The sequence below is a fragment of the Kribbella sp. NPDC048915 genome (assembly GCF_040649595.1).
In the GTDB taxonomy this organism is placed as follows: domain Bacteria; phylum Actinomycetota; class Actinomycetes; order Propionibacteriales; family Kribbellaceae; genus Kribbella.
Genome location: NZ_JBEZFT010000061.1, coordinates 1 through 43,188, shown reverse-complemented (window position 1 = coordinate 43,188; position 43,188 = coordinate 1). Strand labels below are relative to the sequence as shown.

General features: G+C 68.9%; 42 protein-coding genes. 22 read left to right on the top strand and 20 right to left on the bottom strand.

Translation table 11 applies throughout. The features are described from left to right. Positions 1-218: 218 nt before the first annotated feature. Positions 219-611 carry a hypothetical protein gene (locus AB0B82_RS25805; protein ID WP_360173548.1) on the bottom strand — a complete coding sequence of 131 codons (393 nt, stop codon included), beginning with the start codon at positions 609-611 and terminating at the stop codon, positions 219-221. Positions 612-1,121: 510 nt separating this feature from the next. Here AB0B82_RS25805 and AB0B82_RS25800 point away from each other — a divergent pair. From AB0B82_RS25800 to AB0B82_RS25790, 3 genes are all read left to right on the top strand, one after another. Continuing rightward, a complete protein-coding gene (locus AB0B82_RS25800) occupies positions 1,122-1,898 on the top strand; it encodes an isoprenyl transferase (RefSeq protein WP_360173551.1) in 777 nt (258 codons plus the stop codon). 159 nt (positions 1,899-2,057) lie between these two features. Further along, positions 2,058-2,261 carry a hypothetical protein gene (locus AB0B82_RS25795; RefSeq protein ID WP_360173545.1) on the top strand — a complete coding sequence of 68 codons (204 nt, stop codon included), beginning with the start codon at positions 2,058-2,060 and terminating at the stop codon, positions 2,259-2,261. A gap of 76 nt (positions 2,262-2,337) precedes the next feature. Then, positions 2,338-3,261, top strand: a complete 924-nt coding sequence (locus tag AB0B82_RS25790; RefSeq protein WP_360173543.1) for a hypothetical protein — start codon at positions 2,338-2,340, stop codon at positions 3,259-3,261. Between the two features lie 65 nt (positions 3,262-3,326). On the opposite strand, the gene AB0B82_RS25785 is transcribed toward AB0B82_RS25790, so the two are convergent. The 4 genes from AB0B82_RS25785 to AB0B82_RS25770 all read right to left on the bottom strand — a co-directional run bounded on the left by AB0B82_RS25785 (position 3,327) and on the right by AB0B82_RS25770 (position 6,971). Then, positions 3,327-3,968, bottom strand: coding sequence for a response regulator transcription factor (locus AB0B82_RS25785; RefSeq protein ID WP_360173540.1), 642 nt, complete (start codon positions 3,966-3,968; stop codon positions 3,327-3,329). Beyond that, positions 3,965-5,188, bottom strand: coding sequence for a sensor histidine kinase (locus AB0B82_RS25780; protein ID WP_360173537.1), 1,224 nt, complete (start codon positions 5,186-5,188; stop codon positions 3,965-3,967). The genes AB0B82_RS25785 and AB0B82_RS25780 overlap by 4 nt, the downstream gene beginning before the upstream one ends. Before the next feature lie 98 nt (positions 5,189-5,286). Further along, positions 5,287-6,096, bottom strand: coding sequence for an ABC transporter permease (locus tag AB0B82_RS25775; RefSeq protein ID WP_360173534.1), 810 nt, complete (start codon positions 6,094-6,096; stop codon positions 5,287-5,289). Then, positions 6,093-6,971 (bottom strand): ABC transporter ATP-binding protein, encoded by an 879-nt coding sequence (locus AB0B82_RS25770; protein WP_360173531.1) that lies wholly within the window; start codon positions 6,969-6,971, stop codon positions 6,093-6,095. Before AB0B82_RS25770 ends, AB0B82_RS25775 begins: the two co-directional genes overlap by 4 nt. 575 nt (positions 6,972-7,546) lie before the next feature. On the opposite strand from AB0B82_RS25770, the gene AB0B82_RS25765 reads away from it, so the two are divergent. Beyond that, a complete protein-coding gene (locus AB0B82_RS25765) occupies positions 7,547-8,641 on the top strand; it encodes an S-(hydroxymethyl)mycothiol dehydrogenase (protein ID WP_360173528.1) in 1,095 nt (364 codons plus the stop codon). A gap of 19 nt (positions 8,642-8,660) precedes the next feature. Here AB0B82_RS25765 and AB0B82_RS25760 read toward each other — a convergent pair whose 3' ends face one another. The 7 genes from AB0B82_RS25760 to AB0B82_RS25730 all read right to left on the bottom strand — a co-directional run bounded on the left by AB0B82_RS25760 (position 8,661) and on the right by AB0B82_RS25730 (position 14,050). Continuing rightward, positions 8,661-9,155, bottom strand: a complete 495-nt coding sequence (locus AB0B82_RS25760; RefSeq protein WP_360173525.1) for a GNAT family N-acetyltransferase — start codon at positions 9,153-9,155, stop codon at positions 8,661-8,663. Positions 9,156-9,263: 108 nt separating this feature from the next. After that, positions 9,264-10,232 (bottom strand): aldo/keto reductase, encoded by a 969-nt coding sequence (locus tag AB0B82_RS25755; RefSeq protein ID WP_360173522.1) that lies wholly within the window; start codon positions 10,230-10,232, stop codon positions 9,264-9,266. A gap of 96 nt (positions 10,233-10,328) precedes the next feature. Further along, positions 10,329-10,811, bottom strand: a complete 483-nt coding sequence (locus AB0B82_RS25750) for a MerR family transcriptional regulator (RefSeq protein WP_360173519.1) — start codon at positions 10,809-10,811, stop codon at positions 10,329-10,331. Positions 10,812-10,873: 62 nt separating this feature from the next. Next, positions 10,874-11,266: a Fur family transcriptional regulator gene (locus AB0B82_RS25745; RefSeq protein ID WP_360173516.1), complete on the bottom strand. Its 393-nt coding sequence runs from the start codon at positions 11,264-11,266 to the stop codon at positions 10,874-10,876. 86 nt (positions 11,267-11,352) lie between these two features. Further along, positions 11,353-12,357: a metal ABC transporter permease gene (locus AB0B82_RS25740; RefSeq protein WP_360173513.1), complete on the bottom strand. Its 1,005-nt coding sequence runs from the start codon at positions 12,355-12,357 to the stop codon at positions 11,353-11,355. Next, positions 12,357-13,106, bottom strand: coding sequence for a metal ABC transporter ATP-binding protein (locus tag AB0B82_RS25735; RefSeq protein WP_360173510.1), 750 nt, complete (start codon positions 13,104-13,106; stop codon positions 12,357-12,359). The genes AB0B82_RS25740 and AB0B82_RS25735 overlap by 1 nt, the downstream gene beginning before the upstream one ends. Beyond that, a complete protein-coding gene (locus AB0B82_RS25730; RefSeq protein ID WP_360173507.1) occupies positions 13,103-14,050 on the bottom strand; it encodes a metal ABC transporter substrate-binding protein in 948 nt (315 codons plus the stop codon). Before AB0B82_RS25730 ends, AB0B82_RS25735 begins: the two co-directional genes overlap by 4 nt. A gap of 53 nt (positions 14,051-14,103) precedes the next feature. Here AB0B82_RS25730 and AB0B82_RS25725 point away from each other — a divergent pair, with 53 nt between their 5' ends. Further along, the gene (locus tag AB0B82_RS25725) at positions 14,104-15,438 is read left to right on the top strand and encodes a YibE/F family protein (protein ID WP_360173504.1); all 1,335 of its coding nucleotides are present in this window, start codon (positions 14,104-14,106) and stop codon (positions 15,436-15,438) included. Between the two features lie 109 nt (positions 15,439-15,547). Next, positions 15,548-16,696 (top strand): metabolite traffic protein EboE, encoded by a 1,149-nt coding sequence (gene eboE, locus AB0B82_RS25720; protein WP_360173501.1) that lies wholly within the window; start codon positions 15,548-15,550, stop codon positions 16,694-16,696. Positions 16,697-16,727: 31 nt separating this feature from the next. Here the strand turns inward: eboE and AB0B82_RS25715 are convergent, their stop codons facing one another. Then, positions 16,728-17,024, bottom strand: coding sequence for a DUF6703 family protein (locus tag AB0B82_RS25715; RefSeq protein ID WP_360173498.1), 297 nt, complete (start codon positions 17,022-17,024; stop codon positions 16,728-16,730). Positions 17,025-17,057: 33 nt separating this feature from the next. On the opposite strand from AB0B82_RS25715, the gene AB0B82_RS25710 reads away from it, so the two are divergent. From AB0B82_RS25710 to ligD, 6 genes are all read left to right on the top strand, one after another. Continuing rightward, complete coding sequence (locus AB0B82_RS25710) at positions 17,058-17,339, top strand: antibiotic biosynthesis monooxygenase family protein (RefSeq protein ID WP_360173495.1); 282 nt, start codon at positions 17,058-17,060, stop codon at positions 17,337-17,339. Positions 17,340-17,432: 93 nt separating this feature from the next. Further along, positions 17,433-18,818, top strand: coding sequence for a glycine--tRNA ligase (locus tag AB0B82_RS25705; RefSeq protein ID WP_360173492.1), 1,386 nt, complete (start codon positions 17,433-17,435; stop codon positions 18,816-18,818). Between the two features lie 2 nt (positions 18,819-18,820). Then, the gene (locus AB0B82_RS25700; RefSeq protein WP_360173489.1) at positions 18,821-19,492 is read left to right on the top strand and encodes a hypothetical protein; all 672 of its coding nucleotides are present in this window, start codon (positions 18,821-18,823) and stop codon (positions 19,490-19,492) included. A gap of 2 nt (positions 19,493-19,494) precedes the next feature. Further along, the gene (gene dusB / locus AB0B82_RS25695; RefSeq protein WP_360173486.1) at positions 19,495-20,616 is read left to right on the top strand and encodes a tRNA dihydrouridine synthase DusB; all 1,122 of its coding nucleotides are present in this window, start codon (positions 19,495-19,497) and stop codon (positions 20,614-20,616) included. Positions 20,617-20,628: 12 nt separating this feature from the next. Continuing rightward, positions 20,629-20,769 (top strand): hypothetical protein, encoded by a 141-nt coding sequence (locus AB0B82_RS25690; protein ID WP_360173483.1) that lies wholly within the window; start codon positions 20,629-20,631, stop codon positions 20,767-20,769. Positions 20,770-20,962: 193 nt separating this feature from the next. Then, entirely contained in the window at positions 20,963-21,934 is a 972-nt protein-coding gene (gene ligD / locus AB0B82_RS25685; protein ID WP_360173480.1) for a non-homologous end-joining DNA ligase, read from the top strand. Between the two features lie 3 nt (positions 21,935-21,937). On the opposite strand, the gene AB0B82_RS25680 is transcribed toward ligD, so the two are convergent. Together AB0B82_RS25680 and AB0B82_RS25675 are read right to left on the bottom strand one after the other, a co-directional pair. After that, positions 21,938-25,225 (bottom strand): HEAT repeat domain-containing protein, encoded by a 3,288-nt coding sequence (locus tag AB0B82_RS25680; protein ID WP_360173477.1) that lies wholly within the window; start codon positions 25,223-25,225, stop codon positions 21,938-21,940. Between the two features lie 44 nt (positions 25,226-25,269). Beyond that, entirely contained in the window at positions 25,270-25,842 is a 573-nt protein-coding gene (locus AB0B82_RS25675; RefSeq protein ID WP_360173474.1) for a TetR/AcrR family transcriptional regulator, read from the bottom strand. 110 nt (positions 25,843-25,952) lie between these two features. Here AB0B82_RS25675 and AB0B82_RS25670 point away from each other — a divergent pair, with 110 nt between their 5' ends. Then, the gene (locus AB0B82_RS25670; protein ID WP_360173471.1) at positions 25,953-26,882 is read left to right on the top strand and encodes an alpha/beta hydrolase; all 930 of its coding nucleotides are present in this window, start codon (positions 25,953-25,955) and stop codon (positions 26,880-26,882) included. Here the strand turns inward: AB0B82_RS25670 and mug are convergent. Beyond that, positions 26,875-27,375, bottom strand: coding sequence for a G/U mismatch-specific DNA glycosylase (mug, locus tag AB0B82_RS25665; RefSeq protein WP_360173468.1), 501 nt, complete (start codon positions 27,373-27,375; stop codon positions 26,875-26,877). The two genes, AB0B82_RS25670 and mug, sit on opposite strands and share 8 nt — an antisense overlap. Before the next feature lie 143 nt (positions 27,376-27,518). Here mug and AB0B82_RS25660 point away from each other — a divergent pair, with 143 nt between their 5' ends. The 5 genes from AB0B82_RS25660 to AB0B82_RS25640 all read left to right on the top strand — a co-directional run bounded on the left by AB0B82_RS25660 (position 27,519) and on the right by AB0B82_RS25640 (position 35,319). Further along, complete coding sequence (locus tag AB0B82_RS25660; RefSeq protein WP_360173466.1) at positions 27,519-28,262, top strand: serine hydrolase; 744 nt, start codon at positions 27,519-27,521, stop codon at positions 28,260-28,262. Between the two features lie 57 nt (positions 28,263-28,319). After that, entirely contained in the window at positions 28,320-29,717 is a 1,398-nt protein-coding gene (locus AB0B82_RS25655) for a sigma 54-interacting transcriptional regulator (RefSeq protein WP_360173464.1), read from the top strand. A 1-nt stretch (position 29,718) separates the two neighbouring features. After that, positions 29,719-31,677 (top strand): VWA domain-containing protein, encoded by a 1,959-nt coding sequence (locus tag AB0B82_RS25650; RefSeq protein WP_360173457.1) that lies wholly within the window; start codon positions 29,719-29,721, stop codon positions 31,675-31,677. Positions 31,678-31,986: 309 nt separating this feature from the next. Then, positions 31,987-34,641: a pyruvate, phosphate dikinase gene (ppdK, locus tag AB0B82_RS25645; protein WP_360173454.1), complete on the top strand. Its 2,655-nt coding sequence runs from the start codon at positions 31,987-31,989 to the stop codon at positions 34,639-34,641. Positions 34,642-35,043: 402 nt separating this feature from the next. Next, a complete protein-coding gene (locus AB0B82_RS25640) occupies positions 35,044-35,319 on the top strand; it encodes a muconolactone Delta-isomerase family protein (RefSeq protein ID WP_360173451.1) in 276 nt (91 codons plus the stop codon). 18 nt (positions 35,320-35,337) lie between these two features. On the opposite strand, the gene AB0B82_RS25635 is transcribed toward AB0B82_RS25640, so the two are convergent. Further along, the gene (locus AB0B82_RS25635; protein WP_360173448.1) at positions 35,338-36,558 is read right to left on the bottom strand and encodes a hypothetical protein; all 1,221 of its coding nucleotides are present in this window, start codon (positions 36,556-36,558) and stop codon (positions 35,338-35,340) included. 163 nt (positions 36,559-36,721) lie between these two features. On the opposite strand from AB0B82_RS25635, the gene AB0B82_RS25630 reads away from it, so the two are divergent. Next, positions 36,722-38,248 carry a UDP-N-acetylglucosamine 1-carboxyvinyltransferase gene (locus AB0B82_RS25630; RefSeq protein WP_360173445.1) on the top strand — a complete coding sequence of 509 codons (1,527 nt, stop codon included), beginning with the start codon at positions 36,722-36,724 and terminating at the stop codon, positions 38,246-38,248. Here AB0B82_RS25630 and AB0B82_RS25625 read toward each other — a convergent pair. Further along, the gene (locus AB0B82_RS25625; protein WP_360173442.1) at positions 38,213-39,091 is read right to left on the bottom strand and encodes an alpha/beta hydrolase; all 879 of its coding nucleotides are present in this window, start codon (positions 39,089-39,091) and stop codon (positions 38,213-38,215) included. The genes AB0B82_RS25630 and AB0B82_RS25625 overlap by 36 nt on opposite strands. A 91-nt stretch (positions 39,092-39,182) precedes the next feature. Here AB0B82_RS25625 and AB0B82_RS25620 point away from each other — a divergent pair, with 91 nt between their 5' ends. After that, positions 39,183-39,809: a TetR/AcrR family transcriptional regulator gene (locus tag AB0B82_RS25620; RefSeq protein WP_360173439.1), complete on the top strand. Its 627-nt coding sequence runs from the start codon at positions 39,183-39,185 to the stop codon at positions 39,807-39,809. On the opposite strand, the gene AB0B82_RS25615 is transcribed toward AB0B82_RS25620, so the two are convergent. Further along, complete coding sequence (locus tag AB0B82_RS25615; protein WP_360173437.1) at positions 39,734-41,002, bottom strand: MFS transporter; 1,269 nt, start codon at positions 41,000-41,002, stop codon at positions 39,734-39,736. The two genes, AB0B82_RS25620 and AB0B82_RS25615, sit on opposite strands and share 76 nt — an antisense overlap. Further along, positions 40,999-41,616 (bottom strand): helix-turn-helix domain-containing protein, encoded by a 618-nt coding sequence (locus tag AB0B82_RS25610; RefSeq protein WP_360173434.1) that lies wholly within the window; start codon positions 41,614-41,616, stop codon positions 40,999-41,001. Before AB0B82_RS25610 ends, AB0B82_RS25615 begins: the two co-directional genes overlap by 4 nt. A gap of 72 nt (positions 41,617-41,688) precedes the next feature. On the opposite strand from AB0B82_RS25610, the gene AB0B82_RS25605 reads away from it, so the two are divergent. Continuing rightward, positions 41,689-42,291, top strand: a complete 603-nt coding sequence (locus tag AB0B82_RS25605) for a dihydrofolate reductase family protein (RefSeq protein WP_360173432.1) — start codon at positions 41,689-41,691, stop codon at positions 42,289-42,291. A gap of 128 nt (positions 42,292-42,419) precedes the next feature. Beyond that, the gene (locus AB0B82_RS25600; protein WP_360173429.1) at positions 42,420-42,842 is read left to right on the top strand and encodes a nuclear transport factor 2 family protein; all 423 of its coding nucleotides are present in this window, start codon (positions 42,420-42,422) and stop codon (positions 42,840-42,842) included. The last annotated feature ends 346 nt before the right edge of the window (positions 42,843-43,188 follow it).

Sequence of the window (43,188 nt, the reverse complement as noted above, 5' to 3'; positions counted from 1 at the left end):
ATGGGCGGCGTAGGAACCTCCATCCTCGGGAGACCTCGACACCTACTCCGGGACCGACGCGCCGCTCGCCGCTACACCCTCAACTGTGAAGAGCCCGTAACCTGGACCAGGCGGAGGGCCGGGTGGCGGTCGAAATCCCGCTGCGTTTCCGACGCAGATGATCGTGCTCAGCAGACAGCCGACAACACAGAACCAACCGACTCTCGCTACCTTCAGCATCAGCATGGCCCTTTGTCCTCGTCGGTGATGAAGAACCACATCTTCTTGCCGGCCGGGCTCGGAGCAAAACGAAGATGTGACGCGACTTGGCGTCGGGTTTCGGTCCCAGGAGCGGATTGTGCCGGTTTCCCGTTGCTCCTGTATCTCATGACCTGCTTCGAATAGTCGAGGCAGTTGAGGAGCACGACCTCCGGTTGCTCTTGCTGCAGATTCACGGAAGTTACGGCGAATGTTGCGATGGTGACTCTTCCGGTGACGTACAAGCCGTTGCGCTCCAGCGTTCTGGCCTGGTCAACGACCGTGATGATCCACTCGCCACTGATGCCGGCCTTCTCCAGAGTTGGTCGGTCGAGCCCGGCAGGGTTCATGAAGGTTCGATCGATCGCAGCCATCGCGACTGCGTACCGCGCCTTGGCAGCTGTGATTGCGGCTCGCTGCTTCGGGGTCCAGGCGGGCGCTGCGGGGGATGTGACCGCGGGTGTGGCGGTTGGCGCTGTGCTCGTGGCTATCGGAGTCGTATTCGGCTGGCCGGCCTCGGGTGAGGGGTTCTGGCAGGCGGTCAGCAGGAAGAGGGTGCTGAGGGCGGCTGCGGTGGTGAGGGCCGGGCGGCGGGGCATGAGTGGGGCTCCGTTCTGAGTGCGCTTGGTGTAAAGGGTGGCATACGGAGAGTGTCGGTGGGGCGGGCTATCCACAGGGGGAGCGCTGCTGACGGGCTCACTTTGTGCACCAGATCCGTACTTCTTGGCGCGGAAAGTACGGATCTGGTGCACAAAGTGGCGGTGGGGCGGCGTGAAGGTGGGCTCGCGGCGGGCGGGGGATGTGGGGGTGGAAGACTGCGGGGTATGTCTCCTATTGGGCGTCGTCGGGGTCGGGGTGTGTCGTCGGGGCGGGGAGAGAAGGTGGTGGTTCCGCCGGAGCCGCATCCGTCCGGGGCTCGGCCGCCGGCGGTGCCGAAGGAACTGGTGCCTCGGCATGTGGCGATCGTGATGGACGGGAACGGGCGGTGGGCGAAGCAGCGGGGGTTGCCGCGGACCGAGGGGCACAAGGCGGGCGAGGCGTCGTTGCTGGACGTCATCAAGGGCGGGATCGAGATCGGGGTGAAGTACATCTCGGCGTACGCGTTCTCGACCGAGAACTGGAGCCGCTCGCCCGACGAAGTGCGGTTCCTGATGGGGTTCAACCGTGAGGTGATCCACCGGCGGCGGGACGAGCTGGACGCGATGGGGGTCCGGGTGGTGTGGTCCGGGCGGCGGCCGCGGTTGTGGAAGAGCGTGATCGACGAGCTGGAGTACGCGCAGGAGCGGACCAAGGACAACGACGTGATCACGCTGCAGTTCTGCGTGAACTACGGCGGGCGGGCGGAGCTCGCGGACGCAATGCGGTCGATCGCGCGGGAGGTTGCCGAGGGCAAACTCAGGCCGGATCGCATCACCGAGCAAACGGTCGCCAAACACCTGTATGCGCCGGACATCCCCGAGGTCGACCTGTTCGTCCGCTCGTCGGGGGAGCAGCGCACGAGCAACTTCCTCGTTTGGCAGCTCGCGTACGCCGAAATGGTGTTCCTCGACACACTGTGGCCGGACTTCGATCGCCGCGATCTGTGGCGGGCGATCGAGCTCTACGCGCAGCGGGACCGACGGTACGGCGGCGCGGTGCCGAACCCGGTGCCCAACCAGTAACCACGCCGGAACCGACCGCCACGCACAACCTGGCGCTCAGCAAAGCTGACCAAGGTTCACCAAAATCCGAACCGGAAGACCGGTGGACACGGAACCGAAGGTCGACCCGGCAACGTCTAGTCTCGTTGCAAGTGTCAACGACATGAACGGGAGATGCAGGTGGCGGACCAGCCGACGGGCGAGACCCCGCAGCAGAGCGTGGAACGCGAACTACAGGCCGCACGCGAGCAGGTTCGCAGGGTGGCCGAGCAGTTGCGCGCCGGACTGTCCGAGGACGACCGCCTGGCCGCCGAGGCCCGCGCTCGCGCCGCGACCCCGGCCAACCAGCACACCACGGACAACCAGCGCCCGGCCAACCAATAGAACCAGGCCAACCAGCAGAACCAGACCAGTCAGCAGACCCCGGCTAAGCCGCGGACGGAGCGAAGGACCAGCACTGATGGCGAACGAGCGCGACATCGCGATCCTCACCGACCAGATCGCCCAGGCGATGAACCGGGCCCGCGCGACGCTGGACAATGTCGCGCACTCCCTGAGCGGCCCGGAGTTCGACCGCCTTCTGGTGCGCCGCCTGGAGGACGTCGAGTCGCTGGACGTCGGCGCGCGGCGCGTGGAGATGGCCGAGCAGGAGGCCGCCGAGACGGGCCGGGTGGCGCAGGGCAGCGAGGACCGCTACTCGATGGAGCGCTGGAGCGACGCCGACACCCAGGTACGGCGCTCGTTCGGTTCCGCGCAGGCCGACGCGGGGGATCTTGCGTCGCGCATCGGTGCCGCGCAGCGCGAGTTGACGGAGTTCCACGACGACCTCGGCCGCAGTACGGCGTACCTCGACCAGGCGCTGCGTGACGTCGACGCGCTCGAGCAGTTCCCGGAGTACGGCCGGTCGGAGGCGTCTGAGGGACTGCGCGACAGGCTGCAGCACCTCCGCGGGCTGACCACGGGGGCGGACGCCGGGCTGAAGGTGGCGTTCGACCGGCTCGACAGCGCGCGGCGGACGGCGTCGGAGTTCGAGATGCAGACGCACGCGGTCGGTGAGGGCCGGCACTCGGCCGCGGTCCGCGACACCAGCAACGCGCTCCGGCAGGACCTGCAAGGAACCCGCGCGGGCATCGCCGACGTACGCGAGGGCATCGACGCCCGGATGTACGACGTACACGCTAGCGCGCAGTACGGCGTGGACGAGGCGATCCGCATGGCCGAGTTGGCGAACGCGGTAAGGGCTGGCACCAACCCGACCCAACACACCGAGCAGACCGGCGACCGCGCCGCGGATCAGCAAGCCGGCAGCAACGGCGGCAACGGCGTCCAGGACCCGCGCCTCCGCCTGATGCGCGGCGCCCCGGAGACGACCCAAGAGCGCTGATCGCGCGACACCGAGGACCGCTGACCACCCAGACGCACCGGACACAACCCAGGAGCGGTAAAGGCTTAGCGCCGAGGCGACGGCAGCAGCCCGCGTTCGATCGCCACGGTGACCGCGCGGGTCCGGTCGTCCACGTCCAGCTTGGCGAACAGTCGCTGCAGATGTGTCTTCACCGTCGCCTCGCCGATGAACAACTCCCGCCCGATCTCGGCATTACTGAGCCCACGAGCAACGGCCGCCAGCACCTCGAGTTCGCGCGGTGACGGTTGCGCGGCGGCGGGCGGCGCCGGGGTACGGAGCCGTGACATCAGCCGCGCCGCAACCGGTGGCGCGAGGACGGTCTCGCCGCGCGCCGCCGCGCGGATCCCGTTCAGCAGGTCGGCGTGCGGCGTGTCCTTGAGCAGGTATCCGGCCGCGCCGGCCTCGACCGCGCGCAGGATCTCCGTGTCGGTGTCGTAAGTCGTCAGCACCAGCACCCGCGTCGACGGGTACCCGGACACGATCGCCTCGGTCGCGGCGACGCCGTCCATCCGGGGCATCCGCAGATCCATCAGAACGACGTCCGGCCGCGTGGACTCGACCAGCGCCAGAGCCTCCGAACCGTCACCGGCCTCGCCGACCACACGGATGTCGTCGGTCACGGCGAGCATGCCGCTCAGCCCGGACCGTACGACGGGGTGGTCGTCGACCACCAGAACCTGAATCACGCATCCTCCTGTACAGCCGGCATCAGGACCTGGACCCGGGTACCGTGCCCCGGCGTACTCTCCACCTCGACCGTGCCGCCGGACTCCTCGACCCGTCCGCGCATCGCGTTCAGCCCGAATCCGCCGTACTCCGCTCCCGGCGTGAACCCGGACCCGTCGTCCCGGATCTCGATCCACACCCCGTCGTCCGACAGGCCGAGTGTGATCAGTACCTGCGTGGCGGCGGCGTGCTTGCGGACGTTCGCCAGCGCCTCCTGCGCGGACCGCAGCAGCACCACCTGTTGCGCCTGCGGCAGCGCGGCGACCTCGTCGTCCGGCAGGTCCAGCGACACCCGTACGTCGACTCCCGTCTCGGCCGCGAACCGCTCCGCCTGCCGCCGCAGTACCTCGGTCAAAGTTGCCTCCGACAACGCAACCGGGGTGAATGCGGCAACCAACGCCCGCGCCTCGGCGAGATTCTCCCGCGCGGTGTCCTCGATCGCCGCGAGCCGGGCCGCCGCTCCCGACGTCCCGCCGCGCGACAGTTCGGCCGACGCCGCCTGGGACAGCATCACGATGCTGGTCATGCCTTGCGCGAGCGTGTCGTGGATCTCCCGCGCCATCCGCTCCCGCTCAGCCATCACGCCGGCGCTGTGATGCGCCTCGGCGAGCTCGTCCCGCGCGGCCTCGAGTTGCTCGATCAGCTCGGCGCGCTGCTGGCTCTGGGTGATCACCTTCTCGATCCAGATCCCGAACAGCAGGCTGACCACGAGACTGACCAGCATCCACGGCAGGATTCCCCAGAACGCGTCCCAGCCCCATCCCGCGTTCCACAACTGCGCCGTACCGACGCCGACCACCAGCAGCACGCTGAGCCCGATGCCCTCGCGAATGTCCTCGCTGAGCAGCCAGATCTGCGCCGACGCGATGAACATCAGGAACACCGACTGCGGATAGATCGCGATCATCACCATCAGCGACGCGATCATCACCAGCCGATACAGGTACGACGGGATCAGCCGGCGCGACCGGATCGCGGGCAGACCGACGAACTGGTACGCCGCTCCGAGGACCACCGCTGCGCCTACGAAGACCGCCTGCCGGGTCGTACTCAACCCGCCGAGGAACGACAGGCCGAGCGTGGTCCCGAGCAGCGCCCAGAACACGATGTGCCATCCGACCAGCGTGCGGGCCCACACCGGCCGACCGGCGCCACAGTTCGTGTTCTCCACGGACTCCATCTTCCTCCACAGGAGGACCCACAGACGAGGCCCGCTCCAGACCGGCCCCTCCGGCGGCACGACGTCGCGCCGCTCAGGGAGGCCGGGAGGCCGATCCATCAGCCCGCGTCCCGGCGGGTCCAGCGGAACAGCCGCTGGGCGAGGAACAGACCGACGAGCAGCCACACGGTGAGCACGATCGCGCCGGTCCCGAGTTGCCAGGACCCGCCCGGTTCGTTCACCTCGAACCCGTCCGGCAGGAACACCGACCGCATCCCTTGCGCGAGCCACTTCAGCGGGAACACCTCGGCCACGTTCTGCATCCACGAGGGCAGGCTGCTGTACACGAAGTACACACCGGAGATGAACTGCAGCAACAGGACAACCGGTGTCACCACGGCCGACGCCGCGCGGCCGGACTTCGGTACGACCGAGAACGCGATGCCGAGTACCGACCCGGACGCCGTACCGAGGATGAAGATCCACAGGAAGTGCAACCACTTCGTCGGCTCGGTCGGGATGTCCACACCGAGCACCAGGCCCGCGATCACCAGCAGCAGCGTGAACTGCAGCACCGAGGTGACCAGCACCATGCCGATCTTCCCGATGAAGTACGACTGCGGCGACATCGGCGTACCGCGGAGCCGTTTCAGCACGTCCTGGTCGCGCTCGATCGCGATCGCGATGGCCAGCGACTGGAAACTCGTCAGGAAGATGCCGGAGGCAATCATCCCGGGCGTGAAGTATGTCGCCGCGGTGACGCCGCCGCCGAACTCGGTGCCGCTGAACACGGCCGAGAAGATGGCCAGGAAGATGATCGGGAAGAAGAACGTGAAGATCAGCTGCTCGCGCTCGCGGAAGAACTCCTTCACCTCGATCCCGGTGCGGGACAGGCCGACCTTCAACGGCGACGGCAGTACGGCGCTCACTGCAGCACTCCTTCCGGTTCCGGAGCGGTTTCCACCGACCCGATCAGTTCGAGGTAGATGTCTTCGAGGCTCGGCCGCCGTACCTGCAGCTCGGGGACCTCGCCGCCGAACTCGCTCAGCAGCCGCGCCACCTCGGCGGTCGGTCGATCGGTACGGATCTCGCGCGGCCCGTCCGCGCTCAGCCAGGACACTCGCGCGGTGCGGGCGCCGCGGCCGCCGAGGGTCTCCGGCGTCGCGACCTCGACCATCCGGCCGTCCGCGATCACACCGACCCGATCGGCCAGATGCTCGGCCTCGTCGAGGTAATGGGTGGTGAGCAGAATCGTGGTGCCGTCCGTGCGGAGGTCCTCGATCAGCGTCCAGAACTGCCGGCGCGCCTCCGGGTCGAACCCGGTCGTCGGCTCGTCCAGGAACAGCAACTCCGGGTTGCCGATCACGCCGAGCGCGACATCCAGCCGGCGTCGCTGCCCGCCGGACAGGTTGCGGACCCGCGTCTTGCGCTTCTCCACCAGCCCGACCGAGGCGATCACCTCGTCGGGGTCGCGCGGATTCGGGTAGTACCCGGCGAAGTGCGACACGATCTCGGCGACGGACAGTACCGCCTCGTCACGCGTCGTCTGCGCGACGATCCCGAGCCGTGCCCGCCAGTACCGATCACCGTGCGCCGGATCGACCCCCAGCACGCTGACCTCGCCCTCGTCGGCCCGGCGATACCCCTCCAGAATCTCCGTGGTCGTCGTTTTGCCGGCCCCGTTCGGCCCGAGCAGGGCGAACACCTCGCCCCGGTGAATGTCCAGGTCGACACCGTCGACCGCGACCTTGTCCGGATACCGCTTGACGAGGCCGCGTACCCGCACTGCGTTGTCCTTCTCCATGCCTCAACTCTCGCGCCGGACCACCCTCCGCGGGGAGACCCGCCCGGCGGACACCTTGTCCCCCAACCGGTGGACACCGCCCTTCTTTGTGCATGAGATCCGTACTTCCACGGCGAAAAAGTACGGATCCCATGCACAAAGTCGTTCGCGCGAAGTCGTCCGCGCGTCGGGGCGACCGGGTCCGCGGCGGGGCGGCTGGTGGGGCGCGGCGTGGCCGGCGGGCGGAGGTGGTGGCGTGGGGCAGGCGGGGCCTGGGCGCGGCGATGGCGCGGGCCGCCGCCCTTGTTCTTTGTGCATGAGATCCGTACTTCCACGGCGAAAAAGTACGGATCCCATGCACAAAGTCGTGCGCGCGAAGTCGTCCGCGCGGTGGCGCGGGCGAGGCGGCGGCGTGGCCGGCGGGCGGAGGTGGTGGCGTGGGGCAGGCGGGGCCTGGGCATGGGCGGGCGGTGGTGTCGACGGTGGGGCGGGGGTGGCGCGGGGCGGGCGGGGCCTGGGCATGGGCGGGTGGTGGTGGCGGGGCGGGCGACGCGCCGGTGCTGGCGGGTGGGGGCGGGGGCGATTAGGTTCGGGTCATGGTTCAGACGGTGCGTGGTGTGGTGGCGGCGGCCAAGGGTGCGCCGGTGTCGATCGAAGAGATCACGATCCCGGACCCTGGTCCGGGGGAGGCGGTCGTGCAGGTGCAGGCGTGCGGCGTCTGCCATACCGACCTGCACTACCGGGACGGCGGCATCAACGACGAGTTCCCGTTCCTGCTCGGGCACGAGGCCGCGGGCATCGTGGAATCGGTGGGCGCGGGTGTCACCGACGTCCAGCCGGGTGACTTCGTCGTGCTGAACTGGCGGGCCGTCTGCGGCGGCTGCCGCGCCTGTCTGCGCGGCCGTCCCTGGTACTGCTTCAACACGCACAACGCGCAGCAGAAGATGACGCTCGCGGACGGTACCGAGCTGAGCCCTGCGCTCGGCATCGGCGCGTTCGCGGAGAAGACACTGGTCGCGGCCGGCCAGTGTACGAAGGTCGACCCGGCTGCGAAGCCGGAGGTCGCGGGGCTGCTCGGTTGCGGCGTGATGGCCGGCCTCGGCGCCGCGCTGAACACGGGCAACGTCGGCCGCGGAGACAGTGTCGCGGTGATCGGTTCGGGCGGTGTCGGTACGGCGTCGGTCGTCGGCGCACGTCTCGCCGGGGCGGCGAAGGTGATCGCGATCGACCTCGACGAACGCAAGCTCGCCACCGCCCAGGAGCTCGGTGCGACGCACACGATCAACGCCAAGGGACTCGACCACGACGGCGTCGTCGCGGCCGTACAGGAGCTGACCGGTGGCTTCGGCGCCGACGTGGTGATCGACGCGGTCGGCCGGCCCGAAACCTGGAAGCAGGCGTTCTACGCCCGCGACCTGGCCGGCACCGTGGTGCTCGTCGGCGTACCGACCCCGGAGATGCGGCTGGAGATGCCGCTGCTGGACTTCTTCGGCCGCGGCGGTTCGCTGAAGTCGAGCTGGTACGGCGACTGTCTGCCGAGCCGCGACTTCCCGATGCTGATCGATCTGCACCTGCAAGGCCGGCTGCCGCTCGACCGCTTCGTCTCCGAGACGATCGCGCTGGACGAGGTGGAGGACGCCTTCGCCAAGATGCATCACGGCGACGTCCTCCGCTCGGTCGTCGTCTTCTGATCGCCGGCCCGGCGCGACGTCAGACCTTGAAGGAGATCCAGAGGTCGGGGGTCGCGTCGGGGTTGCCGGCGATGGGGCGGGGTTGCTGGGTCCAGACATCGCCGGCGATTTCGGTAGCGACGCGTTGCCAGAAGCGGACTGCCTTCTCGTTGTTGCCTTGGAACGCGACCTCGCACGGCCCCGGGTGGTGCGACAGCACCTCCTGGACGGCCCGGAGACCGTACCCGCTGCGTCGTACCGGCCGCACCATGAAGAACGCGTTCAGCACATGCACCGGCTGCTGCAGCGCGCGCATGAAACAGAAGCCGACCGGGTTCTCGCCCAGCGACACCAGATACCCGGCCCACTCCGGATGCCCGGTCAGCACGTTCTCCAGCCACTCACTGCGATAACTACCGTCGGGCTGCGGCAACTGCCCCTGGAACTCGGACAGGTCGTGGCGAAACATCAACCACAACCGCTCCATCACCGCACGGTCGGAACCCTCGACCCGGCGCACCACAAGATCAGACATACCTCTCCCTCACCAGCAGACCAGAGCAGCTGAGCAGTAACGAAAACGCAGAAAAGCCTCCCGCCGGAAGATTCCGGTACGGAAGGCTTACTGCGGCAGATTCTATCACTACAAGGCCGCGGTTTCCCCAGCCACCCAGCTCATATCGGCGTACCGATCACCCACCGGCGTCAGTTTCGCCAGCGCCCGTACGTCGTCCGCAGCCAACGAGATCCCGAGCGCCGCGACATTGTCCTCGAGATACCGGCGCCGCTTGGTTCCCGGAATCGGCACCACATCGTTGCCCTGCGCAAGGAGCCACGCGAGTGCGACCTGCGCCGGCGTCGCGTCGTACCGCACCGCCCGGATCTCCGCGACCAGCGCAAGGTTCGCGGTCAGGTTCGGGGCGGCGAAGCGGGGGAGCGTACGCCGATAGTCGTCCGCCGCGAGGTCCGCGGGCAGCGCGCCGGTGAGCAGGCCGCGCCCGAGCGGCGAGTACGGCACGATCCCGATACCGAGCTCACGGCAGACCGGCAGCACCGACTCCTCGATGTCACGGCTGAACAGCGACCACTCGGACTGTACGGCGGTCAGCGGGTGCACCGAGTGTGCGCGCCGGATCGTCTCCGCCGACGCCTCGGACACCCCGAGGTACCGAACCTTCCCCGCCGAAACGAGCTCGGACATCGCGCCGATCGTCTCCTCAACCGGTACGGCGGGGTCCATCCGGTGCTGGTAGTACAGATCCACGTGGTCGACGCCGAGCCGACGCAACGACGCGTCGATCGCCGAGCGGACGTACTCCGGCGACCCGTTGAACCCACGCGTCTCGGGTTGCAGCGGATCGCCGGTGATACCGAACTTCGTCGCCAGAAAGACGTCGTCGCGACGGCCCGCGATCGTCCGGCCGATCAGCTCCTCGTTGGCGCCGAATCCGTAGATGTCCGCGGTGTCGAGGAACGTGACCCCGAGGTCGAGCGCGCGGTGCAGCGTGGCGACCGACTCGCCCTCGTCGGCCGCGCCGTAGGCGAAGCTCATCCCCATACACCCCAGACCGAGGTCGCTGACCTCGGCTCCTTGCTGACCCAGCAGTTTCATCGAAGCTCCCATCGAAGAAGACATGGCTCCGCCACCGGACGTGCGTGAACGCCGAGTTGCGGTGCGGTAGTGGTGGTGCGGTGGTGCGGTGGCGGATTACGGCGCCGCGCTGCCGCCGTACACGCCGATCTTGTAGTCGGTGACAGCCAGCGCGAGTTGCAGCTCCCGCAGCTGCCGCTGGATCCCGCCCCGGTGCTGCTGCATCAGAGCGAGCCGCTGCGGCTCGGTCTGGTCGCCCTGCCGGACGAGCTCCAGGTAGTGGCTGATCGTGCTGATCGACATCCCGGAGGCGCGCAGCCGGCTGATGAACACGATCCGCGCCATCGCGCGCCGGTCGTAGCTGCGGTACCCGGCGGCGTCGCGGTGCACGTCGACCAGGCCGATCCGCTCGTAGTACCGCAGGGTGTGCGCGGTCAGACCGGTGAGTTCGGCGGCCTCGGCGATCGACAGTCGGTCGGGCAGGTCGTCGGGCAGCTCCAGCAGCGAGAGCAGCTCCGGATCCACCGGCTCCAGCGCGGACCCGTACGCGGCGATCGCGGCGCGCTGATCAGCTCCGGTGGACAGCGAGGTGGTGGTCATGTCCACGACGGTATGCCTTCGAGCGCACTCGAAGGCAAAGTGACCTGGGTCACAGGTAAGACCTACTGCTCTTGGCAGGCCAGGCAGGTGCCGAAGATCTCCAGCGTGTGGCTGATGTCGGCGTACCCGTGCTCGGCCGCGACCTTGTCGGCCCACCGCTCGACGGCCGGGCCCTCCACTTCGACGGTGCGCCCGCAGCTGCGGCAGACGAGATGGTGGTGGTGTCCCTTCGAGCAGCGCCGGTACGCCGTTTCGCCGTCGGCGGTGCGCAGTACGTCGACCTCACGGGAGTCCGCGAGCGCCTGCAGGGTGCGGTAGACGGTGGTCAGGCCGACGGCTTCGCCGGCGGACCGGAGCTCCTGGTGGATCTCCTGGGCGGTCCGGAAGTCGTCGATCTTGTCGAGCGCGTGCGCGACCGCCGCGCGCTGACGGGTCGAGCGTGTTCCGATTGCCACCGTTCCTCCTGTCCTGTTGCCGACCGCCTCAATTGTCTCAGAAGTCAGCAACCTCTTGCCGTGTCGTGTCGACCCCTCGGTGCCGGTCAATGCTCGTCCCAGTGATCGCCGTGCGCCGCGTGCAGGTGCCCGTCGTGCACGTAGTCGACGTGGTCCCCGTGCTCCACCTTCTGGTGGCCGCACTCCGGGTTGTGCGCGTGCGGATGCCCGCTGCTGACCACATGCGGCTCCGGCGCCGGTACGCCGACCTCCGGCTCCTCGTCCGCCAGCGGTCGCGCCCGGCCGGACCGCCTTCGCAGCAGCGTCCCCACCACGGCGGCCACCACGAACCCGGCCAGTGCGAGGACCACGATCGTTGCGCCCGGCGCCACATCGGCGTTGTACGACGTGATGATGCCGGCGAGGCACGCGACCACACCGATCACGCACGCGGTGACGAACGTACTGCGGAACGACCGCGTCAACTGCTGCGCCGTCGCCACCGGGACCACCATGAGCGCACTGACCAGCAACAGGCCGACAGTGCGCATTGCGACCGTCACGGTGACCGCGGCCATCACGGCGATCACCAGGTTGAGCAGCTGGACCCGGAGTCCCGTCGTACGGGCGAACTCCTCGTCCTGGCAGACGGCGAACAGCTGGGGACCCAGGCCGATCGCTACAACCAGTACGGCGACGGCCAGGCCGACCACGACGTACAGGTCGCTCTGGGAGACCGTGGTGAGTGAACCGAACAGGTAGGTGTTCAGCGTGGCCGCGCCTTGGCCTGCGAGGCCGATGAGCAATACGCCGCCCGCGATGCCGCCGTAGAAGAGCAGTGCGAGCGCCACGTCACCAGTGGCCTTGCCGCGGGCGCGGACCAGCTCGATGGCGGTCGCTCCGGCGATCGAGACGATGATGGCGGTCAGTACCGGCGCACTGCCGGTCAGCAGACCGAGCGCCACGCCGGTGATCGCGATGTGGCCGATGCCGTCGCCCATCAACGACAGCCGCCGCTGCACCAGGTACGTCCCGATCGCCGGCGCCGACAGGCCGGTGAGCAGCCCGGCGATCAGCGCGCGCTGCATGAACTCGAGCTCGAAGAGTGTCATCAGGACAGCCAGCCTGGTTCGTCGTCGGTGTGCGAGTGGTGGACGTGGGCGTGCGTCTGGGAGGCGTGCGGCGGACCGTCGTACACGATCCGGCCGCGGCGCAACACGACCGAGCGGTCGATCAGCTCGTCCATCGGGCCGAGGTCGTGGCTGACCATCACCACCGTCGTACCGCGCGCGACCCGCTCCCGGATCGCGTCGGCGAAGATCTGCTGGCTGGCCAGGTCCACACCGGCGGTCGGCTCGTCGAGGATCAGTAACTCCGGGCCGGAGACGAGTGCGCGCGCGATCAGTACCCGCTGCTGCTGGCCGCCGGACAGCTCGGCCACCGCGTCCTTGCGGCGGTCGGCCATGTCGACGACCGCCAGCGCCTCCTCGATGGCCTGCTTGCCCGCGGCACCGAGGGGCGTGAACAGCCGCCGCTTCGACAGCAGCCCGGACGAGACCACCTCGTACACCGTGGCCGGTACGCCGCCGGCCGCGGTGATGCGCTGCGGCACGTACCCGACGCGGCGCCAGTCGCGGAACTTCGGCACCGGCGTCCCGAACAGCCGGACCTCACCACGGGCCGCGGGGAGCAACCCCACCACGGTCTTGATCAGCGTCGACTTGCCGGAGCCGTTGGTCCCGAGCACGGCGACCACCTCGCCCTGGCGGATCCGCAGGTCGATGCACCGCAACACCAGACGACCGCCCAGGTCGACCGAGAGATCGGTGACTTGGACGGCCTTGGCAGTTTCTTCTGTCACGAGCAGCCGTTCGCTTTCCGTAGCTCCTGGAGGTTCTTCCGCATCAGCGTCAGGTAGGTCTCCTGCGAGTTGGCGTCCGACAGGCCCTCGATGGGGCTCAGTACGGCGGTCTGGACGCCGACGTCGCGCGCGATCGTCTTGGCCACCTTCGGACTGACCAGCTCCTCGGAGAAGATGGTCGTCACGTGCTGAGCCTTCACGATGTCCTGGACCTCCTTGATCCGGGCCGGGGCCGGCTCTGCGTCCGGAGTGAATCCGGCGATCCCGACCATCGTCAGACCGTATCGCTTCGCCAGGTAGGCGAACGCCTCATGGCTGGTCACGAACGTTGTCAGCTTGCAGTTCGCCAGACCGGTCCGGTACTCCGTGTCGAGCGCACCGAGTTGGTCGAGCAGACCCTTCGCGCGCTCGTGGTACCCGGCGGCGTTGGCGCTGTCGATACTCGCCAGCCGGTCCTCGACGGCCCTGACGACCGCGGCGTACCGCACCGGGTCGAGCCAGAAGTGCGGGTCGAGATCCTTGCCGTCCTCGGTGTGCGCGGCCTCCTCGGCGCCGTCCTCGTGCTCCTCGAAGTCGGCGCCGGTGTCCTCGAGCTGGGCGGCCGGGGCGACGTCGAAGCCGGCGTCCTTCGCGTTCTGCTCGACGGCCTCGTCGACGGCGGGCTGCACGTTCTTCTCGAACAGGACCAGCTTCGCCTCCGCGATCGCGCCGACCTGCTTCGGTGTCAGCTCGAGGTCGTGCGGCTCGACGCCGGGAGCGGTCAGCGTGGTCACGTCGACCGCGTCACCCCCCACTGTGCGGGCGATGAACTCGAGCGGGTAGAACGATGCGACGACGTCGAGCTTGCCGCCACCGGAGGAGTTGGCGGAGTCGCCGCACCCGGCGAGGGTGAGGGCGGCCAGGGCGGTGGCGCCGGCGACAGCTGCTCGAAGACCGAATCTCATGACAATCATTTTCATTTAACTGGAGATGATTGTCAAAACAGGGAGTTCATCGCATGGCCAGCCGCAACGTCGGGAGGCGACGTGCCGACCGTAAGGGCAACCTCCGGAAGACCCTCGGCATTCCCGCGGACCCCGAGCGGCTCGCCGCCGGTCCCAGGCGCGGGCTCGGGCAGGGTCATGGTCATGGGCATGGTCACGGGCATGGTCACGGGCATGGTCACGGGGAGCACCTGGTCGACACCTCGGTGGTGAACTCCGACGCGATCGTCGCCCGCCGGGTGCGGATCGTGGTTGCCGCCGTCCTCGTCCCGATGCTGCTCACCGCCGTGGTGCTGATGGTGGGGATGTGGCCGGGCGGCGACGTGAAGGTGGCGGCGTACCAGACCGCCACCGCGCGCGGTGAGGTCACGGCGATCGCGGCCTGCCCGAACGAGAAGGATCAGTGTGACGAGGCCACCGTCCGCCTGACCGCCGGTCCGGACCAGGGTGCCGAGGTCCCGATCCAGATCCCGAAGTCGGATCAGACGACGATCCCGATCAAGGTCGGGCAGTCGATCATGCTCGGGGTCCAGGACGCGCCGACGCCGGCCGAGCGCTACTCGTACGTCGACCACGATCGCACGAAGCCGCTCCTGGTGCTCGCGGGGATCTTCGCGATCGCGGTGGTCGCACTGTCGCGTTGGCGAGGTTTCGCGGCGCTGATCGCGCTCGGGGTGACCGCGGTGATGCTGACACAGTTCATCCTGCCCGCGATCTTGAAGGGCGAGAACGCGTTGCTGGTCGCGGTGGTCGGCGGCGCCGTGATCATGGCGATTGCGCTGTTCCTGACCCATGGCATCAACGCCGAGAGTTCGATCGCGTTGTCCGGGACGGTCGCCGCGCTCGGCCTGACCGTCGTGCTGGGCTGGTTCTTCACCAAGTTCTGCCAGTTGAGCGGTCTGGCGTCCGAGGGGGCTTCCGGGGCCAAGGCGCTGGTGCCCGGCATCGACCTGACCGGGCTGCTGGTGGCCGGCATGGTGATCGGCGCGCTCGGTGTTCTCGACGACGTGACGGTCACTCAGGCCGCCGCGGTCTGGGAGTTGTCGGCCGCGAACCCGTCTGCCAGTCGGCGTGAGCTGATGAGTGCCGGTCTGCGGATCGGCCGTACGCACGTCGCGTCGGTGGTCAACACGCTGGTCCTCGCCTATGCCGGTGCCGCGCTGCCGGTGTTGCTGGTCTTCGCGATCCAGGACCTCCCGGGGACGGCGGTCCTGTCCACCGAGCCGGTGGCGATGGAGGTGGTCCGCGGCCTGGTCGGCAGCCTCGGCATCATCGCCGCCGTGCCGCTCACCACCGCCCTCGCGGCGATGGCGGTCGCCGATCGCTCGCGGGAGCCAGGACAGGGCTGAACCGAAAATCAGCACTTCCGCTTGACCCTCCCACTGTCTACTCTGCTGATAGGTCACTGAGAGTTGGGTAGCAACTACTTTCGGTGCCCGCGCGGGGTGAGGAGGGCTGATGAGGTTCCGTCATCGGGACGGATCGATCGTCCGGCTCGGATACTGCGCGACGGTGCATCCGGCCGCGGAGCTGGACGAACTCGTCGCGACGCTCGACGGCTGTGCGGGCAAGGTCCGCGCGCACCTCGGCGTACCGGTGCTGAGTATCGGCCTGTGGTTCCCGCATCGGCTCGCCGACCGGCTGGCGAACTCGCCGGCCGCGCTCAGCAAGCTCCGGCGCGCCCTGCGCCGCAACAAACTCGAGGTCGTCACGCTGAACGGCACGCCGCACGCGCTGTTCACCGAGAAGGTCGTCGGCAGCAAGCTGTACTGCCCGGACTGGACCGAACCCGAACGCCTGCGCTACACGCTGGACCTGATCGACGTGCTCGCCGAGTTGCTCCCGAGCGATGCGCCGTACGGCTCGATCTCGACCGTGCCGCTCGGCTGGCGGGTGCCTTGGTCGAAGGACCGCAACCGGGCCGCGCGCGCGGCGATCGACCGCGTCGAGCAGCATCTCGAACGTACCGAGACCAGGACCGGGCGGACGATCCGGATCGCGATGGAGACCGAGCCGGGCTGCGTCCTCGAGATGATCGGTCAGGCCGCCGCCTGGCTGGACCGCTATTCGAGCCCGGACGGCGGTACGTCACGGATCGGACTGGGACTCGACACGTGCCATCTGGCCGTGCAGTACGAGGATCCGGCCGAGTCGTTCGAGCTGCTGTGGCGTTCGGGAGTCGACGTGGTCAAGGCGCAGCTGTCCGTGGCGCCGACCCTCGTCAACCCGTCGGACGGGCCCGGTCGGTACGTCCTCGGTCAGCTCGGTACGCCGAAGTACCTGCGCCAGGTGCGTGAGTGGGGTGGACCGGGCGTCGACGATTTGGCGCAAAGCCACCAGCTGTCAGGCCACGCTGCCTGGCGCATGCATGCCCACCTCGCGGCACATGCGGCGCCACCGGATCCGCTGAGCGCGACAACCGGCGTACTGGACGAGTGCCTGACCAGGCTGGTGGGCGGCGGTCATCCGCTGACACACCACCTGGAGTCCGAGGTGTACGTGTGGCCACGGGTCCCCAGATCGCAGCAGGGGTTGGCGAAACGGCTAGCCCGAGAGCTGACCTGGCTCCGCGACCGGCTGACCGCGCTCGGACTGAAGGCGGCCTGATATCCAGCCCGGCCGGATCGGCCGGCCTGAATCAGCCGGTTGCGATCCGGGACGCCGCGAACAGCAGAATCACCAGGATCGAGAAGATCCGCAGGAAGCGCGGACCGGTCGTCACCACCGGCCACGACAAGAACGCCAGCCAGGCCAGCAACAGTGCGAGCAGGACGAGCGCCGGCACCCCGACCGGGACCGGAGCGAAGACTCCGACCAGGGCCAGCACCAGAGTGATCCCCGGCAACGTCAACTTGGGCGCAGCGTGCAGCTTCGCCACGTACGGATAACTGATCTTCGTGATCCGCTGCCGCAACGGACTGCTGGGGGTACTCATGACCCCATTCTTCCAGGCCCTAGTGTTAACCGCGTGTTCGTGGTGATCAGGTTCCGCGTGGGCGAGGACGACCAGGCCGGGTTCGGGGAGCGGGTCCGGGCCGCGGTGGACGTGCTGGAGCAGCAGAAAGGCTTCGTCGCGGCGCGGGTGGGGCGGAATGTCGACGACCCCGAGTTACTCGCGCTGACGCTGGAGTTCGAGAACATCGGCAGCTACCGGCGGGCGCTGTCGCCGTACGACGTGAAGCTGACCGCGGTGCCGCTGCTGTCGCAGGCGATCGACGAGCCGACGGCGTACGAGGATCTGCCGGTCTGACGCGGATTCGATGCCGGGCGCCCGGGACCGCTAGCCTGGTGACTTCCGTAGTGTGACCAGTACCTGTCGTTGTCCTCGTTGTGGAGTCGAACCGTGCCCGTGGAAACCGTCGATGCCGTCGTCAGCCTCAGCAAGCGGAGGGGCTTCGTCTACCCGTGCGGCGAGATCTACGGCGGTACCAAGTCGGCCTGGGACTACGGACCGCTCGGCGTCGAGCTGAAGAACAACATCCGCACCCAGTGGTGGCGGACGATGGTCACCGGCCGCGACGACATCGTCGGCCTGGACTCCTCGGTGATCCTGCCGACGCCGGTCTGGGAGGCCTCCGGGCACCTGGCCGAGTTCGTCGACCCGCTGACCGAGTGCCAGTCCTGCCACAAGCGATTCCGTGACGACCACCTGCGCGAGGACTTCGCCCGGCGGAAGAACAAGGACCCCGAGACCGTCACGCTGGCCGAGATCAGCTGCCCGAACTGCGGCAACCGGGGCACCTTCACCGAGCCGCGGATGTTCAACGGCCTGCTGAAGACCTATCTCGGCCCGGTCGAGTCCGAGGAAGGGCTGCACTACCTGCGGCCGGAGACCGCGCAGGGCATCTTCATCAACTTCGCGAACGTAATGGGCACCGCCCGGAAGAAGCCGCCGTTCGGCATCGCCCAGGTCGGCAAGAGCTTCCGCAACGAGATCACCCCGGGCAACTTCATCTTCCGGACCCGCGAGTTCGAGCAGATGGAGATGGAGTTCTTCGTCGCGCCCGGCTCGGACGAGGAGTGGCACGAGTACTGGCTGAAGGCGCGCTGGGACTGGTACACCGGCCTCGGCCTGAACCCGGACAACATGCGGTTCTACGAGCACCCGAAGGAGAAGCTGAGCCATTACTCCAAGCGCACCGTCGACATCGAGTACCGGTTCAACTTCGGCGGCAAGGAGTTCGACGAGCTCGAGGGCATCGCGAACCGCACCGACTTCGACCTCACCACGCACTCCAAGCACTCCGGCGCCGACCTGTCGTACTTCGACCAGGAGAAGGGCGAGCGCTGGACGCCGTACGTCATCGAGCCGGCGGCCGGCCTGACCCGCAACGTGCTGGCGTTCCTCCTCGACGCCTACACCGAGGACGAGGCCCCGAACGCCAAGGGCGGCGTCGACAAGCGCACCGTGCTGCGCTTCGACCCGCGGCTCGCGCCGGTCAAGGCCGCCGTCCTGCCGCTGTCGCGCAACGCCGACCTGTCGCCGAAGGCCCGCGATCTCGCCGGTGAGCTGCGGCAGAACTGGAACGTCGACTTCGACGACGCCGGCGCGATCGGCCGCCGGTACCGTCGCCAGGACGAGATCGGTACGCCGTACTGCATCACCGTCGACTTCGACACCCTTGAGGACCAGGCCGTCACGATCCGCGAGCGCGACTCGATGAAGCAGGAACGGATCGCGCTGACCGAGGTCACCGGGTACCTGGCGCAGCGTCTGGTGGGCTGCTGACGATGCGCTGGTCACAAGGTGTGGCCGCCGGCGCGGCGGTGCTGGGGCTCGTGGTGCTGACGGCGTGCTCGGACAGCGAGCCGAAGAGCTCGCCGAGCCCTGGTACGTCGTCTGGGCCGTCTTCGGCGACGACGCCGTCGACCGAGCCGATCCCGACCGCTTCCACGCCGACGCTGACGCCGCTGCCGACGCCGTCGAAGCCGTGGCCGACGCCGAAGGTCACCGGCGAGCCGGAGTCGGATGCGCCGCTCGCAGAGCGGATCACGTTCGCGATCGCCAAGCAGGCGCAGGTCACCGCGGGCAAGGCCGCAAAGACGAGTGTGAACTGCCCGGGGATCAGCAAGGTCGAAAGCCCCGGTCAGCACGAGCTGACCTGCACGGTCACCTACGCGGGCAAGCCGTACACCGGGACGCTGACCGTCGACGCGAAGCAGTACACCGCGTCGTACAAGTTCACCTCCGCCTCGGTCGCGATCGTCAAGGCGAAGGTCCTCGACGCCGTACTGCGGACCGCCACGGACGCCGCCAAGGTGACCTGCACGATGGACGACGTTGCCGTCGTCAAGCATTCCGGCGAGCCGATCGCGTGCGACGTCACGACGACCGCGAACGCCGTACAGCCCTACAAAGCACAGGTTTCCGGCAACGGCCAGGTGCTCGTGACGAAGGCCTGACCGTGGTGAAGTTGGGCAATCTCACGATCGACACGCCCGTGGTGCTGGCGCCGATGGCCGGCATCACGAACGCGGCGTACCGGCGGCTGTGCGCCGAGCAGGGCGCCGGGCTGTACGTGTGCGAGATGATCACGTCGCGCGGCATCGTCGAGGGCGACCAGAAGTCGCTCGACATGCTGACGTTCGACCCGCGCGAGACCGTGCGCTCGGTGCAGCTGTACGGCGTGGACCCGACCTACATCGGGCGCGCGGTGCAGATCTTGTGCGACCAGTACGGCGTCGCGCACATCGACCTGAACTTCGGCTGCCCGGTGCCGAAGGTGACGCGCAAGGGCGGCGGTGCCGCACTGCCCTGGAAACGGAACCTGCTCGGCGCCATCCTCCGTTCCGCGGTGCACGCGGCGACGCCGTACGGCGTACCCGTGACGATGAAGACGCGGATCGGGATCGACCCCGATCACCAGACCTACCTGGACGCCGGGCGGATCGCCGAGGACTCCGGTGCCGCGGCGATCGGTTTGCACGGTCGGACCGCGACACAGGCGTACTCCGGGCACGCGGACTGGTCCGCGATCGCGAACCTGGTCGAGCACGTGAACATCCCGGTGCTCGGGAACGGCGACATCTGGGAAGCCGGTGATGCGCTGCGCATGGTCGCCGAGACCGGGTGCGCCGGGGTGATCGTCGGGCGGGGGTGTCTGGGGCGGCCGTGGCTGTTCCGCGATCTGGCCGTCGCGTTCGCCGGCGGTGCGGCGTTGAGCCTTCCGACGCTGGGCGAGGTTGCCGCGGTGATGCGGCGGCACGGTGAGCTGCTGGCGGAGCTGATGGGGGAGCAGCGCGGTCTGCGCGACTTCCGCAAGCACGTCTCCTGGTACCTGAAGGGCTTCCCCGCCGGCGGCGAACTCCGCGCCGCGTTGGGCATGGTCGACACGCTCGCTCGATTGGACGAGTTGCTCGCGCAGCTCGACCCCGACGTACCGTTCCCCGTCGCCGAACTAGGCGCCCCCCGCGGCCGCCAAGGCAGCCCCCGCGACCACATCGTCCTCCCACAGGGCTGGCTCGACGACACCGACGGCCTCACCGCCGACCTCGCCGAAGCCGAAATCGGCGTCTCCGGCGGCTGATCCAGCTCCCGCGTGGTTCGAGCCGCGGCCGCGGACGGGCGGAAGACGTTCACCGCGAGCACGCTCTACGACGCCGACGCCGACGCCGACGGCCGCGTCCTGGCGCGGGCGAAGCACACCTGGATCATGGTCGTCCCGGCCCTGTTCAACTGAACGATGTCCCTCCAGGTATGCAGAACCCCCTCGAACGCGGCCTGAGAGCGGCGTGTCGCGGGGTTCTGCATACCTGGGTGTACGCACGAAGAACCCCAACCCGTATCCAGGAAGCCGCCGCTGCGTCGTCAACCATGACGCTGACTCGTCCATCACCCCGCCCTGCACACCTGACGGCGGTTAAGCTCGGTGGATGGCGCGGAAGCCGGATGAGGTGCGGGACGGGGTTGAGCTGACCAACTTGGATCAGCCGTTGTTCGACGGGGCCGAGGCGACGAAGCGGGATCTGGTCGACTATCTCGACGCGGTGCACGAGCGGATCGTCCCGGAGTTGCGGGGCCGACCGTTGTCGGTGGTACGGATTCGCCCGGGTCAGCCGAAGTTCATGCAGAAGAACGTCCCGAAGTACACGCCCGACTGGGTGAAGACTGTCGAGGTGTGGGCCGAAGCGTCGAAACGCGAGGTGTCCTACGCGTTGTGCGACGACCGCCGCACGCTGCTGTGGTTCGCGAACCAGCGTGCCGTCGAGTACCACGCGACGCTGATGCGCGCCGAGCGCTGGGACCGGGTCACCCACCTGGTCCTGGACCTGGATCCGCCGGAAGGGGAGACGTTCGACCGAGCAGTGCAGGCTGCGTTGCTCGTCCGCCAAGCCCTGACCGACTCCGGACTGTCCGGCGCGGTGAAGACCAGCGGCGCGAAGGGCGTGCACGTGATCGTCCCGATCGTCGACACGGTGCCGATCGAGGACGCCGCGGCGGCGACGCGGGCGATCGCTGCGCGGGCCGAGAAGATCGATCCGTCGATCGCGACCACGGCGTACATCAAGGAGGATCGGCACGGGAAGGTCTTCGTCGACTCGACGCGCGCGGGTGGCGCGACGGTGGTCGCGGCGTACAGTCCGCGTGTCCGGCCCGGTACGACGGTCTCGTACCCGATCGGCTGGGACGACCTCGAGAACGTCACCCCACGTGACTTCACCGTCCGTACCGCGCTCCAGCACTTGGGCGACCGCGACCCGTGGGCCGACCAACTGCCGGCGCCGCAGACCATTCCCGACGACGTCCTGGCAGAGGGCCGCGCCATCCCGGTCGCCCGGGTCGCGGCGATGCACGAGGGCAAACGCCGCAAACGCGCCCGAGAAGCCCAGAAGCCTCCGGAATAGGCGCTATTCGGAGGCAGTCGAAAGGTCCAGCGCACGTCGACGTACCCCCGGCGCCGGATGATTGCGCAGGGCAACCAGCAGTGCGCGCCAGGCCGCGGACCATCCGGACCGCGGTCCGGCCGACATGACCAGCGCGTACCCGAGCAGCCCGGCCGCTGTGTCCGAAGAACCGGCCAACCGCTGAGCGGACGGATACAGCTCCTCCGGCTCCCAGATGTTCCACGTGTCAGCGAGCCGCGCCCGGACGAGATCGGCAGCCGTCAGCTCAGCCAACGGGTCCTGCGCCACCACCCCGACCAAGTCGTCCGCCGATTGCGTCAACACCAGCAACTGCAGGCGAAGCTCCACGAAGTCGGCCCCCGTCAGCTCGTCAGCCAACCCGACCAGCTGACCTCGGACCTCAGCCGATCGACGCCCGAACTGACCGGCCGAGCAAGCCACCAGGAAGGCAAGCCGCTGTCGCGCCGGGTGGTCCCGATCCGCCTCGGCCTCCGGCAACGACGGCGAGGCCTCGAGCCGCACCAGCTGCCGTACGGTGTCAACCAGCTCAGGCACCCCGGCCGGCGCATCTGTCGCCGCAAACGAGACCAGCGACGTACATGCATCCCGCCACACCCGGCTCCGCAGCTCCAGCCGGCCGATGAAGTCCGCACACACGCGAGCGACAGCCGGGTTGTACCGCGCCCACTGCCGCAACGCCAGCAACGCGGCACCCACCACCTCCGGCTCGCGACGCGTGGTCACAGCAATCAGCAGATCGGCGTACCGCGCGCGATACGCCGACGGTACGTCGTACGCGGACCGCGCCGTCAACGCGGCAGCAGTAGCCGGCGAATCGTGCACCGCCTGCTCCAGCACCGCCCAGGCCGCAGGGTCGTACAGCAGGTACTGCGACGCAGTACGCGCGATCGCCGCACGCACGTCCCGGTGCGCCGAGGACCACGCCTCGGTGAGTACGGCGCTTGCGCCCGGCGCACGCAGCTCACCGAGGATCCGCACCGCCTCCTTGCGCGACGTCACCTTCACGCCGTCTCGCGACAAGACCGGCTGCAGCAGTCCGGGCAGCAGACTCGGCCGTACGAACCGGGCAGCGCGCGTGGCTGCGTACATCGCGACCCGTGCGCGATCGTCACCCGCATGCGCCAGCAGCAACGGCAACGCCTGGTCCGGTCGCTCTGTCCACGCCAGTGCAGCGAGTGCGGCCTCCTGCAGCAGTACGTCGGAGCTCGCGAGGAACTCGTCCAACGCGGCCCGCCCAGCCACCGGTACGCGGCCGAGCATCTTCACTGCCGACGCCCGGTACCACTCCGGCATCCGCACATCACCGGCGACGCCGACGAGCAACTCGGCGTACCGGGCCTGCTGTCGCGGCAGCCAGCGTCGTACCGCGTGGTCGGACACCTCCCACGACGGACTGTTTCGGTCGAAGCGGCGGATCTGGTCCGCAGCCGCGAACACCGGGTCGAGCAGGTCGGTGCGGTACTCCGTGACGGCATTCCACACCGGATGCCATCGCGCCATCCTGACGTCTCGAGCGATGATCCGCTCGACACGCTCGGAGCGCGTAGCCGGCGCGTCCAGCCAGTACCGGCACGCAGACTCCACCGTGTACTCCTGGTTCGACCAGACGGCCCGCTCCAGCACCTCCTGCAGCGGCTCCAGCGTCGACGCCCGCCGCCCGAAAGCACCCGCCACGGCGAACGCCAGCCCGTACTCGTTCCGCTTCGCCGCAGCATCAACCGACGGCCGCAGTGCGTCGTACACCTCGCGTTCCCGTCCACGTGGCAGCCCGTCGATGAGCCCGTACAGGCTCAGTGAGCCCACCGTCTCGGTCAACCGTCCATGCGCGCGCAGCCCCCACTCGAGGACACCACGCCGGTCGTCGATGGCGCCGCGGACGACAGCGTGCTCGGCGAGCTCGGTCAAAGCGCGTCGCGTCGCCCAAGAGCTGTCCCGAGCGGCCAATGCGTCGGTCAGCAGCACCTCGAGCGGGTCGACAAGCGCCTCCGTCAGCAGCGTCGGTGGCACCTTCGCAACGGCTTGCAGGGCGTTGAGGCGCACCGCGTCCTGCTCGTTGCGGATGCGGCCGGCTGTCCACGTCACCGCCTGCACGACGTGTTCCGGCTGCCTGCTGCGGCCCGCCGACCGGATGACCGCTTCGTATACCGAACCGCGGACCGCCGCGTCCGAGGCGCCGACGTCCGGCTCCAGCAGTGCGAACGCGTCGTCGAACGGCAAGTGCGCGGCAACACTGCGCCGCCTGGCGCTGTCCTCGCTAACCACCGACAGCGCGAGCATCCGCCGCGCCTGCTCAGCGCGCACAGCATGCGGCAGTGCCTCCAGCAAGTCGCTGCTCAGCTGCGCCTGACCAAGGTCGACGTGCTGTGTCACCGCCGCGAAGATCCCAGCACGCCGGGCAGGCTGCACAGCAGTCAACGGACCGGCCAGCTGCGGCCACAGCGCACGTCCGAGCCGCACAAGCTCCGCATCGGAGTACCGGTACAACCGACGCCGGAACGCCGGAGTCAGCGCCCGTGTCACCACACGGCGCCGGTCCGGAGCCAGCAACAGCTCCAGCACACCGGACGGGTCGCGGTCGGTCAGCGGTCCGAGGATGCCGACCACGGCGGACGGCAGATCGTGCGCCGGCAGCGCGTCCTTGAACAGCTCCACCACGGCGTCGGGTGCCTGCTCGAAAGCCGCTGCGACACCGTGACCTACGCTCTGCCACCACTCGTCGTCCGCAGGCAGCGTCTGACGCGCGAAGCGCAGTACTTCGTCCACGTGGTGCTTCGCGAGCCCACGCCAGCCACCCGGCGTCACGCAGTACGCCAGCTCCGGCAAGAGGCGTCGTACCGTGGCGTGATCCGTCGCCGCCAGGAGACCGGTCGCGGCGACATCCCCCCACCGCGCCCGGTGCTCGTCGATCAGCCTTACGGCGAGATGCGTGCGGCGCTGGCGGCGTACCAAGGCCACGAGTCGCGACCGCAGCGCTGCGGTCGCATCGTCGTACACGATCCGCAGGTCGTCGTCCCCGACCGGTACGCCGCGAGCGACCGCCGCGAGCGCCCGCGACTGCACCGCGGGATCGGGGCCCCGCAGCATCCGGACGACGTACTCCGTGTCCCGCGTGACCTCCGCGATCTGCAGACCGAGCTGACGCTCGAACCCGGACCCGCGCGACAGCTGGTCGAGCAATCCGGTCAGCTGCGCGGCCTGGTCGGCGAGCAGCCGCGCCCGCTGCCGGTAGGAGAGGCCGTCGATCGATCGCAGCAGCTCGGGCAGACGCATGCCCCTATCCTGCCGAACGCCTGGTCGACGGGCGGGTGATTTGGTCAGCCCTTCGTCGACGCGTCCAGGATCATCGTCGCGGCTTCCCGGGCCCGCACCGCGGGGTCGGCCGAGCCGGAGATCGCGGACCGGGTGATGGCGCCTTCGCTGAGCAGGATCAGGTGGTCGGCGAGCCGCTCGGGATCGGCCGCACCGGCCTCGTGGGCGAGTCGCGTGAGCGCCTGCCGGAACCCTTCCTTGTGCTTGGACGCCAGCTCGGCGACCTGCGGCGAGACGGCGCCGAGCTCACCGAAGGTGTTGATGAACGCGCAGCCCCGGTAGTCGCGCTGGCTGGACCAGGCGTACAGGAAGTCGAAGACCGCGAGGATCCGCTCCCGCGGATCGGTCTGCGCGTCGACGTGCTCGGCGAGCATCGACTGCCAGAGCTCGTCGCGGCGGTGCAGGTAGGCCTCGATCAGGGCGTCCTTGGACGGGAAGAGCTGGTAGAGCCGCTTCAGCGACACCCCGGACGCCGCCCGGATCGCGTCCATCCCGACCGACTGCACGCCGCGTTCGTAGAACAGTGCGTCCGCCGCGTCCAGCACCTTCTGCTGCGCGTCCGCCGTGTCCAGCACCATCGCCCGCCTCCCGGGAGTGATCCGCACCACCTTGCGCGGAGAACCATCGTTCTCCTACCGTAGCAAACATCCAGAGAACGAGCGTTCTCTGCCGACCGAGGAGGATCACGATGACTGTTCTCGAACCCGCTGCCCAGGCCTTCGCCGAGGCGAGCGCGAAGCCGCCGTTCCTGTTCGACCTGCCGCCGGAAGAGGGCCGCAAGGCCGTCGACGAGGTGCAGACCACCGACTATCCGAAGCTGCCGGTCGACGAGGAGTGGGTGACCGCCGCGGACGGCACTCGGGCCCGGATCGTCAAGCCGCAGGGCGCGACCGGTGTGCTGCCCGTCGTCCTCTACCTCCATGGCGCCGGCTGGGTGTTCGGCAACGCGCACACCCATGACCGGTTGGTGCGTGAGCTCGCCGTCGGCGCAGGCGCCGCGGTGGTGTTCCCGGAGTACGACCTCTCGCCGGAGGTGTGGTACCCGCACGCCCTCGAGCAGAACTACGCGGTCGCCCGGTGGATCATTGCCTCGGGCAAGGATCACGGTCTGGACGCGCAGCGGCTGGCGATCGCGGGCGACTCGGTCGGCGGCAACATGACGGCCGCTGTCACGCTGCTCGCCAAGGAGCGCGGTGACGTGAAGTTCGCCCAGCAGGTGCTGTTCTACCCGGTCACGGACGCGTCGTTCGACACGGCGTCGTACCGCGAGTTCGCCGAGGGGTACTTCCTGCGGCGCGACGGGATGCAGTGGTTCTGGGACCAGTACACGACCGACGAGAACGAGCGGAACCAGATCACCGCGTCCCCGCTGCGCGCGACCACCGAGCAGCTGACGGATCTGCCGCCGGCGCTGGTCATCACCGGCGAGGCCGACGTCCTGCGCGACGAGGGCGAGGCGTACGCCGCCAAGCTCCGCGAGGCCGGCGTACCGACCACGGCGGTCCGGTTCGGCGGGATCATCCACGACTTCGTGATGCTCGACGCGCTCCGCGACACCCAGGCCGCCAACGCCGCGATCGAGCTGGCGATCTCGACCCTGCGCAAGGCGCTCAACTGACCCTGGCGAGCTCCGCAAACGCCTCGGCGAGTTTCGGCAACGTGTAGTGGGCGTTCAGGCCACTCGGGTTCGGCAGCACCCAGACGCGGGTGTCACCGATCATCCGGTCCTGCTTGCCGACTGCCGCCGTCCGGTCGGCGAACGCATCCCGGTACGCCGTGACGCCGAGCACGGCCAGCCACTCGGGTCGCACGTCGAGGACCTTCCGGACCAGATTCTCCCCGCCCGCGACGAACTCGGCTCGCGTGAGTTCCGCGGCCTTCGCGGACGGCCGGTCCACGACGTTGGTGATGCCGAGCCGATACGTGAGCAACTCCTGCTGCTCACTCGGCTGGAGCTGCCGGGGTGTGAAGCCGCTGAGGTGCAACGCCGGCCAGAACCGGTTGCCCGGCCGCGCGAAATGGTGCCCGGTGGCCGCCGACATCAGTCCCGGGTTGATGCCGCAGAAGAGCACCCGCAACCCCTGGGCGATCACATCCGGAATCTTGTTCACGCGACAGACGGTACCGAAGGACAGGAGGTAGCGACCGACCTCGCTCGATCTACCGCTGACGCCCGCCCGGTCGGCCTCGACTCGGCCGACTACCTCCTGTCCTTAGGGCCTCAGGACCGCCGGTGACGAAGTAGGTTGGGCGCATGCCCGAGGAGGCGATCCTGGAGCGCGCGGCGGTCGGGCACCTCGCGACGGACGGTTCGCGCGTGCAGACGTGGCAGTTGCCGCGCAGCATCGGTCCGGCCGGGACGATCAGCGCGAGTGTCGGCGACGTACTGGCGTTCGCGCGGATGCACCTGACCGACGAGCGGTACGCCGCGATGCAGGAGCCGCAGGCACCGTACGCGGCCGGCATCGGCGGCTTCGTCGACCTCGGCCTGACCTGGCGGATCTACGACTGGGGCGGCCGCCGGGTCTTCGGGCACGACGGATCGACGATCTCGCAGCTCGCGTTCCTGCGGATCGATCGGCAGGCGCGGCTGATCATGTGCCTGCTGACCAACTCGGGCAACGGCACGCGCCTTTTCGAGCCGCTCGCGTCCGAGGTGTTCACGCAGTACGCCGGGGTCGCGCATCCGCCGGTGCCGCAGCCGATCGACGGACAGGTCGACGATCGCCATGTCGGACGGTACGAGCGGGCCAGTGTCCGACTCGACGTGACCAGGCGTGACGATGAGCTCGTGATGGTCTACACCGCAACGGGGGACCGGCTGCTGTTCTCCGAGGACCCCGAGCACGTCTACGAACTGCGTCCGACCGAGCCGCTGGACGGCGACCACTTCGTCACCCGGGAAGCGCCCGGGCACCCGTGGGCTCCGGTGACCTTCCGGCCGGGGCACGTGTTCACTTCCGGCCGGGTGACGCCCAAACGGTCAGCTGTCAAGTGAAATATCAGGTGAGACAACACAGGTGCGCATTGGGGTGAGCGAGCTAACGTCGCATCTGTGACTAGTGCACCTGCTGAACTTCCGCGTACGGCTGGTGACCTCCGGGCCGCCGGATACCGTCCTCGGTCGATCAAGGCCGAGATCCGTGACAACCTGCTGAAAGAACTCCGGGCCGGGCGTGACCCGTGGCCCGGCATCGTCGGATTCACTCGCACGGTGGTTCCGCAACTCGAACGCGCCCTGCTCGCGGGGCACGACGTCGTCCTGCTCGGTGAGCGCGGCCAGGGCAAGACCCGGCTGCTGCGCACGCTGGTCGGCCTGCTCGACGAGTGGACCCCGGTGATCGAGGGCGCCGAGCTGCCCGAGCACCCGCTCGACCCGATCACCCCTGCCTCGAAGCGCCGGGCGGCGGAGCTCGGTGACGACCTGCCGGTCGCCTGGTTGCACCGCGACCTCAGGTACGCCGAGAAGCTCGCCACGCCGGACACCAGCGTCGGTGACCTGATCGGTGACGTCGACCCGGTGAAGGTGGCCGAAGGCCGCAGCCTCGGCGACCCGGAGACCATCCACTTCGGCCTCGTCCCGCGGTCACACCGCGGCATCGTCGCGATCAACGAGCTGCCCGACCTGGCCGAGCGGATCCAGGTCGCGCTGCTGAACGTGATGGAGGAGCGCGACATCCAGGTCCGCGGCTACACGCTGCGGCTGCCGCTGGACGTGTTGCTGGTGGCAACGGCCAACCCGGAGGACTACACCAACCGCGGCCGGATCATCACGCCGCTGAAGGACCGCTTCGGCGCCGAGGTCCGCACCCACTACCCGCTCGACATCGACGCCGAGGTGGACGTGATCCGGCAGGAGGCCGAGTTCACCGCCGAGGTGGGCGAACCGCTGCTGGAGGTGCTGGCCCGGTTCGTCCGGCACCTGCGCGAATCGACCTCGATCGACCAGCGCTCCGGTGTGTCCGCGCGGTTCGCGGTCGCCGCTGCCGAGACGATCGCCGCCGCTGCGTTGCGCCGGTCCGCGATCACCGGCGAGGAGCCCGCGGTCGCGCGGCCGGTGGATCTCGAGGCCGTCCCCGCCGTACTGCGGGGCAAGCTCGAGTTCGAGCCGGGTGAGGAAGGGCGCGAGATCGAGCTGCTCGAGTACCTGCTGCGCCGTTCGGTCGCCGACACCGCCCGTGAGCGGTTCGCGGGGCTGGACCTCACGCCGCTCGCCAATGCCGTTGCCGACGGCAACATGGTGACGACAGGTGAGCGCGTGCCCGGCCGAGAGGTGCTGGCCGCGCTGCCCGAGCTGCCGGTCCTGCACGATGTCGCTGCCCGCGCCGGCGTCGACCCGAGCGACTCGTCCGGCCGGATCGCCGCCGCCGTCGAACTGGCCCTGGAGATGCTCTACCTGTCCAAACGCGTCGCCAAGGACGCCGACAACGACACGACGATCTACGGATCCTGAGATGAGCACGATTCCGGAAGGCTGGTCGTACGGGCCGTGGCACGACGGGCCGGATCCGTTGCAGCCGCCGGTGGACCTGCGGGACGCTCTGGACGAGATCGGCCGGGACGTGATGAACGGGGCGTCGCCGCGGTCCGCGCTGGAGGAAATGCTCCGCCGCGGTACGCGGAACACCCAAGGTCTCGACGACCTGACCCGCCGGCTGTGGGAGCGCCGCCGCGACATCCAGCGGCGGCACAACCTCGACGGCACGCTGCGCGACGTCCAGCGTCTGCTCGACGAGGCGTTGGCGGCGGAGCGGCGTGAGCTGTTCCCGAACCCGTCCGACGACGCCCGCTTCAAGGAGGCCGAGCTGGACGCGCTCCCGTCCGGTACGGCGGCCGCGGTCCGGGAGCTGGCCAACTACCAGTGGGAGTCGTCGGAGGCGCGGGAGAAGTACGAGCAGATCCGGGAACTGCTCGGCCGCGAGCTGCTCGGCTCCCGGTTCGAGGGTATGAAGGAGGCACTGCAGCAGACGACGCCCGAGGACGTCGAGCGGATCAACGAGATGCTCACCGACCTCAACGCGCTGCTCGCGGCGCACGCGCAGGGGCGTCCCGACGTACCGCAGCTGTTCGACGAGTTCATGGCCAAGCACGGCGAGTTCTTCCCGGAGAACCCGCGCAACGTCGAGGAACTGATCGACGCGCTCGCGCAACGGGCAGCCGCCGCGCAACGGATGCTGAACTCGATGACCCCCGAGCAGCGGGCCGAGCTGATGGAGCTGTCGCAGCAGGCCTTCGGTTCGCCGCAGCTCGCGCAACAGCTGGCGCAGCTGGACGCTCAGCTGCAGTCACTGCGGCCGGGGGAGGACTGGTACGGGTCCGAGCAGATGAGCGGCGACGACCCGCTCGGGCTCGCCGACGGCGCGCGGGCGATGTCCGACCTCGCGGAGCTGGACGCGCTGGCCGAGCAGCTGGCCCAGTCGTACCCAGGCGCGCGACTCGAGGACATCGACCTCGACGCGCTCACTCGTCAGCTCGGCGACGAGGCGACGGTGGACGCGCGCCGATTGAGCGAGCTGGAGCGGCAGTTGCGCGACCAGGGGCTGATCGAGCGCGCGCCCGACGGTTCGCTGCGGTTGTCTCCGAAGGCGTTGCGGCAGCTCGGTCAGACGGCGTTGGCCGACGTACTGCGGACCGCCCGGACCTCCGGTGAACGCGCAGCGGCCAATGCGGGCGCGGCCGGTGAACTGAGCGGGTCGTCACGCCCGTGGGAGTTCGGCGACACGCAGCCGTGGGACGTGCCACGGACCGTACGGAACGCCGTACTGCGCACCGCCGGGGCCGGCCGCGGAGCAGTGCAGCTCGACGTTGCGGATGTGGAGATCGCCGAGACCGAGCACCGCGCGCGGGCCGCGGTGGCGCTGCTCGTGGACACCTCGTGGTCGATGGTCCAGGAGGGGCGCTGGCTGCCGATGAAGCGGACGGCGCTCGCGCTGCACCAGCTCATCTCGACGCGGTACCGCAACGACGCGCTGCAGCTCATCACCTTCGGCCGGTACGCCGGGGTCGTGGAGCTGCCGCAGCTGATCGGCATGGAAGGCACCTGGGAGCAGGGTACGAACGCACACCACGCGCTGCTGCTGGCCGGCCGTCACCTGCGCCGGCACCCGGACGCGCAGCCCGTCGTCCTGATGGTGACGGACGGGGAGCCGACCGCCCACCTCGAGCCGGACGGTACGGCGGAGTTCTCCTACCCGCCGGAGCCGGCCACTCTGCGCAAGACGATCTTCGAGGTCGATCGGCTGGCCAAGCTCGGCGCCTCGCTGACCGTTTTCCGGCTCGGCGACGACCCGCGGCTGAACGCGTTCGTCGACCTGCTCGCGCGGCGCAGCGGCGGTCGGGTGCTGGCGCCGGATGCGGACGGTCTCGGCGCGGCCGTGGTCGGTGACTATCTGCGTACCCGTCGCAGGCTGTAGCCGCCGGCAGTACCGAAGGAGCGGACCTTGGACCCGGGAAGACCGGGCCAAGGTCCGCTGCTTTCTGTCCGGATCGGTGCTTGGCTCGGAATCGTCAGGAAAGTGGGTCATTGTCTCGCGTTGTCAACGCTGTAAGGGTTTTCCGGCCTTCGAGCTGTGGGAAGCGTCACGTGGTCATCGTGAGACCAGTGTTCAACTGGACTGGTTTCTGGGCTTACTCTGAAAACACGCCCCGCCACCGGAGTCGATGGGCCCAGCGGGCCACTTTCCCGCGCCTGAAAACACCCACCTGCAACCCAGGGAGTGACCGTGCCGAAACTCGTCTACGACTTCGCCGAAGGCAACAAGGACCTGAAGGAGCTGCTCGGCGGCAAGGGCGCGAACCTCGCCGAGATGACCAACCTCGGCCTGCCGGTGCCTCCCGGTTTCACCATCACCACCGACGCCTGCCGCGCGTACCTGAAGACCGGTGCGGTGCCGGCCGAGCTGGCCGAGGAGATCGACCGGCACGTCGACCTGCTGCAGCAGAAGATGGGCAAGAAGCTCGGCCAGGCCGACGACCCGCTGCTGGTCTCGGTGCGCTCCGGTGCGGCCGCGTCGATGCCCGGGATGATGGAAACCGTCCTGAACGTCGGTCTCACCGACGACTCGGTCAACGGCCTCGCCCACCAGTCCGGCAACCCTCGGTTCGCCTGGGACGCCTATCGGCGGCTGATCCAGATGTTCGGCAAGACGGTGCTCGGCATGAACGGCGACGTGTTCGAGGACGCGCTCGACGCCGCCAAGGCCGCGAAGGGTGCGCGGACCGACCTCGACCTGGACGCCGACGACCTCAAGGCACTGGTCAGCGCCTTCAAGAAGGCCGTTCATGACCACACCGGCCAGGAGTTCCCACAGGACCCGCGGACCCAGATGGACCTCGCGATCGAGGCCGTCTTCGGCTCGTGGAACTCCGAGCGCGCGATCCTCTACCGCCGCCAGGAGCGGATCCCCGGCGACCTCGGCACCGCGGTGAACATCTGCTCGATGGTGTTCGGCAACCTTGGCATGGACTCCGGCACCGGCGTCGCGTTCACCCGTGATCCCGCGACCGGCCAGCAGGGCGTGTACGGCGACTACCTGCAGAACGCGCAGGGCGAGGACGTGGTGGCGGGTATCCGCAACACGGTCCCGCTGGCGGAGCTCGAGCGGATCGACAAGACGTCGTACGACGAACTGATGAACATCATGGCCACGCTCGAAGGTCACTACCGCGACCTGTGCGACATCGAGTTCACCGTCGAACGCGGCAAGCTGTGGATGCTGCAGACGCGCGTCGGCAAGCGGACCGCCGCGGCCGCGTTCCGGATCGCGACCAGCCTGGTCGACGAGGGTGTCATCGACCTCGACGAGGCGCTGCAGCGGGTCAACGGCGCACAGCTCGCGCAGCTGATGTTCCCGCGGTTCGACGCGGACGCAGCCAAGGACCGGATCACGAAGGCGATCGCCGCGTCACCTGGCGCGGCGTCGGGCAAGATCGTGTTCACGTCGGCCGCCGCGGTCGAGGCCGCGGAGCAGGGCGAGAAGGTGATCCTCGTCCGGCGGGAGACCAACCCCGACGACCTGCACGGCATGATCGCGGCCCAGGGCATCCTGACCAGCCGCGGCGGCAAGACGTCGCACGCAGCGGTGGTAGCCCGCGGCATGGGCAAGACCTGCGTCTGCGGCGCCGAGGAACTCGACGTGAATGTTGCCCAGGGCACCATTACGGTCCGCGGCACGGTGCTCGAGGCCGGCGAGGTGATCTCGATCGACGGCACCACCGGGGAGGTGTACCGCGGCGAGGTCCCGGTCGTACCGTCGCCGGTCGTGCAGTACTTCGAGGGCACGCTGGCACCGGACGCGGGCGACGACCTGGTCGCGTCGGTGCACCGTCTGATCACGCACGCGGACGACGTACGGCGGCTCGGCGTACGGGCCAATGCCGACACCGCCGACGACGCGGCGCGGGCGCGGCGGTTCGGTGCCGAGGGGATCGGGCTGTGCCGGACCGAGCACATGTTCCTGGGGGAGCGGCGGGAGTCCGTCGAGCGGCTGATCCTCGCGGACACCGACGCTGATCGCGAGACGGCGCTGGCGGAGCTGGAGCCCTTGCAGCGTGGCGACTTCCTCGAGTTGCTGGACGCGATGGACGGGCTGCCGGTGACGATCCGGCTGATCGACCCACCGCTGCACGAGTTCCTGCCGTCGATGGAGGAGCTCGCGGTGAAGGTCGCGGTCGCCCGTGAGCGCGGCGAGGAACCCGGGCACGACGCGGCGCTGCTCGCGGCCGTGCAGCGGCTGCACGAGGAGAACCCGATGCTCGGCCTGCGTGGTGTGCGGCTCGGGCTGGTGATCCCCGGACTGTTCGCGATGCAGGTCCGCGCGATCGCCGAGGCGACCGCCGAGCTGCGGTCGCGCGGGAAGGATCCGCGGCCGGAGATCATGATCCCGCTGGTCGGCGCGATCCAGGAGCTGCACCTGGCCCGGGACGAGGTCGAGGCTGTCTTGAGCGACGTCGGCGTCGCGGGGGAGATCCCGATCGGCACGATGATCGAGCTGCCGCGCGCCGCAGTGATCGCGGACCAGATCGCCGAGTCGGCCGACTTCTTCTCGTTCGGCACCAACGACCTGACGCAGACCACGTGGGGCTTCAGCCGCGACGACGTCGAGGGCGCGTTCTTCTCGAACTACCTGGAGAAGGGCATCTTCGCGGTGTCGCCGTTCGAGTCGATCGACCGCGAGGGCGTCGGCGCCCTGGTCCGGACCGGTGTCGACCGCGGTCGGGCCACCAAACCCGACCTCAAACTCGGTGTCTGCGGCGAACACGGCGGTGACCCCGACAGCATCCACTTCTTCCACGAGGTCGGCCTCGACTACGTCTCCTGCTCGCCGTTCCGGATCCCGGTCGCCCGCCTCGAGTCCGGCCGCTCGAGTCTGGACTGATCCGGAAGCGGACGCCCATCACTCACCAACCCGCGCTCCGCTCGCCCCGGCAGGCTCAGCGAACCTGACGCGACGGCCCGCGAGGCGAGTTGGTGAGTGGTGCAGGTCCGCTCTTGACACGGCAGCGGGGTGACGGTCCGTACGCCGGAAAGCGGCGGCGGATCGGCGTTACCCCCGCTTTGATCACCGTGGGTCACGACTCTGAACAGACAGTAGGAATTTCCTTCACCAAACACTTGCGTCGGGGTGCGCGGGATGGTGAGAATGACCGGGCGGGAAGGGAGATCACTCGTCGACTTTCGGGTCTGACTCGAACCGGCCGCTGTGGCGGCTCGTGACTCCCTTCCCGCACCAAATCCCTTGTGTTTCAAGGCCGCTCGGCCGCGATGTAGGGTTCTCGGCATGGCCCAATTTGTCGTGCAGTTGCGCTTCGACCTGGATCAGGTGGACCGCCGGATGGCAGCCCGTCCGGCCCATCGTGAGTACCTCGCCGCGCTGAAGGCGGAGGGCAAGCTGGTCGCCGCCGGCCCGTTCACCGACCAGACTGGCGCGCTGCTCGTCTACGACGTCGCCGACGAGGCCGAGCTGCGCGAGATCCTCGCCAAGGACCCGTACCCGGACGACGTCTACGAGATCGCCACCCTCGCCGAATGGCAGCCGCTCTTCCCCTTCAGCTGAAGCCGAGGCTGAAGCCGCTCAGCTGTCGGCGCCTTCGAGGTGGAGGTGGTCGACGTACGCCCAGAGCCAGACCAGCGGGGCGAGTACCAGCTCGGGCTCGTCGTCCTCGTCGGCAATGAACAGCATCGAGGCCTCGCCGTTGGTGAGGTCCTCGATGACGGCCTCACACATCTCGACCGCGACCTCGAACGGCAGCAGCCGCGGACCGTTCTCCCAGCGCGGCTCGGGCAGCGGGAGGACGGGCGCCTCGTCGGTGCCGTTCAGCTCGACCGAGACCTTCTGCAGCTCCTCGTACAGGTCGAACGAGATCAGTCCGGCGACCGGGCGGCCGTCGAGGCCGACCAGGTACGGGTCGTCGGCGCCCTCGCGGAACGCGTCGCGGATGTCCGGCATCGCCGCCTTCAGATCGGTGGCCTCGAGGTACGGCGCCTCGTCCGGTTCGTCGGCGCCCTCGACCTCGACGAGTCCGCTGCGCATTTGGTCGAACTGGTGCAGCAGGTCGTTGAGCTCGTCGTACGCGCCCGCGCCCGGAGCCTTCTGGGCCCGCGCCTCCAGGTCCTTCAGGTGCTCGACCAGGTCGTCCTCGAAGTGCAGTTCGAATCGCGGCAACTCGGGATCGCGTCCGGCGTTGAGCTGCGCGACGAGTTGCGTCGACACCGGGCCGATCCGCTCGGCGAGCACCTCGAGCGGCATCGTCGGCTTCTCCTCGGCGTCGTGCACGCAGGAGTCGTCCTCGGTCTTGCCGCCGCCGTCCATCGCGAGCAGCACCTGGAAAGCCTGGAAGGAGACCAGCGCCGCGGTCGCCATGGTGCCGTCACCGATCAGCATCAGCGGGTTCTGACCGGCTTCGGTCCGGCGCAGGTGGTCCGGCATCAGGGTCGCGGCCTGGTCGACGTTCACCTGGCTGGCCAGCGACGACAGGCCGTGGTCCGTGTCCACGCCGAGCAGTTCGACCAGGCGCTCCGAGCTCATGTCGAAGTTCGAGCGCAGGTAGTACCGCAGCCAGCCGGCGTCGACGGGGTTGCTGAGCAACTCCGCGATCCGGGCCCGGAAGTCGGCCAGGTCGGCGATTGCCAGCACCACCAGTACCGGCTGGTCGCCGTCACCGATCACCAGCGGCCGGGTGTCGCCGTTCTGGAAGCCGTCGATGACTTGGTGCAGGCTGTCCGCGGCTGCCTCGAGCGGCCACGACTCCGCCTCGAACGCGCTGACCACCGCGGCGGAGGTGTCGTCGGGCATCTGCTGGGTCCTCTCCGGGTGGCGGCGGGAGTTGGGGGTAACTGTAGGCTGCCGGCGTTTCACTCAGGTATACGGGTGCTGTCCGGTCGCTTGGTGACGTTCGCTACGCTGTCAACGGCGGGTCGATGCAGCGATATCTCACATGTGAGATACAGTCCGGCTCATGAGCGATGACTACCTGAGCCGGATCGGAAACCTCATCCGGGACGCCCGCAAGCACCGCGGCTGGACGCAGGCGCAGCTGGCGGAAGTGCTGAACACCAGCCAAAGTGCGGTGAACAGGATCGAGAAGGGTCATCAGAACCTCACCCTGGAGATGCTCGCCCGGATCGGCGAGGCACTCGACTCCGAAATTGTCTCTCTCGGCGGCGGTCCGGTCCACCTCCGAGTGGCCGGTGGCCGCCGGTTGTCCGGCGCGATCGACGTCAAGTCGAGCAAGAACGCCGGTGTCGCGCTGCTCTGCGCCTCCCTGCTGAACAAGGGTCGTACGACGCTGCGCAAGGTCGCCCGTATCGAAGAGGTCAACCGTCTCCTCGAGGTCCTGAACTCGATCGGCGTGAAGACCACCTGGCTGAACGACGCCGGTGACCTGGAGATCGTGCCGCCAGCCCATCTCGACCTGAGCTCGATGGACGCCGAGGCGGCCCGCCGGACCCGCTCGATCATCATGTTCCTCGGCCCGCTGCTGCACCGCGAGGACGCCTTCGAGCTGCCGTACGCCGGCGGCTGCGATCTCGGCACCCGCACCGTCGAGCCGCACCTGACCGCGTTGCGCCCGTTCGGGCTCGAGGTGAAGGCGACCGGCGGGCACTACCACGCGCTGGTGAACAAGGCGATCACGCCGGGCAAGCCGATTGTGCTGACCGAGCGCGGCGACACCGTGACCGAGAACGCGATCATGGCCGCCGCCCGGCACGACGGTGTCACGGTGATCCGCAACGCCAGCCCGAACTACATGGTCCAGGACCTCTGCTTCTACCTCGACCTGCTCGGCGTGAAGATCGACGGCATCGGGACCACCACGCTGACCGTGCACGGCAAGGCAGAGATCGACGTGGACGTCGACTACGCGCCGTCGGAGGATCCGATCGAGGCGATGAGCCTGCTCACCGCGGCGATCGTGACCAAGTCCGAGATCACCATCCGGCGGGCGCCGGTGGAGTTCCTCGAGATCGAGCTCGCGCTGCTGGAGGAGATGGGCCTGGACTACCAGCGCAGCGAGGAGTACCTGGCCGAGAACGGCCGGACCCGGCTGGTCGACCTGACCACGCGGCCGTCGAAGCTGCATGCGCCGATCGACAAGATCCACCCGATGCCGTTCCCGGGGCTGAACATCGACAACCTGCCGTTCTTCGCGGTGATCGCGGCGACCGCGACCGGGCAGACGCTGATCCACGACTGGGTCTACGAGAACCGTGCGATCTACCTGACCGATCTGAACAAGCTCGGCGGCCGGGTCAAGCTGCTCGACCCGCACCGGGTGATGGTCGAGGGCCCGACGCACTTCTCCGGCGCCGAGATCATGTGCCCGTCGGCGCTGCGCCCGGCCGTTGTCACGCTGATCGCGATGATGGCCGCGAAGGGTACGTCGGTGCTGCGCAGCGTCTACGTGATCAACCGCGGCTACGAGGACCTCGCCACTCGGCTGAACTCGCTAGGCGCTCAGATCGAGACCTTCCGCGACATCTGAGTCGTCCGCACGCACGTCCGCACGCAGGTCCGCATCCTGCACGAACGCGACCGCTTCGGCGATCACCGCCGGGTCCGAAAGGATCCGGCGGTGGCCGAGGCCGGTGGTCGGCAGGAAGTGTGCGTGGTCGCCGTAGCTGCGCAGCAGCAGCCGCGCCTGCGCCGGGTCCACGACGTCGTCCTCGTCGTTGTGGACGACGAGCAGTTCGGCCTTCCCGGGCCGGACCGAGAACCGGGTCCAGATCTGGTCGTCACCGTCGAAGTACCTGCGCTCGATCGTCCGCCGTAGTACCCGGTTGATCTTCGGGCCGAGTCCCAGTTCGGCGCAGAACGCGTCGGTCAGGTACCCGAAGTTCGCGACGCCGCTGATCATCACCAGCCGCTGCGCCGCGACGCCCTCGCGGACCGCGTAGAGCGCGAACGGTACGCCGAGCGAGTGCGCGATCACCGCCTCGAACGGACCGTGCCGTTCCTCCAGCGCACGGATGATGCGCTGGTGGCCGAGGATCGACACCACGTCGCCACCGGAGTCGCCGTGCGCGGGAGCGTCGTACGACACCGGGCTGTAGCCGAGTTCGAGCAGTCGCGTGACGAATCCGGCGTACCGCGAGGCTCGTGAGCGCCAGCCGTGCACGAGGAGCACCGGGCGGCGTCCGTCACCCCAGGTGTAGGTCGTGACGCCGTCGACGACCTCCACCCGCGCCGCGGCGTGTACGGCCGCCTCGCTCGGACGAACCGCCGCTCGGGCCAGTGGGCGGCGCCACAGCTCGAACGCGAGCCGGCCGCCGAGGCGCGGTGACACCCCTCCGATCGTCCGCAACGCGGTGCTGACCAGCTTCTGCATGGCTCTCCTTCGGCGCTGGATGAAACTATACGAACGGTCGTATTATTAGTTCTGGAGGGCGGTGCCGTCAATGGACTTAGGATCAGGACTCGTGGAGAAGGTCGATGGGCGCCTGGCGCGCGGTGATCAGACCCGGCGCGCCGTCCTGCGCCGCGCGGTCGACATCGCCTCGGTCGACGGGCTCGAGGGACTGTCGATCGGGCGGCTCGCGACCGAGCTCGGGATCAGCAAGAGCGGACTGTTCGCGCACTTCGGCTCGAAGGAGGAGCTGCAACTGGCGACTTCGCGGGCCGCGCGCCGGATCTACGCGGACAACGTCGTGGTCCCGGCGTACGAGGTCGAGCCGGGGCTCGGGCGCGTCTGGGCGCTGAGTGAGCACTGGCTCGACTACTCGCGCAGCCGCGTCTTTCCGGGCGGGTGTTTCTTCCAGAAGGTGTCGCACGAGTTCTCGGCGCGGCCCGGTGCGGTGCACGACTACCTGGCGTCCGTGCACTCCGAATGGATGGAGATCGTCCGGACCGCGATCGCGGAGGCGGTCGAGCGGGGTGAGCTCGCGGGCGATCCGGCGCAGCTCGCGTTCGACCTGAACGCGTACTACGAGGCGGCGAACCTCGCCTCGATCCTGCACGACGACGTCAGCGGCTACGACCGCGCGCGCGAATCGGTGCGGACCCGGTTGGCGGCAGCCGTCGTACCCGGGAGTCCGGTGCCCTGGTGAGTGGGGAGATCGCGGTGCCGCCGGATCGGTGACGCGAGCAGAACCAGGCCTGCCAGCGGTACGCCGGCTGTCGTGATCCACAGTGCGGTGCTGAGGCCGAGAAGCTGGCCCAGGGTCCCGCCGAGAAGCGCGCCGAGCGGAATCGTGCCGTAGTTGACGAACGCCGTCGTGGCGGTGAGCCGCCCGAACAGGTCCGGCGGGCAGTACGACTGCAGGAACGTCGCCTTCACGACGTTGCCTCCGACGACGCCCAGACTCACGCCGAAGGCGCCGACGAGATAGAACGCCGGGCTGGTCGCACCCAGCGGGATCAGCAATGCGAGGGTCGGCAGGCCGAGTTCGCACAGCAGCAGCGCTCGCGCCGTACCGAAACGCAGGGTCTGGCGTCCGACGAACGCGCCGACGATGCCGCCGCTGGATGCGGCCGCGACGAGCGCGCCGACCGTGGCTGCGGTGAGGCCGGCCTCGCGGACCAGGAAGACGACGACGATCGCCTGGTAGCCCATCAATGCGAGGTTCGAGACCGCGCCGAAGATCGTCAGCGTCCGCAACCAGACATCACGCGCGACCAAGCGGATCCCTTCGCGGATCGCCCCCTTTCGCGGCGGGGCGTCGGTACGGCGCTCGCGGAAGCGGATCGCGGCGAGACAGCCGAGCGCGATCAGGAAGCTGGCCGCGTCCGCGAGCAGGGCGTTCGCCGCGCCGGCGAACTGAACCAGTAGACCGCCGCATCCGAGCCCCGCGAGCTGCGCGGCCGACGCGCTGCCGTGCAGTTTCGCATTGCCCTCGGCGTGATCGGGCGGATCGAGCAGCGTCGGCAGATAAGCGGTGTACGCCGTTTGGAACACGACCGAAGCGGCGCCGACGAGACCGGCGACGATCAATAGCAGGTGGATCGTCAGCAAGTCGCCGGCCATCGGGACCGCGGCGAGCAGGATCCCCGACAGAGCGGAGGATCCGAGCATCAGCGGACGCCGCCGGACCCGATCGACCCAGGCGCCGGTGGGCAGGCCGATCAGCAGCCAGGGGGCCCAGGAGGCCGCGGTCAGCAGGCCGACCTCGAAGGTCGTTGCATCGAGCATCGAAATCGCGACCAGCGGCAGGGCGACCGACGTCGTGGCGCCGCCGAACCGGTTGACCGTCTCGCCGATCCAGAACAGCCGGAAGTCGCGATGCGTCCGCAGCAGGCTCATGAGCGGCGGGGGAACGACTGCACCTGGACGATGACGCGCTCCGCTCGTTCTGGTGTGCTGGCGCCTGGTGTGCGGTCTGGTGTGCGGTCTGGTGTGCGGTCTGGTGTGCGGGCGTCTGCTGTGGTGGCGGGTGCGGTGCCGGCGGTGTAGCGGTCGATGACCGCGGCGAGCTCCTCGTTGAGGCTGTGCAACTGGTCCGGGGTGAGGTGGAGGTCGCGCCAGTCGGACAGGCCGGCCGCGCGCTGCCACTCGGCCGGCCAGTCCTCGTCGAGGTACGCCCGGACGCGGTCGTAGTACCGCTCGACCAGATCGCGCAGGTACACGTCCAGTGCGCGCCGCGTCTCCGGGTCGTCGAGGAACTCGGACGGGTCGAGGGTGGTCCGATCGGGGATCCGCCACCAGCGTTCGCGCTTGGTGCCGCGCTCGGGATCCTCCTCGAGGTAGCCGTGCTCGGCGAGCAGCCGCAGGTGCCAGCTGATCGTCCCGGTGTTCTCGCCGAGCCGTGCCGCCAGGGTGCTCGAGGTGGCTGGTCCGTCGAGCTCGATCGCCTCCAGGATGCGCATCCGGAGTGGGTGGGCCAGTCCGCGGAGACTCCGGGCGTCGATGCGTCGCATGATTGCAGAGTAATCTCTGCAAAGAAGTCTCTGCAATCCTGTCTGTCGGTGGTGGTCCCTAGGGTCGGCGACATGCGGCCTCATGTGGTGGCTCAGTTGGCGGTTTCGCTCGACGGAGTGACGTCGGGTTTCGACGTCGACCTCGCGCGCTTCTACGCGCTGGCGACGCTGTGGCAGGAGGATGTGACGCTGATCGATGCGGAGACGATCCTGTCCCAGGAGTACGCCGTACTCGCGGCGCCGCGACGTGGACCGCGTGCGGAGGGGCCGCTGCTCGCGGTGGTCGACGGGCGAGCCCGGGTGCGCAGTTGGGACGCGTTGCAAGAGCTCGGGTACTGGTCCGGAGTGCTCGCGCTGTACGCCGACCTGACGCCGGAGCGACCGCCCGACTCGACGACATCCGAGCTGATCACCGGCTACGACGAGGTCGATCTCGTCGAGGCGCTCGACATCCTCGGCCGGCGCGGCGTACGGACCGTCCGGATCGACTCGTCCGGCGCACTGCTGCGTTCCTGCCTGGCACTCGATCTGGTCGACGAGCTCGCGCTGCTCGTACATCCGGTGCTGGTCGGCGGCGAGCGCTGGTACGACACCGGCCGCCTCGACCTGCGGCACGCCGGCACGGAACTGTTCGCCGACGGCGTGCTGTGGAGCCGGTACTGCGTTTCGCGCTGATCAGCAGGCTTTTCCGCGAGTTCGGGAACTTCTGGTTTGGGTGTGACGTCAAACTGGGTACAGTGTACGAAGTTTCGTGCCCGGGGTGCGTCCGAAGTGCTCAGGGTGTATCCGAAGGAGGAGTGGGCTTGACCGAGACGGTGCCGACGACGGGCGGGTTCGTGCCGAGCGAGGAGGACGTGGCGAGCGTCCTCGCCTGGTTCGAGCACTACGACGCACTGGCTGCGCAACAGGACTACGAGGGGATGGCGGACGTCGCGCTGTTCCCGCTGAACGAGGTGTCGGACGACGGCAAGGGCAACGGGCGCGCCGAGCAGCTCGACCGCGCGGCGTACATCGCCCAGATGCAGCAGGTGATGAGCGGTGCAGCCGACGTGAAGCTGGAGACGACCCGGACGCCGCACTTCCTGTCGGCCGACCTGGTGTTCGTGATCAGCGACGGGACGATGACCTACCAGGGCCAGTCCCAGCCGATCCGCTACGGCGACCTGCTGGTCAAGGTCGCCGGCGAGTGGAAGTTCCAGACGATGGTCCAGGGCGGATGGGGATGACCAGCCTCGTGTGACTGACGGGTGGGTGATCGAGCCCACCGTGGGCGGTACACCCCTGGTCCAACACCAAGGGATAGCGCTCTTGTGACTGATGTGTTGGTGGTGACTGGGACTGCACCTGGGTACGCGCTTCGGCCGGCGGTCGAGGTTTGGGCGGGCCGCCCGCGAGGCCGCGCACGCCGGCGGGGTATCCGACTTGTGACCGATCCGATCGGCGGGCGGGTCCGGGCCCGGGAGATCGAGTCGGCGCCCGTCACCGGCAGCACGTACGGCCCGAAGATCTGGACCGACGGCCCCGGCGACAGCGTCAACACCCGCACCGTCACCGGCGGCGGCGACCCCGGCG

Bases quoted from the DNA above. Each gene is read 5' to 3' on its own strand.
- AB0B82_RS25805 (WP_360173548.1), bottom strand. From the start codon at position 611: ATGGCTGCGATCGATCGAACCTTCATGAACCCTGCCGGGCTCGACCGA.
- AB0B82_RS25790 (WP_360173543.1), top strand. From the start codon at position 2,338: ATGGCGAACGAGCGCGACATCGCGATCCTCACCGACCAGATCGCCCAG.
- AB0B82_RS25780 (WP_360173537.1), bottom strand. From the start codon at position 5,188: ATGGAGTCCGTGGAGAACACGAACTGTGGCGCCGGTCGGCCGGTGTGG.
- AB0B82_RS25770 (WP_360173531.1), bottom strand. From the start codon at position 6,971: ATGGAGAAGGACAACGCAGTGCGGGTACGCGGCCTCGTCAAGCGGTAT.
- AB0B82_RS25765 (WP_360173528.1), top strand. From the start codon at position 7,547: ATGGTTCAGACGGTGCGTGGTGTGGTGGCGGCGGCCAAGGGTGCGCCG.
- AB0B82_RS25760 (WP_360173525.1), bottom strand. From the start codon at position 9,155: ATGTCTGATCTTGTGGTGCGCCGGGTCGAGGGTTCCGACCGTGCGGTG.
- AB0B82_RS25755 (WP_360173522.1), bottom strand. From the start codon at position 10,232: ATGAAACTGCTGGGTCAGCAAGGAGCCGAGGTCAGCGACCTCGGTCTG.
- AB0B82_RS25750 (WP_360173519.1), bottom strand. From the start codon at position 10,811: ATGACCACCACCTCGCTGTCCACCGGAGCTGATCAGCGCGCCGCGATC.
- AB0B82_RS25740 (WP_360173513.1), bottom strand. From the start codon at position 12,357: ATGACACTCTTCGAGCTCGAGTTCATGCAGCGCGCGCTGATCGCCGGG.
- AB0B82_RS25730 (WP_360173507.1), bottom strand. From the start codon at position 14,050: ATGAGATTCGGTCTTCGAGCAGCTGTCGCCGGCGCCACCGCCCTGGCC.
- AB0B82_RS25725 (WP_360173504.1), top strand. From the start codon at position 14,104: ATGGCCAGCCGCAACGTCGGGAGGCGACGTGCCGACCGTAAGGGCAAC.
- eboE (WP_360173501.1), top strand. From the start codon at position 15,548: ATGAGGTTCCGTCATCGGGACGGATCGATCGTCCGGCTCGGATACTGC.
- AB0B82_RS25715 (WP_360173498.1), bottom strand. From the start codon at position 17,024: ATGAGTACCCCCAGCAGTCCGTTGCGGCAGCGGATCACGAAGATCAGT.
- AB0B82_RS25700 (WP_360173489.1), top strand. From the start codon at position 18,821: ATGCGCTGGTCACAAGGTGTGGCCGCCGGCGCGGCGGTGCTGGGGCTC.
- ligD (WP_360173480.1), top strand. From the start codon at position 20,963: ATGGCGCGGAAGCCGGATGAGGTGCGGGACGGGGTTGAGCTGACCAAC.
- AB0B82_RS25680 (WP_360173477.1), bottom strand. From the start codon at position 25,225: ATGCGTCTGCCCGAGCTGCTGCGATCGATCGACGGCCTCTCCTACCGG.
- AB0B82_RS25675 (WP_360173474.1), bottom strand. From the start codon at position 25,842: ATGGTGCTGGACACGGCGGACGCGCAGCAGAAGGTGCTGGACGCGGCG.
- AB0B82_RS25670 (WP_360173471.1), top strand. From the start codon at position 25,953: ATGACTGTTCTCGAACCCGCTGCCCAGGCCTTCGCCGAGGCGAGCGCG.
- AB0B82_RS25660 (WP_360173466.1), top strand. From the start codon at position 27,519: ATGCCCGAGGAGGCGATCCTGGAGCGCGCGGCGGTCGGGCACCTCGCG.
- AB0B82_RS25650 (WP_360173457.1), top strand. From the start codon at position 29,719: ATGAGCACGATTCCGGAAGGCTGGTCGTACGGGCCGTGGCACGACGGG.
- AB0B82_RS25640 (WP_360173451.1), top strand. From the start codon at position 35,044: ATGGCCCAATTTGTCGTGCAGTTGCGCTTCGACCTGGATCAGGTGGAC.
- AB0B82_RS25635 (WP_360173448.1), bottom strand. From the start codon at position 36,558: ATGCCCGACGACACCTCCGCCGCGGTGGTCAGCGCGTTCGAGGCGGAG.
- AB0B82_RS25630 (WP_360173445.1), top strand. From the start codon at position 36,722: ATGAGCGATGACTACCTGAGCCGGATCGGAAACCTCATCCGGGACGCC.
- AB0B82_RS25625 (WP_360173442.1), bottom strand. From the start codon at position 39,091: ATGCAGAAGCTGGTCAGCACCGCGTTGCGGACGATCGGAGGGGTGTCA.
- AB0B82_RS25615 (WP_360173437.1), bottom strand. From the start codon at position 41,002: ATGAGCCTGCTGCGGACGCATCGCGACTTCCGGCTGTTCTGGATCGGC.
- AB0B82_RS25610 (WP_360173434.1), bottom strand. From the start codon at position 41,616: ATGCGACGCATCGACGCCCGGAGTCTCCGCGGACTGGCCCACCCACTC.
- AB0B82_RS25605 (WP_360173432.1), top strand. From the start codon at position 41,689: ATGCGGCCTCATGTGGTGGCTCAGTTGGCGGTTTCGCTCGACGGAGTG.